General features: G+C 49.0%; 64 protein-coding genes (2 of these 64 cut by a window edge). 54 read left to right on the top strand and 10 right to left on the bottom strand.

From position 1 onward, the window contains the following. Positions 1–651: the 5' portion of a VWA domain-containing protein gene (locus H569_RS0101920; RefSeq protein WP_034629176.1), read on the bottom strand. 516 nt of this gene lie to the left of the window's left edge; only the first 651 of its 1,167 coding nucleotides appear in the window; it begins with the start codon at positions 649–651; the stop codon falls past the left edge of the window. Positions 652–653: 2 nt separating this feature from the next. Beyond that, the gene (locus H569_RS18920) at positions 654–1,580 is read right to left on the bottom strand and encodes an AAA family ATPase (protein ID WP_238492441.1); all 927 of its coding nucleotides are present in this window, start codon (positions 1,578–1,580) and stop codon (positions 654–656) included. A gap of 87 nt (positions 1,581–1,667) precedes the next feature. On the opposite strand from H569_RS18920, the gene H569_RS18915 reads away from it, so the two are divergent. From H569_RS18915 to H569_RS0101895, 4 genes are all read left to right on the top strand, one after another. Beyond that, complete coding sequence (locus H569_RS18915; RefSeq protein ID WP_051273126.1) at positions 1,668–1,991, top strand: Crp/Fnr family transcriptional regulator; 324 nt, start codon at positions 1,668–1,670, stop codon at positions 1,989–1,991. A 121-nt stretch (positions 1,992–2,112) separates the two neighbouring features. Next, on the top strand, positions 2,113–2,889 hold the full coding sequence (locus H569_RS0101905) for a hydrogenase iron-sulfur subunit (protein ID WP_238492446.1): 777 nt from the start codon (positions 2,113–2,115) through the stop codon (positions 2,887–2,889). 217 nt (positions 2,890–3,106) lie between these two features. Further along, positions 3,107–3,730 (top strand): TetR/AcrR family transcriptional regulator, encoded by a 624-nt coding sequence (locus H569_RS0101900; RefSeq protein WP_027363585.1) that lies wholly within the window; start codon positions 3,107–3,109, stop codon positions 3,728–3,730. Between the two features lie 43 nt (positions 3,731–3,773). Next, positions 3,774–4,625: a DUF6544 family protein gene (locus H569_RS0101895; RefSeq protein WP_027363584.1), complete on the top strand. Its 852-nt coding sequence runs from the start codon at positions 3,774–3,776 to the stop codon at positions 4,623–4,625. Positions 4,626–5,483: 858 nt separating this feature from the next. Here the strand turns inward: H569_RS0101895 and H569_RS18910 are convergent. Beyond that, positions 5,484–6,299, bottom strand: coding sequence for an N-acetylmuramoyl-L-alanine amidase family protein (locus tag H569_RS18910; RefSeq protein ID WP_051273124.1), 816 nt, complete (start codon positions 6,297–6,299; stop codon positions 5,484–5,486). Positions 6,300–6,497: 198 nt separating this feature from the next. On the opposite strand from H569_RS18910, the gene H569_RS18905 reads away from it, so the two are divergent. Together H569_RS18905 and H569_RS0101870 are read left to right on the top strand one after the other, a co-directional pair. After that, positions 6,498–8,060, top strand: a complete 1,563-nt coding sequence (locus H569_RS18905; RefSeq protein WP_051273121.1) for an L-aspartate oxidase — start codon at positions 6,498–6,500, stop codon at positions 8,058–8,060. Positions 8,061–8,305: 245 nt separating this feature from the next. Continuing rightward, complete coding sequence (locus H569_RS0101870; protein ID WP_027363583.1) at positions 8,306–8,563, top strand: alpha/beta-type small acid-soluble spore protein; 258 nt, start codon at positions 8,306–8,308, stop codon at positions 8,561–8,563. Positions 8,564–8,720: 157 nt separating this feature from the next. On the opposite strand, the gene gpr is transcribed toward H569_RS0101870, so the two are convergent. Then, complete coding sequence (gene gpr, locus H569_RS0101865) at positions 8,721–9,671, bottom strand: GPR endopeptidase (protein WP_027363582.1); 951 nt, start codon at positions 9,669–9,671, stop codon at positions 8,721–8,723. Positions 9,672–9,806: 135 nt separating this feature from the next. Here gpr and rsmD point away from each other — a divergent pair, with 135 nt between their 5' ends. Genes rsmD through H569_RS0101850 form a run of 3 tightly spaced genes read left to right on the top strand, consistent with a single transcriptional unit; the run spans position 9,807 to position 11,361 of the window. After that, a complete protein-coding gene (gene rsmD / locus H569_RS0101860) occupies positions 9,807–10,403 on the top strand; it encodes a 16S rRNA (guanine(966)-N(2))-methyltransferase RsmD (protein ID WP_081410836.1) in 597 nt (198 codons plus the stop codon). Further along, positions 10,394–10,876 carry a pantetheine-phosphate adenylyltransferase gene (gene coaD / locus H569_RS0101855; RefSeq protein ID WP_027363580.1) on the top strand — a complete coding sequence of 161 codons (483 nt, stop codon included), beginning with the start codon at positions 10,394–10,396 and terminating at the stop codon, positions 10,874–10,876. The genes rsmD and coaD overlap by 10 nt, the downstream gene beginning before the upstream one ends. A 20-nt stretch (positions 10,877–10,896) precedes the next feature. Then, positions 10,897–11,361: an ATPase gene (locus H569_RS0101850; RefSeq protein WP_027363579.1), complete on the top strand. Its 465-nt coding sequence runs from the start codon at positions 10,897–10,899 to the stop codon at positions 11,359–11,361. A 30-nt stretch (positions 11,362–11,391) separates the two neighbouring features. On the opposite strand, the gene H569_RS0101845 is transcribed toward H569_RS0101850, so the two are convergent. Together H569_RS0101845 and acs are read right to left on the bottom strand one after the other, a co-directional pair. Next, complete coding sequence (locus tag H569_RS0101845) at positions 11,392–12,447, bottom strand: phosphotransacetylase family protein (RefSeq protein WP_309294764.1); 1,056 nt, start codon at positions 12,445–12,447, stop codon at positions 11,392–11,394. Between the two features lie 7 nt (positions 12,448–12,454). Continuing rightward, positions 12,455–14,557 (bottom strand): acetate--CoA ligase alpha subunit, encoded by a 2,103-nt coding sequence (gene acs / locus H569_RS0101840; RefSeq protein ID WP_027363577.1) that lies wholly within the window; start codon positions 14,555–14,557, stop codon positions 12,455–12,457. A gap of 268 nt (positions 14,558–14,825) precedes the next feature. Here acs and H569_RS21135 point away from each other — a divergent pair, with 268 nt between their 5' ends. Beyond that, a complete protein-coding gene (locus H569_RS21135; protein WP_051273119.1) occupies positions 14,826–16,409 on the top strand; it encodes a methyl-accepting chemotaxis protein in 1,584 nt (527 codons plus the stop codon). Here the strand turns inward: H569_RS21135 and ylbJ are convergent. Beyond that, on the bottom strand, positions 16,396–17,667 hold the full coding sequence (ylbJ, locus tag H569_RS0101830; protein ID WP_034629172.1) for a sporulation integral membrane protein YlbJ: 1,272 nt from the start codon (positions 17,665–17,667) through the stop codon (positions 16,396–16,398). The genes H569_RS21135 and ylbJ overlap by 14 nt on opposite strands. Before the next feature lie 187 nt (positions 17,668–17,854). Between ylbJ and H569_RS18895 the strand changes: the two genes are divergently transcribed. From H569_RS18895 to H569_RS18890, 18 genes are all read left to right on the top strand, one after another. Continuing rightward, complete coding sequence (locus H569_RS18895; RefSeq protein WP_051273117.1) at positions 17,855–18,400, top strand: YceD family protein; 546 nt, start codon at positions 17,855–17,857, stop codon at positions 18,398–18,400. Between the two features lie 130 nt (positions 18,401–18,530). Continuing rightward, positions 18,531–18,704 carry a 50S ribosomal protein L32 gene (gene rpmF, locus H569_RS0101820; protein ID WP_027363575.1) on the top strand — a complete coding sequence of 58 codons (174 nt, stop codon included), beginning with the start codon at positions 18,531–18,533 and terminating at the stop codon, positions 18,702–18,704. 183 nt (positions 18,705–18,887) lie between these two features. Next, a complete protein-coding gene (gene fapR, locus H569_RS0101815) occupies positions 18,888–19,478 on the top strand; it encodes a transcription factor FapR (RefSeq protein ID WP_027363574.1) in 591 nt (196 codons plus the stop codon). Continuing rightward, positions 19,462–20,478 (top strand): phosphate acyltransferase PlsX, encoded by a 1,017-nt coding sequence (plsX, locus tag H569_RS0101810; RefSeq protein WP_027363573.1) that lies wholly within the window; start codon positions 19,462–19,464, stop codon positions 20,476–20,478. The genes fapR and plsX overlap by 17 nt, the downstream gene beginning before the upstream one ends. After that, on the top strand, positions 20,468–21,478 hold the full coding sequence (locus tag H569_RS0101805) for a beta-ketoacyl-ACP synthase III (RefSeq protein ID WP_027363572.1): 1,011 nt from the start codon (positions 20,468–20,470) through the stop codon (positions 21,476–21,478). Before plsX ends, H569_RS0101805 begins: the two co-directional genes overlap by 11 nt. Further along, a complete protein-coding gene (fabK, locus tag H569_RS0101800; protein ID WP_051273115.1) occupies positions 21,462–22,448 on the top strand; it encodes an enoyl-[acyl-carrier-protein] reductase FabK in 987 nt (328 codons plus the stop codon). Before H569_RS0101805 ends, fabK begins: the two co-directional genes overlap by 17 nt. Positions 22,449–22,450: 2 nt before the next feature. Then, positions 22,451–23,386, top strand: a complete 936-nt coding sequence (gene fabD, locus H569_RS0101795; protein WP_027363570.1) for an ACP S-malonyltransferase — start codon at positions 22,451–22,453, stop codon at positions 23,384–23,386. Further along, positions 23,387–24,130 (top strand): 3-oxoacyl-[acyl-carrier-protein] reductase, encoded by a 744-nt coding sequence (gene fabG, locus H569_RS0101790; RefSeq protein WP_027363569.1) that lies wholly within the window; start codon positions 23,387–23,389, stop codon positions 24,128–24,130. It abuts the gene before it with no gap. Positions 24,131–24,308: 178 nt separating this feature from the next. Then, positions 24,309–24,542 carry an acyl carrier protein gene (gene acpP, locus H569_RS0101785; protein WP_027363568.1) on the top strand — a complete coding sequence of 78 codons (234 nt, stop codon included), beginning with the start codon at positions 24,309–24,311 and terminating at the stop codon, positions 24,540–24,542. A 72-nt stretch (positions 24,543–24,614) separates the two neighbouring features. Then, positions 24,615–25,886, top strand: coding sequence for a beta-ketoacyl-ACP synthase II (gene fabF / locus H569_RS0101780; RefSeq protein ID WP_034629168.1), 1,272 nt, complete (start codon positions 24,615–24,617; stop codon positions 25,884–25,886). Between the two features lies 1 nt (position 25,887). Further along, positions 25,888–26,592, top strand: a complete 705-nt coding sequence (gene rnc / locus H569_RS0101775) for a ribonuclease III (protein WP_027363566.1) — start codon at positions 25,888–25,890, stop codon at positions 26,590–26,592. A 3-nt stretch (positions 26,593–26,595) separates the two neighbouring features. Further along, positions 26,596–27,537: a signal recognition particle-docking protein FtsY gene (gene ftsY / locus H569_RS0101770; RefSeq protein ID WP_027363565.1), complete on the top strand. Its 942-nt coding sequence runs from the start codon at positions 26,596–26,598 to the stop codon at positions 27,535–27,537. Between the two features lie 242 nt (positions 27,538–27,779). Further along, the gene (mtnP, locus tag H569_RS0101765; RefSeq protein WP_027363564.1) at positions 27,780–28,562 is read left to right on the top strand and encodes an S-methyl-5'-thioadenosine phosphorylase; all 783 of its coding nucleotides are present in this window, start codon (positions 27,780–27,782) and stop codon (positions 28,560–28,562) included. 190 nt (positions 28,563–28,752) lie between these two features. Continuing rightward, entirely contained in the window at positions 28,753–29,787 is a 1,035-nt protein-coding gene (gene mtnA, locus H569_RS0101760; protein ID WP_027363563.1) for an S-methyl-5-thioribose-1-phosphate isomerase, read from the top strand. A gap of 69 nt (positions 29,788–29,856) precedes the next feature. Next, entirely contained in the window at positions 29,857–31,110 is a 1,254-nt protein-coding gene (locus tag H569_RS0101755; protein ID WP_027363562.1) for an adenosylhomocysteinase, read from the top strand. A gap of 20 nt (positions 31,111–31,130) precedes the next feature. Then, the gene (locus tag H569_RS0101750) at positions 31,131–31,808 is read left to right on the top strand and encodes a class II aldolase/adducin family protein (protein WP_027363561.1); all 678 of its coding nucleotides are present in this window, start codon (positions 31,131–31,133) and stop codon (positions 31,806–31,808) included. A gap of 49 nt (positions 31,809–31,857) precedes the next feature. Next, positions 31,858–33,183, top strand: a complete 1,326-nt coding sequence (locus H569_RS0101745; protein ID WP_027363560.1) for an amidohydrolase — start codon at positions 31,858–31,860, stop codon at positions 33,181–33,183. Between the two features lie 36 nt (positions 33,184–33,219). After that, complete coding sequence (locus H569_RS18890; protein WP_034629164.1) at positions 33,220–33,981, top strand: CBS domain-containing protein; 762 nt, start codon at positions 33,220–33,222, stop codon at positions 33,979–33,981. Positions 33,982–34,095: 114 nt separating this feature from the next. Here the strand turns inward: H569_RS18890 and H569_RS0101735 are convergent, their stop codons facing one another. Next, the gene (locus tag H569_RS0101735; protein ID WP_027363559.1) at positions 34,096–34,923 is read right to left on the bottom strand and encodes a stalk domain-containing protein; all 828 of its coding nucleotides are present in this window, start codon (positions 34,921–34,923) and stop codon (positions 34,096–34,098) included. 300 nt (positions 34,924–35,223) lie between these two features. Here H569_RS0101735 and H569_RS23295 point away from each other — a divergent pair, with 300 nt between their 5' ends. Further along, the gene (locus tag H569_RS23295) at positions 35,224–35,349 is read left to right on the top strand and encodes a hypothetical protein (RefSeq protein WP_257720077.1); all 126 of its coding nucleotides are present in this window, start codon (positions 35,224–35,226) and stop codon (positions 35,347–35,349) included. A gap of 27 nt (positions 35,350–35,376) precedes the next feature. Further along, positions 35,377–36,393, top strand: coding sequence for an aldo/keto reductase (locus H569_RS0101725; protein WP_027363558.1), 1,017 nt, complete (start codon positions 35,377–35,379; stop codon positions 36,391–36,393). A gap of 43 nt (positions 36,394–36,436) precedes the next feature. Here the strand turns inward: H569_RS0101725 and H569_RS0101720 are convergent, their stop codons facing one another. Both H569_RS0101720 and H569_RS0101715 read right to left on the bottom strand, forming a co-directional pair. After that, positions 36,437–36,700: an FmdB family zinc ribbon protein gene (locus H569_RS0101720; protein ID WP_027363557.1), complete on the bottom strand. Its 264-nt coding sequence runs from the start codon at positions 36,698–36,700 to the stop codon at positions 36,437–36,439. A gap of 135 nt (positions 36,701–36,835) precedes the next feature. Further along, positions 36,836–38,239 carry an aspartate aminotransferase family protein gene (locus H569_RS0101715; RefSeq protein ID WP_027363556.1) on the bottom strand — a complete coding sequence of 468 codons (1,404 nt, stop codon included), beginning with the start codon at positions 38,237–38,239 and terminating at the stop codon, positions 36,836–36,838. Between the two features lie 184 nt (positions 38,240–38,423). Between H569_RS0101715 and ylxM the strand changes: the two genes are divergently transcribed. From ylxM to H569_RS0101585, 24 genes are all read left to right on the top strand, one after another. Beyond that, positions 38,424–38,777, top strand: coding sequence for a YlxM family DNA-binding protein (gene ylxM / locus H569_RS0101710; RefSeq protein WP_027363555.1), 354 nt, complete (start codon positions 38,424–38,426; stop codon positions 38,775–38,777). Then, positions 38,777–40,144, top strand: coding sequence for a signal recognition particle protein (gene ffh, locus H569_RS0101705; protein WP_027363554.1), 1,368 nt, complete (start codon positions 38,777–38,779; stop codon positions 40,142–40,144). The genes ylxM and ffh overlap by 1 nt, the downstream gene beginning before the upstream one ends. 82 nt (positions 40,145–40,226) lie before the next feature. Continuing rightward, positions 40,227–40,493, top strand: coding sequence for a 30S ribosomal protein S16 (gene rpsP / locus H569_RS0101700; RefSeq protein ID WP_027363553.1), 267 nt, complete (start codon positions 40,227–40,229; stop codon positions 40,491–40,493). 17 nt (positions 40,494–40,510) lie between these two features. Then, complete coding sequence (locus tag H569_RS0101695) at positions 40,511–40,738, top strand: KH domain-containing protein (protein ID WP_027363552.1); 228 nt, start codon at positions 40,511–40,513, stop codon at positions 40,736–40,738. A gap of 87 nt (positions 40,739–40,825) precedes the next feature. Beyond that, entirely contained in the window at positions 40,826–41,347 is a 522-nt protein-coding gene (gene rimM, locus H569_RS0101690; RefSeq protein ID WP_027363551.1) for a ribosome maturation factor RimM, read from the top strand. Positions 41,348–41,350: 3 nt separating this feature from the next. Further along, on the top strand, positions 41,351–42,100 hold the full coding sequence (gene trmD, locus H569_RS0101685) for a tRNA (guanosine(37)-N1)-methyltransferase TrmD (RefSeq protein ID WP_027363550.1): 750 nt from the start codon (positions 41,351–41,353) through the stop codon (positions 42,098–42,100). A gap of 151 nt (positions 42,101–42,251) precedes the next feature. Next, on the top strand, positions 42,252–42,596 hold the full coding sequence (gene rplS, locus H569_RS0101675) for a 50S ribosomal protein L19 (RefSeq protein WP_027363549.1): 345 nt from the start codon (positions 42,252–42,254) through the stop codon (positions 42,594–42,596). A 55-nt stretch (positions 42,597–42,651) separates the two neighbouring features. Continuing rightward, positions 42,652–43,200 carry a signal peptidase I gene (gene lepB, locus H569_RS0101670; RefSeq protein WP_027363548.1) on the top strand — a complete coding sequence of 183 codons (549 nt, stop codon included), beginning with the start codon at positions 42,652–42,654 and terminating at the stop codon, positions 43,198–43,200. Positions 43,201–43,344: 144 nt separating this feature from the next. Continuing rightward, on the top strand, positions 43,345–44,190 hold the full coding sequence (gene ylqF / locus H569_RS0101665; protein WP_027363547.1) for a ribosome biogenesis GTPase YlqF: 846 nt from the start codon (positions 43,345–43,347) through the stop codon (positions 44,188–44,190). A gap of 97 nt (positions 44,191–44,287) precedes the next feature. After that, positions 44,288–45,079: a ribonuclease HII gene (locus H569_RS0101660; protein ID WP_027363546.1), complete on the top strand. Its 792-nt coding sequence runs from the start codon at positions 44,288–44,290 to the stop codon at positions 45,077–45,079. A 208-nt stretch (positions 45,080–45,287) separates the two neighbouring features. Continuing rightward, a complete protein-coding gene (locus H569_RS0101655; protein WP_081410834.1) occupies positions 45,288–45,641 on the top strand; it encodes an NADH-quinone oxidoreductase subunit A in 354 nt (117 codons plus the stop codon). Next, positions 45,632–46,222, top strand: a complete 591-nt coding sequence (locus H569_RS0101650; protein ID WP_027363544.1) for an NADH-quinone oxidoreductase subunit B — start codon at positions 45,632–45,634, stop codon at positions 46,220–46,222. Before H569_RS0101655 ends, H569_RS0101650 begins: the two co-directional genes overlap by 10 nt. Further along, positions 46,222–46,668 (top strand): NADH-quinone oxidoreductase subunit C, encoded by a 447-nt coding sequence (locus H569_RS0101645; RefSeq protein WP_027363543.1) that lies wholly within the window; start codon positions 46,222–46,224, stop codon positions 46,666–46,668. The genes H569_RS0101650 and H569_RS0101645 overlap by 1 nt, the downstream gene beginning before the upstream one ends. Positions 46,669–46,696: 28 nt before the next feature. Beyond that, a complete protein-coding gene (locus tag H569_RS0101640; RefSeq protein WP_027363542.1) occupies positions 46,697–47,800 on the top strand; it encodes an NADH-quinone oxidoreductase subunit D in 1,104 nt (367 codons plus the stop codon). A 29-nt stretch (positions 47,801–47,829) separates the two neighbouring features. After that, positions 47,830–48,882 (top strand): NADH-quinone oxidoreductase subunit NuoH, encoded by a 1,053-nt coding sequence (gene nuoH / locus H569_RS0101635; protein ID WP_114679239.1) that lies wholly within the window; start codon positions 47,830–47,832, stop codon positions 48,880–48,882. Between the two features lie 4 nt (positions 48,883–48,886). Continuing rightward, positions 48,887–49,420 carry an NADH-quinone oxidoreductase subunit I gene (locus H569_RS0101630; protein ID WP_027363540.1) on the top strand — a complete coding sequence of 178 codons (534 nt, stop codon included), beginning with the start codon at positions 48,887–48,889 and terminating at the stop codon, positions 49,418–49,420. A gap of 3 nt (positions 49,421–49,423) precedes the next feature. Next, positions 49,424–49,954 carry an NADH-quinone oxidoreductase subunit J family protein gene (locus H569_RS0101625; protein WP_027363539.1) on the top strand — a complete coding sequence of 177 codons (531 nt, stop codon included), beginning with the start codon at positions 49,424–49,426 and terminating at the stop codon, positions 49,952–49,954. Next, a complete protein-coding gene (gene nuoK / locus H569_RS0101620; protein ID WP_027363538.1) occupies positions 49,941–50,255 on the top strand; it encodes an NADH-quinone oxidoreductase subunit NuoK in 315 nt (104 codons plus the stop codon). Before H569_RS0101625 ends, nuoK begins: the two co-directional genes overlap by 14 nt. Positions 50,256–50,288: 33 nt before the next feature. Then, the gene (nuoL, locus tag H569_RS0101615; protein WP_027363537.1) at positions 50,289–52,226 is read left to right on the top strand and encodes an NADH-quinone oxidoreductase subunit L; all 1,938 of its coding nucleotides are present in this window, start codon (positions 50,289–50,291) and stop codon (positions 52,224–52,226) included. Continuing rightward, on the top strand, positions 52,226–53,746 hold the full coding sequence (locus H569_RS0101610) for a complex I subunit 4 family protein (protein ID WP_027363536.1): 1,521 nt from the start codon (positions 52,226–52,228) through the stop codon (positions 53,744–53,746). The genes nuoL and H569_RS0101610 overlap by 1 nt, the downstream gene beginning before the upstream one ends. Next, positions 53,747–55,174 (top strand): NADH-quinone oxidoreductase subunit N, encoded by a 1,428-nt coding sequence (locus tag H569_RS0101605; protein ID WP_027363535.1) that lies wholly within the window; start codon positions 53,747–53,749, stop codon positions 55,172–55,174. 398 nt (positions 55,175–55,572) lie between these two features. Continuing rightward, positions 55,573–56,430, top strand: a complete 858-nt coding sequence (locus tag H569_RS0101595) for an AAA family ATPase (protein ID WP_027363534.1) — start codon at positions 55,573–55,575, stop codon at positions 56,428–56,430. A gap of 3 nt (positions 56,431–56,433) precedes the next feature. Beyond that, positions 56,434–57,630: a vWA domain-containing protein gene (locus tag H569_RS0101590; RefSeq protein ID WP_027363533.1), complete on the top strand. Its 1,197-nt coding sequence runs from the start codon at positions 56,434–56,436 to the stop codon at positions 57,628–57,630. Positions 57,631–57,645: 15 nt separating this feature from the next. Beyond that, a protein-coding gene (locus H569_RS0101585) for a C-GCAxxG-C-C family protein (protein ID WP_027363532.1) crosses the window boundary here: on the top strand, positions 57,646–57,671 show its beginning. 424 nt of this gene lie beyond the right edge of the window; 26 of the gene's 450 nt are visible here — the first part of the coding sequence; its start codon is at positions 57,646–57,648; its stop codon lies off the right edge, out of view.

Below are 57,671 nucleotides of genomic sequence, written 5' to 3'. Positions count from 1 at the left end.
TAGTCTGGGCTTATTATAGCGCCTTCTTTGCCAGGTCAATTGCAGTGGAACTCCACCACTGGCCATGCTGTTTCTCCATAGTTTACGGAAATTTAAAATCTGCCCTTTCCTTTCGTGCCGGGTACCTTTCTTAGCGGCCATCTTTTTTGATAATTGTCTGATCAGAGCCAGCAGCTCTCTCTTTTGCCGGTTGGTGGCGGCAATAAAAGGAACTTTGCCTAATGACTGTTCTCCCGGCAGATAGACGTTATTTTTTTTAGCAGCTATTGACCTTGTGGTCTTACCATTGCCATACGTAATATTTTCCCCTGAATCTGAAGTTCCTCCCGGCCCGCCCCCGTTTCCAGCCCCGGGCGTACCCTCTCTGCCGGTGGCCGGGTCATTATCACCCGCTTCACCAGTAAACTCTTTGTTATCCCGGGAGGATTGACCCAATCTATACGTTTGAAATGCTTTTTCAAACAACTGGTCAAATATTCCGGAGAGATCGCGGTTTTTGATTAAAGAAGCCATCAATATGCTTTTAACGGTATTTTCATCATAAACAGGTATAACTGTCAGGGCAGTTAAAGCGTCAATAATTTCAGGGGTCGAAACGGTAACCCCGTTCTCCCTGAGCAACCAAACCAGGTTCAGTACCCGGTCAAGCATATTTACCAACCTTTCTTACCATATGGAGAAGCCCCCTTCATTAATTGACCCGCATGATATTTTTCAATCATTTGCTCGACATCAGTTTGATACTTTAATAAAGTATTGCCTGCTAAATTAACCGCCCGTGTATCAATGCTGTCAAGACCGGCCAGTCGCAGTGCCGCCGCCCAGTCTACTGTCTCTGAAATACCGGGAGGTTTATGGAGATCAAGACCCCTGACTGCTTCAACAAATGCGACAACCCGTTGGGCCAGCTCCTCCTCAATACCGGGAACTTTGTTAATAATTATATCTTTCTCCCTTTCGGGGGGAGGGTAATCCAGATAAAGATACAGGCATCTTCTTTTTAGTGCTTCAGATAGTTCCCTGGAGCGGTTGGAGGTAAGAAAAACCGTGGGAGGCTGCTGAGCCCTGATTGTACCCAATTCCGGTATGGTAATTTGCCATTCGCCAAGCAATTCCAGCAGCATCGCTTCAAATTCCTGGTCTACTTTATCTATTTCATCAATCAGAAGGACTGACGGAACGGGGGATATTAACGCCCGTAACAACGGCCGGGCCAATAGGTAAGGTTCGCTGAAAATATCAGTCTCAAGATGCTCCCAGTGTTTATTGTGACCGGCCGCTTGAATGTACAACAGTTGTTTTTTATAATTCCATTCATAAATCGCTTTGGTTTCATCCAAGCCCTCGTAGCACTGTAACCTAATCAATTCGCGGCCGCGCATCGCGCAAAAAGACCTGGCCAGTTCCGTTTTACCCACTCCGGCAGGCCCTTCAATCAGGAGAGGCTTGTTCATTTTTTCGGTCATATACAATACTGTAGCGGTTATATCATCACAAACATAGTTATTTTGTGAAAGGTCTTTTTTAATCTCTGCCAATTCCGTCTTTATCGCAATTAAATCATTTTGGCCCTGACTCAAGCTTGTTCACCCCCGTAGAAATATAATATCTCCTTTAGTGCAATTGTATAGTGAGAATAAAATAAGTCAATAAGTCAAGCCTGATCATTGCTTGCTGTTAATGTGGCTGAGGTGCTGGGTGCCAGGTTGCGGGAAGCCCATTCTGTTATTCACGAGATGGCGAGCTTTCAAGTATCAGCCAGGATTGCCCTGGTTTTGCTAAAGCTTGGTGAAAAGGGAGGCACCCCGGTGGGGGAAGGAATAAAGATTAACCTGAAACTTACCCACGAGGAAATAGGACGAATGGTGGGAACATCCCGGCAATCGGTAACAACGGTTCTGAACAGTTTTAAACAGGATGGCAGCGTTATTTTCAAAGGCAGAGGGATAGACGTTATTTATCCCGCCAAACTTGCCTACTGGATTTCCTAGAAAAATAAAAACATATGTTGCCGGCTTTTATAACTAATATTTTTGATCTGGCCCTATTTTGCTTATAAATAAGCTGATAGGGTTTTTTTATGTAAAGTCACGCACTGAGAGAAACAGCTTGGTGCGCTTTTTTGTCAACAAGCTGAAATGCGACAAGTGCAAGCGCTGCATTGAGGAATGTCCCAACAAGGCCATAACGTTAGGTGAAGATGGTTACCCGGTGGTGGACCCGGTAAACTGCCAGCGGTGCGGCATTTGCGCCGGTGGCTGCCCACTGGGGGTTATTGCGCTGCCCGATTACCGGTTGGAGGAGGTCGGCGCCATGTTGTCGCCGTTATCCTCAGGCGAGTCGCCAACTATTGTAAGCTTTTTTTGCGACTTCGCTTACAGTGAGGCTGACCTGACGGGGCAAATCGGCGGGAAATACCCGCCAAACCTCTACATTATCAGGGTGCCCTGCAGCGGTGCCGTCAACATGATTACAGTTAACGACGCCATAGCTGAAGGCATTGACGGCATTATGGTGGTGGGCTGTTACTCCAGCCAGTGCAAGTACCGTAAAGGTAATGAACTGGCCAGGTACCGGATTGGCAACTGTCAAAAAGGGCTTGAAGAACAGTTTTTGGAGAAGGAAAGGCTGGTTCACGCCTCGCTGGGAGAAGGAGTGGTTGAGGCTTCGGTAATCAACCAGAGTAAATGCGCCCGCTGCGGGTTGTGCGAACAGCTCTGTCCCTACGGGGCTATAAAGATGACCGCTACCGGCAGCTATGAAATTAATCCCGCAGCCTGCCGGGGCTGCGGGACCTGTATTGGTGCCTGCCGCTCGGGGGCCATCGATTCTCCACAGCACAGTAATGAAAAAATTATGGCGGCTGTAAAATCCGCTCTGGCAAATTAGGGTGGCCAACCATGAAAACCAATATCCTGATCTGCGCCTGGAACGAATGTATAGGTGAAATAGCGGACCTGCTATGGATACTACAATTACACAGGAGATTAATAATTTAATAGATAGCCTAAATTATATTGACGCAATTAAAGGAAGTATTTATAATGCAATTAAACATTGTTCAATGTTTTAACATTGTTAAGTTATAAGCGGGCAGGTGGTTTAGTTGAGCAAAGAACGCCAATTGCGTAAGCAAGAAGAAATTAGAAATAAAATTTTGGAGGTGGCGCGGGATATAGTTTCCAAAGAGGGTGTCCAGGGCTTATCAATACGTAAAATCACCAGTGCCATAGATTACTCTCCAGGTATTATCTATCATTACTTTAAAAATAAAGATGAGATAGTTGAATCATTGACAAGTGAGGGATATAAACAAATACTCGCTTCAGTGAGGTCCTATAAAAGAAATGATGAAGCACCGGAAGAGGAAATCAAAGAAATATTTACAAATTACATAAAAGCCGCTTTGGCTGTACCGGAAGAGTATAAGGCGTTTATGCTTAATGATGATGTTTCCGTATTAAAGAAGACAGCCCTGCTCAAAAAAGGAATTTCTGAGAAGAGCCCGACTCTCCAAGTACTCTGCGCTAACATTCAAAGAGGGATGGGTCGGGGACGTTATGCACCTTGTGATCCCGAACTGACAGCTCAAATTATTTGGACAGCTACATTTGGTCTAATACTAAAGCTAATGATCGAAAAGGACATCTCCCAGGAACAGGTAGACCGGTTGATAGAACATCATTTTAATGTAATATTCAATGGGATTATGTTAGAGAGGAAATCTTAATTCTACCAAAATGCCAATAGCTTAAAATAAGGAGGCTAACGATTTGTCTAAAATTACGCTTGTATTTTTTGTCATCCCGGTGATTATAGCCCTGATAATAACAGTATCATTAATAGCTGACTACTCATTTAACCAAAATACTAACAAAGAAGTTAAAGCGTTTTTTAGTGACGTTGATAATAAAGCTGACATTATCCAGAAAGACGATTTGGCAGGGCTGCCGGTTTGTGTGCAAAAGTGGTTGGAGAACTCGCAAGTGATTGGAAAAGAAAGAATTAGAACAGTCCGGCTGAAACAAAAAGCAGAGATGCGGCTGAAAGAAGATCAGCGGTGGATGCCTGCTGATGCAAAGCAGTATTTTACAACAGAAAAACCCGGTTTTATCTGGATGGCGAAGGTGAAAGCCGCGCCGTTTGTATACTTTGCTGGTAGAGATAAATATGCTCAGGGCAACGGGCACATGCTTATTAAACTGTTGTCATTAATAACGGTTGCTGATGGCAAAGGAAAAGAGATAAACCAGGGTACGCTGTTGCGCTATCTCGCTGAAACAGTATGGTTTCCGACTGCGGCATTAAACAGTTATATCACCTGGGAAGAAATTGATGCGAATTCAGCAAAGGCTACCATGAGTTATGGAGGAACGACCGCATCAGGAGTATTTATGTTTAACGAAAAGGGTGAAGTGGTTAATTTTAAGGCTAAAAGATACGGCGAATTCGATGGAAAGTATCGTTTGGAAACATGGCTGGTCCTGATGAAGGACTATAAAGAGTTTGAAGGTTATAGGATTCCGGCCAAAGGGGAAGTTATCTGGAAATTGAAATCGGGAGATTTCAGTTGGTACCATTTTGAAATTAAGGATATTGAGTACAACAAGCAGTTTGTTTATTAGGAACAGGAGAGGGACAACGGTGGGACAAGGGGACAGGTCTTTGTCCCACAAAAAGCCCGTCTATCTTAATTAAGAAAGGCGGGCTTTTGCTTATAACCAACTTTGGGCAGCCCCTGGTTTTATAGATATTTTTTTGTAAAATTATTAAACTTTTCTTAACAAAATTTCTGTAATTACATATTATACATTACGAACTAAATTCACAAGGTAAAGGAGGAATATCACGGTGTCATGGTGTTGGAGAGGAGCAGGTTGAGGAGGTATGTCATAATCCTCATACTGCTTGTTCTCGCACAGGCTTTTGTAATTTGGCGGCGGAGCTTGCGAAGCATAACTCAACTGTTAAGCACAAGCGCCCTTAGGTGAAGCGATTTATGTTTAGCGTCAGTATGATGTGTATTTTATGAAATTAAAACTTTGGGAGGAATTCAGAATGGCTTATGGTGCAGGTGGAAATTTCCAGCCGGTGTTGATTATCTTTTTAATTCTCATTCTGCTTGTTTTCGGCACAGGCTTTTTAGGATTTGGCGGCGTCGGTTACGAAGTTAAGTAACACTTTGAGTGACACTTATTGAAAATCATTCATATTGTATACTATAGTTGGTTATTTAAATATTTTTTGGAAGGAGAGAGTTTTTTATGGCATATGGAGTGGATTTTTTCCCCAGTTTTATTATTTTCCTAATTCTGATCCTCTTAATATTCGGCACGGGCTTTTGGGGCTGTGCCGGTTACGAGGTAGATAAGAAATAGGGGAACAAAATTACTATAACAATCCATTGAGAGTAAAATGCATACAACCACCGGGTGAACCGGTGGTTGTATGCATTTTTCTTATGGCGTTTACCTAAACTTTTATTAATACTGTTTTGATTCCCCTTGGTATTCTTTATTAAGGAAAATATTGCCCATTGCTCTAATCACATATTCTACGGCGGCAGTTGTATCTTGTACTATCCCGTTGTTAGTGATTTTTTCCGGCGAGTTAAAATATTGGATCACTCCGGCAGTAATTTTTTGGGTTAATAGATCATGATAATCCGGGTCCTTTAGAAGCTCTCGTTCATGTTTATTGCTCAGATACCCAACCTCTACAAGGACGGCAGGAACATTAGTCCGCCTTAGCATATAGCAATTGCTCACCTTGGCGATTCTCTTGGTCATACTTGGAATGGTCCTTAGTTCCTGTTGTATTGATAAAGCCAGTGTTTTGCCTGCGGATGACTTGGGGTAATAAAAGGTTTCCGCTCCTTCATAAGAACTCTTCCGCATACTATTAACGTGAATTGTTAAAACAATGTCCGCATTATTGGCTTGAATTATTTTAATCCTCTGATCAAAGTCATAACGCTTGGCATCACGCCCGTGCATTCCGACCAGAGCATAGTTATAATCACCATTACGAGTAAGAATTACCCTGGCGCCTTTTTGCTCCAGGCGCCTGGCTAATTTCCGAGCAATTTTAAGGTTAATATCCTTTTCATAAAGGTTGCCGTATATCGCCCCCGGATCATAGCCACCGTGCCCCGGGTCAATTGCAATGGTTTTTGAATTTAAGGGCTTTACCGGCTTTGCCTGATTTGCATTGGTGGCTGGCGCAAGGGCGCGCGGAGTCATAACTAAAGTAAACACCATCATTATCACTAAAATATTTTTTATCCTGAATGTCCTCATTAATGTCCCCCGCTGTTTAGTTTTCCGGTTTGGAGAAGTAATAAAAGCCAATGCCCTTTGCTCTTTGGCAGGTGTCCTTTATTATTTTTTGAATAAATACGAATTTTATTGCCAGGTAAATGTAAACTGGACCACTCTAATTTTCCAATTTGCATCTAGCGTGTTGCTCGGATAATATATTTAAAAGGGAGTGCACAAATGAACCATCCTTTCGTTACAATGGAAGAGAATACTGATGTGCTGGTTATTGGCGGAGGTCTGGCAGGGTTAATGGCTGCAATAGAAGCGGCCCGTATTGCTCAGAGGGTTACGGTGGTCACCAAGGGGAAAGTTGGTAAAAGTGGCAACACAATTATGTCGCGTAATGGGATAGCTGCTGTTTTGGAGGAAGGCTTCGATGGAGACTCTATAGAATCCCATATTAAGGATACAATGAAGGCGGGGCAGCACATTAACAACCCCGACCTGGTCAGGGTTTTTGCCGGAAATGCATCAATTGCCATCAACCGGTTGTTGGAATTGGGAGTTCCTTTTTTATTTGAGAATGGAAGGATAATGAGAAAGGGTTCCCCGGGGCATTCGCACAAACGGTTTTTAACTGCCGACGGCAGTTCCGTCAAGTCTCCTCAAACGCGGGGCCTGGCCCTGACCTTGCCCTTGGCCAGGGAGGCGGCAAGGCTTGGGGTTCATCATGTTGAGGGTGTGGTTATTACCGGCTTGCTGGTGGCGGGTGACAGAATAGCGGGTGCGCGGGGGTATTCAAAACAGGGCGATTGCCGGGTGTTTAAAGCGGGCACGGTAATACTTGCCTGTGGCGGTGCGGGAAGTTTATACCCGGTAACCACCAATGCCGCGGATGTTACCGGTGACGGATACGCGTTGGCCCGCTTGGTTGGAGCGCGTCTTACAGGCATGGAATTTGTGCAGTTTCACCCGGCCGTTGCTTTGGGAAGCCCGAAAATGGTGATGTCCACATCTCCTTTTGCTGATGGCGCGGTGTTAAGAAACCAATTGGGTGAAAGGTTCATGGCACGCTATTCTCCCGATCTGGAAATGGCGACCAGGGACATTACGGCCAGGGCTATATACCGGGAGATTAAAGAAGGAAGAGGGTCCGCCGCCGGAGGGGTTTGGATGGATTTCAGCGCCGTCCCCGGTCAGGTGATGCAAAGTAAATATGGTGATTTGTACAGGTATCTGGGGGGAAGAAAGAAAATAGAGGTTGCGCCGGCAGTGCATTTTATGATGGGTGGCGTTGAAATTGACGTTAATTGCCGTACCAGCGTTAAAGGCCTTTACGCCGCGGGAGAAACCGCCGGCGGCCTGCACGGGGCCAACCGCCTGGCCGGCAACGCCCTGGCGGAGGCGGCCGTCTTTGGTATGATTGCCGGACAAGAGGCTGCCGCGGAGGCAATGGCTATAAATGACAACCATGTACCCCCTGTGGATCAAATTATGCCGGCAAGTGCCGGTGGCGGCAGTAAGAGCTCAAGCACAATAAGGAAAGAATTAAGACGCATAATTGGTGCAAAAGTAGGGTTAATACGCAGTGTTGTTGAACTTAAAAGTGCAGTAGACCAGATTAACAACCTAAAGGAAGAAATTTCTCATGTCCAGGTCCAAAATTGGGCGGACTTTATTGAATACAGGCAAGTTGCATTAATGCTGGAAGCCGGAATGGCTGTTGCCGAAGCCGCCCTGGCCAGAAAAGAAAGCCTTGGTGCTCACTATATTATTAATAACAAAGAAAATGCCTCATAAATTATCATGTATATGGCGCTGTTAAGGCTGTGGCCTGTGCCTGGCGTTTTGCCCCCGGGATGCACTGGGACTGAAAAAGATTTAATTTGAAAAACCTGCAAAAAAGCCTGTATTGTCCTTACAATACAGGCTTTTTTCTGGGCTGCTTTTATAGTGTGCGCCAGACTGTGAAAAATGTACCTCACATAAAGAAGATTATTAAGTTAAATAATATTGTCAACAACAGCAAAGGAGGTGAAAAAAAAATGGCCGCAGGACAAAAAAGCAACAGAAAAGTCATTCCCGCCGCTTCCAGGGCAATGGAGGACTTTAAGTGGGAAACCGCCAGCGAACTGGGTGTACAGATCCCCCAGGGCGGTTATATGGGCGACCTGCCTTCCCGGGTTAACGGGGCTATTGGCGGAAACATGGTGAAGAAAATGATCGCGGCTTATGAGCAAAGTTTAGCTCAGGGCAATAAGCCGCCTACGCCACAGGTCACCAACCAGACTACTACTCCTTAATAAGGTTTAATAAGGTTAACAAAGTTCCTGGCAGGTGACCGGTCTAAGCAAGTGATAAAACAAGGTCACCTGTCAGGAGGCTTTGCCTTTCCTCTACAAGCGGTTTTGGAGTCCGCTTGTTTTGCCATGTCCGTTAATTCCGTTTCCGTTAATTCTATTAATGAAGATAATAAGCGTAGTCGTCGGGATTGACTCCCGGGTGCAGCGCCATTGATATCCCGCCGGCAATAATATGGGCGGTATCTTCAATCAGGGTGTCGATTTCCTTTGGTGTTACGGTCAGGTTGCCGCCAAATGGTTCCAGGACACTTTTGATAGCTTCGTTGGTGACCCCGATCTGGGTATTGGTGGTCTTAAGATACTTTTCAATGGCGTCCTGGGCAATTAATGCTGCCGACGCAACAGTGGGAACGCCTATGGCTATAACTTTTACACCCATGGTTTCCCGGTTGATACCTGCCCGTTTATTGCCTATTCCCGAGCCGGGGTTGATTCCGGTATCCGCCAGCTGAATGGTGGTTGCGATACGGTCGACGCTGCGTGCCGCCAGGGAATCTATTGCAATAATTAATTCCGGCTTTACTCTTTCAGTAACGCCCTGGACAATTTCAGCGGTTTCAATGCCGGTAATGCCCAGAACGCCGGGGGCAATGGCACTGACCGGCCGCATGCCGCCCTGCAGTGATTGGGGTGCGTAATTAAAAAGGTGTCTGGTTACAAGGCAATTGTCGACGACTCTGGGCCCCAACGCGTCGGGTGTGGCGTTCCAGTTGCCGAGTCCTACCACCAGGATATTGGACTCCATGGGCAAATCAAACATTTTTTTAAGTTGTTCCGCCAGTACTTCGGCTACTTGACGGTGCGCATCGGGGTCGTTTTCCCTGATTGCCGGCGCCTCAATAGTTATGTATTTACCAACGGGTTTACCCATAATGGCCTGGGCACTTTCATCTTCGATGTAAACAGTTGTAACGGTAGCATGGTCATAAGTTTCTTTATCAACCCGGACCCCCGGTACTTCCTGACCTGTTTCACCCCTTACGATCTCCCTTGCTTCAAGGGCCAGGTCCAGCGAAACGCCCATTGATTTTAAGAATTCTCGATCCAAAATAATATCACTCCGTAAAGTATTTTTTATATATTTGCCCAATTTGTCTTTAATATACGATACATAACTCAAGTAAGACCTTTTTGTATATAAATCGACTTTTTTACAACTTCTGTGTTATAATTATTACGTTTAATTAGGAAAGGAAGGAAATTTTTGCGGGTAATTGCCGGATCAGCCAAAAAAAGACGTTTAAAATCTCCGGGTAAGTTGCCGGTCAGGCCGACTTCGGACCGGGTTAAGGAAGCGTTATTCAATATTATCGGCAACCTTGTCCCCGGTAGTGAGTTTGCCGATCTTTTTGCCGGAACAGGTGGCGTGGGACTGGAAGCTTTAAGCCGGGGTGCCCGTAGAGCAGTCTTTGTTGAATCCAATCCTCAGGTAGCCCGTATCTTAAAAGAAAATATTACTTTAACGGGGTTATGGGAAGGATCTGAAATTATCAGGCGGGATGTAGTAACAGCTGTGGAATTTATGCAACGGCGCGGGGATAAATTCGATATTATTTTTGCGGACCCTCCGTACCGGCAGGGACTCGCCGGGTTAACATTGAATACATTATGTAAATACCCCGTGCTTTGTCAGGGCGGCGTATTGGTAATTGAAATTGGAGCCGGTGAAGCTGCGCCGGAGAAGGCAGGATCGTACTATATGGTGCGGCGCGAGAAATATGGGGATACGGCCCTACTATTCTACAAGCACAGTTCAGAGGGGGATAAATTTTGCGAATAGCCGTTTACCCGGGTAGCTTCGACCCAGTTACCAACGGGCATTTAGATATTATTGAGCGTGCAGCTTTGTTGTTTGACAAGTTAATTGTTGCGGTTTCGCGAAACCCGGGTAAGCAACCGCTTTTTAGCGTTGACGAGCGGTTGGACATGCTCAAAGAGGTTACGCATTCCATAGATAACGTTTCCGTTGGCGCCTTTAACGGTTTGACGGTAAATTATGCCAAGGAAAACAATGCTCAAGTCATTATCAGGGGGTTAAGGGCGATATCCGACTTTGAAAATGAATTTATGATGGCGCTTACCAATAAAAAATTGCAGACATCGGTGGAAACCGTATTTCTTATGACCAGGGCGGAATTCTCATTTATCAGTTCCAGTGCGGTTAAAGAGGTGGTGTCCTTCGGCGGTTGCGTCAGGGACCTGGTGCCGCCGTTGGTGCAGGACAGGCTGCGGGAAAAATTTAAGAACCGGTAACGGGCGGGGGGGATCTTGTTTTGGAATTATTCAACATTTTAAATGAAATGGAGGAATTAATCGATAGCAGTCCCAGGGTTCCCATGACCAAAAGGGTTCTGGTGGACGAAGACAGACTGCTTGATTACCTGGACCGGATCAGGACATCCTTGCCGGAAGAACTAAGGCAGGCCAAGTGGGTGCTCCAGGAAAGGGAAAAAGTAATCACGGACTCAAAACGAGAGGCATTACGTATCATGGAGGATGCTGAAAAGCAGCTGGAAAGAAAAGCGGATGAATCCGAAGTAGCCCGTAAAGCCCAGGAAATTGCCCGTGAGATTGAAGCAAGGGCCGAGCAAGTGGCTGTTCAGATTAAGCAGGGAGCTCGTGACTATGCGGATGAAATCCTATCCAACCTGGAAGGTAATTTATCCCAAATACTTGAGGAGATCCGCCAGGGCAGGATGGAGCTGAAAGGCATGAAACAAAGTAAAGAAGCTGTATAGGTAAAAAATAAGCCGCGGAGGACGCGGCTTTCACTTCTTGAGCTGGTCTACAATGTATTCCCAATTAACGTGTTTTTCAATGGTTTCCTTCGCCGCATCAATCGCCTGTTTGTCACCGGGCCTGATATTTTTTGCTACTTCGGCCAGCTTTTCCATGGTGGCGTAAGTGTCGTAATGCACCAGTATTACCGGGACTCCTTTTTCAGCTGCCTTGGCGATCACCTTGACGTCGGGATACAAGCCGCCGGTTAAGATAATGACCGAGGTGCTGGTTTCCAGTGCAGCCAGGGCGAGCTCGGCACGGTCACCCCCGGTGATAAAGGCCTTATTGGGGGAACGGCGTAAGTACCCCAGCGCGCTTTCGATTGTCATGGCGCCGATGATCAGGTCTTCAACCGGCCGGTCCAGCTTATCTTCCCCCGCCAGCAATTCTCCGCCAAGTGTATCGTAATATTCCGCCACCGTGGGATAAGCAAAATCATGTTTGGCCGGTATAATGCCCAAAGTGCGGTAGCCCCTTTCCAAGAGCCGCTGCCGGTAGATGCCTTCGGTTTTTGCCAGCAGCGGCCGCGGCACGTTGTTAAATATATTGCCGATGACAGGTATGTCCCGCCCGGAAAAATGATTGTTCAAAAATACCGTTTGGTCCAAACTATAATCGTTTTTTATTTTTATGATAAACAAGGTTGCGGCGCCAAGCCGCCGGGCCAGGGTAACCGCGTCCAGGCCCAAGGTGGACATAATGGAGGGGTCGCTGGCTCCGCCGATAACAACAATGTCGGCGCCGGCCGCAACCTTTTCATAGGTGGCGATAAGTTGCTCAATTGTTTCATTATGCCGGTAAGTTGAAAGATATGAAGGACCCGCCTTGTATGGGGCTATATCGCCGGTATCCGGCCGCATCTCCAACACCTGTTTCATCAGCAGGGCGTCTCTGTCTTGCCCGGACGTGGCGCCGGTAAGGTTGGCTACCGGCTTGAAATAGGCCACTTGATAACCCAGTTCTTTCAGCTTTAGTGCCAGGCCCACGGCAACGGCTGTTTTTCCGCTTTCCGCCGTTCCCAGAATGAACAGATTTTTCATCATCAACACCTCACGATACCGTTATTTTAATATCCAGGGCCGAGGCGCCCTCCGGATAAGCGAATACCGGGTTAATGTCCAATTCGGTGATTTCGCTGAAATCGGTTACCAGGCGGGCCGTCCTGGCGATGATATCCACTATTGCGCCTATATCAGCCGGTTGTTCACCGCGGTATCCCTTTAACAGCGTGTAGGCTTTTGTTTCTGTAAGCATTTTTTGGATTTCCTTTTCGGTCAGGCCGCGGGCCAGACGAAAACTTACATCTTTCATCAAGTTGACGTAAATGCCGCCCAGGCCAAAGGCAATTAAGGGGCCGAACTGCACGTCCCTGGACATGCCCACGATTAATTCCGTGCCTTGGGGCATCATTTTCTGGATTTCTATGCCGTGAATAATCACGTCCGGCAGGTAACGCTGGACGTTTTCGGTTATTTCTATGTATCCCCGCCTTACTTCTTCCGCGGTTTTCAGCCCGATCAGCACCCCACCCACATCAGTTTTGTGCATTATTTTGGGTGATGCCACTTTGAGCACCACCGGGAAGCCGATTTGTTCCGCCAGTTGCACCGCCTGGTCCGGTGATGCGGCCAGCAATACCGGCGCCGCCGGTATGCCGTAAGCCTTGGCTGCCTGGTAGGCTTCACTGCCAAGCAGCACCAGCCTGCCTTCTTGCCGGACTTGATCAAAAATAGTTTTAACTGTCCCGCGGTCAGCATGGATGGCTCTTTCCGGGTGTTCTTCCGGCCTTGCTTGCATTGCCGAGTACCGGGACATGCCGCTGATGGCGTTGATCGCCGGTTCGGGAAAGGTGAAGCATGGAATCCCGGACTTTGACAGCAGTTCCGCTCCGGGGGCCAGCATGGGGCCTCCCATGTACGCCGCCAGTACGGGTTTGTCAGGGTGCTTGTGATGCAAGTCAACAATGGCTTGGGCTGTCGGCACCGGGTCGGTGACCGCCGTTGGACAAACCAACACCACTGCGCTGCCTACGTTCGGATCGGCCAGCACTTTTTCCAGTGCGGTATGGTAACGATCGGCCCCGGCGTCACCAAGCACGTCCACCGGGTTGTATATATTAGATTCCGCCGGAAGACTTTGCCGCAATGCATCAATTGTATCTTTGGTAAACCTGGCCATGGCCATGCCGCTTGCTTCCACAGTGTCCGTGGCCACTATGCCCGGCCCGCCGGCGTTGGTGACTACAGCTACGTTGCGGTTAGGCGGCACGGGTTGTTCGGAAAAAGCCACGGCCAGGTCAAATAATTCCGGCATGCTGTGGGCCCTGATAACACCGCACTGGCTAAAGGCCGTTTCGTAGGCCAGGTCGCTGCCCGCCAGCGCCCCGGTGTGGGACGATGCCGCCATGGCGCCGGCCTGGCTGGTCCCGGATTTTAAGATGATAACAGGCTTTTTACGGGTAGCCTGCTCCGCCACCTCTAAAAAGTAATCGCCATTGGCCACGTCTTCAATATAGCAAAGAATTACTTTGGTGGTGGGGTCATTGGCGGCGGCGTCTATAAAATCTGCTTCATTGAGCTGGGCTTTGTTGCCCAGGCTGACCACCTTGCTGAAGTTGAGTCCGGTGAGGCTGCTCCAGTCCAGGATCGCCACCAGCATCGCCCCGCTTTGGGAGATGAAGGTGATATCACCGGGCCGGGCGGGGTACGTGGCGGAAAAGGACGCGTTGAGACTGGCGTGGGTATTCATCATGCCCACGCAGTTTGGTCCCAGCATGTTCATTTGATAGCTGTTGCAAACCTCTACCAGCTTTTTTTCCAGTTCCAGACCATCCCGGCCGACTTCCTTAAAGCCTGCGGTTATCACGACCAGGTGCTTAACGCCTTTTTCCCCGCAGGTTTTCGCCAGGTCCAAAGTTTTGGCCGCCGGTACGGCAACCACCACCAGCTCCGGGGGATCCTGGATCGCTCCGATGTCGGGGTAACATGGCAGGCCTTCGATTTCTTGCGCCTTGGGGTTAACCGGGTAAATTGCGCCTTTATACCCGCTGTTAATAATATTTTTGAGTATGGCGTTGCCAATTTTGCCGGGTTTCTGGGATGCGCCGGCAATGGCGACGGACCGGGGATTAAAGAAACCGGTCAAATCGGTCATTGTTTCACCTTCTTAAGGGACGAGATGATTGCGGTTCTTGATATCTTTTCCCGCGGCAGGTTGAAAAATGTATCAAACAAAAAAGCGCCCCTTGGGGACGCTAAAGGGTCTCCCTATATTGATCATCTCAAACTGTTGTACAGCATGATAGCCCGTGAAAAATGCACATTATGCAGGAAAGCTAATTATCATGTCGAATTACGAAGTAATGCCATTATATTCTAACTATGATTTAGGCAATAATAGAAACGTACAGGAGGAGTATGTGTTGTATTACAGAACCAAAATTAGTATTCGTACAAAACTTACTTCAATGTTTTTAATTTTATCATTGCTCTCGACCGTTATTGTTGCTGCCATAATCTATCGTACGATATACAGCCAAGTTGAAAGCAACTTTACCGATAGCATTATTAATACTGCAATTATTGCTGCTTTAAAAGTTGACGGCGATCAACAAGAAAAGTTGATCGCCGCAGCGGATATGTCCTCAGAAAATTACAAGGACGTTAGAACGTATTTTCAACAGATTCAAAATCAATTGCATATTCCTTACGTTTACACATTGTATTCCAAGGATGGCAAGGTATATTTCGCAGTTGACGGTGATCCGGAGAAACCGTGCCCGATTGGCGAAGAGTATAGCTGGGAATCGGGTATGAAAAAAGCATTTGCCGGGACGCCTTCTTGTACCGACGGTTTTTATACCGATGAATGGGGCACTTTTAAATCTGCTTATGCGCCTATAAAAAACAGTGCCGGTCAAGTTGTCGCCATTTTGGGGGCTGACTTCCCGGCTGATAAAATATTGGATATAAAAAAGAAAATAATAGTCAATATAGCCGTCCCTCTTCTGGTTATCTATTTTATCTGTTTTATGGTTTCAATGTGGCTGGCTCGAAAAATCTCCGATCCTTTAATTAAGCTACGCGAAGGCTGCGTCTTGATGTCCACGGGGGACCTGACCCACAATTTTAATATTAAGAGTAACGATGAAATCGGCCAGCTTGCCGAGAGCATAAATGGTATGGCCGGCAGCTTAAAACAACTGGTAGCAAATGTTAAAGAAAAGGCTAACTCAGTGGCCTCGTTCAGTCAGGAACTATATTCCACCAGCGAAGAGGTTAGTGCTACAGTTGAGGAGTTGGCCGGTACCACTAATAAAGTTGCCGCAACTTCCGCAAAAGATGCGGATAATGCAAAAGCTGCAACCATCAGGTCGAAGCAAGCCCGGCATGTGGCGGAAGAAGGCAACCGGGCCGTAAGTGACACAATAGAAAAGATCAATTCCATTGCTTCATCTTCTCAGAATTTGGCATCAGCAATTCAAGAACTTGGCGAACAATCCAGTAAGATTGGGGAAATTATCAATACAATTACCAATATAGCGGATCAGACAAATTTGCTGGCTTTGAATGCTGCCATAGAAGCGGCACGGGCCGGGGAATTTGGCCGTGGATTTGCAGTGGTGGCGGAAGAAGTACGTCAACTGGCTGAACAGTCAGCCGGAGCCGCCAATGAGATAACAAGCTTAATTAGTGAAATTCAAATCAACATGGAAAACGTTAAAGGCGCAATGGAAAACGGAGCCAAAGAAGTGGCTGAAGGAGTGCAAATAGCCAGTAAAACAGGCGCTTCCCTAAAACAAATCATCAAAGCCATAGATGATAATACGGCCATTATGAAGGATATCGCTGAAGGTACCAAACATGCCAATGAAAGTGCCAAACAACTGGCAACATCCAACGAGCAGATTGCCTTATCGGTTCAGCAAGTGACTAATTCAGCCCAGGAGTTGGCCAACATTGCAGAGGAACTACAGGCAGCAATCGTTCAGTTTAAGGTTGATTAGTAAAGTGAAGCACTGCCCGCAGGCTGTAATTAAATATTCTAAAAATAAAGGCCAGTGCGATCAGCAGGCCCAGCAGGATTGCCGTGGTGCAAAAGGCCCCGTAAACCATTTTTAATGTTGAACCGTGTGCGGCGTGCAGCAGGGGAGCAAATACCGGGGTGGTCAGCAGTGCGCCGGATATCCTTTCGTTGGTATATAAAAATTTGAGTACGCCTGCCGCCAGCAGGGCGTGCGCCATGCGGGTCAGGACAAAAATTTTCATGTTCATGTCTGTTCCCGAGATCATGCTGGCCACCTGCGCCTGAATGCAAAGCCCGCTCCAACCCAGGATCATGGCCACCGCCATCAACTTATCCAATTGGCTGCCTGAAGCTTCAGAGGCCAGTTTGGTGCCCATGGTCATTTCAAACATGCCGCTGGCCAGGGCTTTAAGTATGTCTGGCGGGAAGCCGAGCGGGGCCAGGAAAAACCCGAGCACGGAAGCAACGGCTTTTATGGCGCCGACGTCCTGCATTATTTTAATAATTACGGCAAATAAAATGATAAAGCCCCCGATGTTGAGCAGTTTGGTAACGGAGGAGGCCACCGCTTCCCCCAATAATTTGCCCAGCGGCACCCGTTCCTTGCGCTGGTGCTCGATCAGCGCGTTAACGGCGGCAATAACAGACCGGTTTTGCCTGCCGCGGCTATCAACCAGGCCCTCCCGGTCATGGCGTTTGTAAAATCTGAGGCCGATGCCAAGCAAAAGATTGGCCAGGTAGTGGGACCCGGCTATCAATATCCCAAATTCCGGCCGGCCGAACATGCCTACGGCAACCGCCGTCAGCATGAACAAAGGGCTGGAGTTGTTGGTGAAGCTCATCAGGCGCTCGCCCTCAACCTTGGAGCACAACCCGTCACGGCGCAGCTGGGCTGTGACCATGCTGCCGATGGGAAAGCCGCTGGTAAAACCGATAACCATAACGAACCCGCCTGTCCCCGGTACATTGAAGATGGGCCGCATTACCGGCTCCAGCAGCGTGCCGATAAACCTGACCAAGCCCAGCTTCATCAAAATTTCTGAAGTTATAAAAAATGGCAGCAAAGAAGGGAAAACGATTTCCCACCAGGCTTTCAGCCCCGCAACCGCCCCCTGAAAAACCAGCACCGGCCGGTAAACCATGCAAAATACAAAACAAACAGCCAACATGGTCCAAATTAAACCTGGGATGTCTTTTCTCTCCATACCATTGGATAAGTGACCGCGACCCAACGGCATCTGGCAATCCCCCCCACTGTATAACAATATGCATCATTGGCTGATACAAGTCCTTTAAAGATTGCATAGATTTTATAGAGCATAGATTAACTATTAATTTTAGTGAAAACGGCTCTGTTACTTAATCTTGACAAAGAAGCCACATGTTTATATAATTTTACCTGTTGAGTAGCAGGAGGGGTGTTCTGTGCCCTTTTTGAATGTGGAGCACTTGAAAAAAGAAAAAGGTAAACGAGAGTGGGTTGATTTTGCCAGTGACCTGCCGCCCCTTCCGGCGGACGGGGATTATATCAAGCTTGCCAAACCTGCCAAGTTTAACCTTGTGCTGACAAATATTGGTGATGCGATCGCCGTGGAAGGGCAATTGGATGTTGATTTAGTGGTTGTTTGCAGCCGGTGCCTGGATAGCTTTGTTTTAACAATGAGCCCTGTTTTTATGGATACTTATTACGACCGGGCCAAGAATGCCGGCGGGTCTCGCGAAGAGGACTGGATTCCTTATTCAGGCGACAGCATAGATATAACCCCCGAGGCAATTAATACAATCTTGGTAAATTTACCCCTGCGGTTTATCTGTGATGATGGTTGCCGGGGCCTTTGCTCCTTATGTGGAACCAACTTAAACAAAAGCAAATGCAATTGTGAAAAAGAAGAAATCGATCCACGTATGGCCAAATTGAAGGAATTAGTAACTGCTCAGGAGCCAGGAGGCAGAAGTCAGGAATCAGAATAATTTTGGGGTAGAATTCAAGTGGAAGGCAAAAAACCAACTTAGTTGTGAATGCTGACTGCTGCCGGATTCTAATTTTAGCAATTCTGACTACCTGAATAATAATCGGAATTATAATAAAGGGGGTGTAGACATGGGAGTACCCAAGAGGAGAATGTCCAAACAAAGGAAACGTCAGCGCAGGGCAAATTGGAAAATTGAAGCCCCCAAGCTGGTAGAATGCCCGCAATGTCATGCTTTGGCGGTACCGCACCAGGTTTGTGCGGGATGCGGCTACTACAAAGGTAGGGAAATAGTTGCAAAATAGTGCTTGGATCATAATGGAATTATTTGAAATAGGCAGCTTTGGGCCAAGTTTAGTAAACTTATTTGAAATAAGCTCGAAACAGGGCTTATTTTTTTGTGCGCTGATTTATTGCTTTTTATTGCCTGCTAAGGTATACTCTGATTTAGCACCTGGTGCTAAATATTTTCCGGTTAGGTGTGCGGCGTGGCCAAGAACGGTAACGGTAAAACAGGCAGACAAAAATTATTGCAAAGGTACCTGGAGGGGAATCCTTTTTTGACTGACGAAGACCTTGCCCAGATTTTTAAGGTCAGCATTCAAACCGTCAGGCTGGACCGGGCTGAACTTAAAATTCCGGAAATGCGTGAGCGCGTAAAAAATATGGCCCGGGGCATTTACCGTAATTTGCGGGCCATTGAAGAGGATGAAATCGTTGGTCAGTTGGTGGATATTGAGATAGGGCGGGAAGGTTTGTCCATACTCACTGTTAACGAAACAATGACCATGAGTAAAACAAGGGTGCTGGATGGCCGCTACCTGTTTGCCCAGGCCAATTCACTGGCCCTGGCTCTGATTGATACCGATGTGGCGTTGACCGGCACCGCCAAGCTAAGTTTCAAAAGGCCTGTATTCAATGGTGAAAAAGTACTGGCCAGGGCGACTATCACCAGGAAAAAAGGTAATAAATATATGATAAGAGTTGCTTCCCATGTTAAGGAAGATTTGGTATTTCAGGGTAAACTGTTGGTTTTTGACTTATCCGAGGAGGTCAATAATCTTGAAAATAGCCCTTGACGCCATGGGTGGCGATCATGCTCCACGGGAGATAGTGCGTGGTGCCTGGGAATTATGCCGGGAAACCGGACAGAAAGTTATTCTGGTGGGAGATCAAGAAATTTTAAATAAGGAGCTGGAATTGCTGGGATCCTGTAACGGGTTGGAAGTATTCCATGCGCCGGAAGTAATCAGCATGGACGAAGCGCCGGCAACGGCGGTAAGGCGCAAGAAGAACGCTTCTGTTGTTATTGCAGCAGAACTTGTACGCAGCGGTGAGGCCTCCGCAATGGTTTCCGCCGGTAGTACAGGGGCCACCATGGCGGCAGCGCTGCTGCGGCTGGGTAGGATCAAGGGTATAGACCGGCCGGCCATTGCCAGTGTATTGCCGGTGGAACAGGGAATTACCATTTTGCTGGACGTGGGTGCGAATGTGGATTGCAAGCCGAAAAACCTGCTGCAATTTGCAATTATGGGCTCACTTTATGCGCAGAAAATTTTAGGTATACCCAGCCCCAAAGTTGGTTTGGTCAATGTCGGCGAAGAGAGCTCCAAGGGTAATGAACTGACTCTGGGGACTTACCCGCTGCTGGCTGATTCAGGACTTAACTTTTATGGAAACATTGAAGGCCGGGATGTATTCCACGGGTCGGTGGATGTGGCTGTTTGTGACGGTTTTGTAGGAAATGTTGTGCTAAAAACAGGCGAAGGGCTGGCTGCCGCTTTGATGAATATGATTAAAAAGGAACTGCAGCAAAGTGGAATAGCCAGGCTGGGCGCCGTTTTGTCGTTACCGGCGCTGAAAAATTTAAAAAGGAGACTGGATTACTCCGAATATGGCGGTGCCCCCTTACTGGGAGTTAACGGGGTGGCGATAGTTTGTCATGGTAGTTCCAAAGAACTTGCTATCAAGAATGCTTTAATCAGGGCCAAAGAATCGGTGGATACAGGGCTGATCAATGCAATTAGTGACAGCCTGGTAAGCCAGGCAAGAGAGGTTGATATTGCCGATGGTAGGTGAACAAAAAATAAGGGCCGGTATTGTAGGACTGGCAACATACGTGCCGGAACGGGTGTTAACCAACAGTGACTTGCAAAAGATGGTTGATACCAGCGATGAGTGGATCGTTGCCCGTACCGGCATCCGTGAAAGAAGGGTGGCCGCGCCGGAAGAAGCCACTTCAGACTTGGCCTATCAGGCTTCAGTAAAGGCGTTGGACGATGCAGGTGTCAAACCGGACGAAATTGACTTAATCATCACGGCCACAAACACACCGGATATGATCTTCCCTGCGACGGCCTGCTTGCTGCAGGACAGGTTGGGTGCGAAAAACGCCGGCGCCTTTGATTTGCTTGCAGGGTGCACGGGCTTTATCTACGCCGTTTCTGTGGCGTCACAGTTTATTGAAGCCGGTAATGCCAGCACGGTGCTTGTGGTTGGGTCTGAAGTCCTGACCAAAATAATGAATTGGCAAGACCGTAACACTTGTGTTTTATTTGGTGACGGCGCAGGTGCGGTGGTAATCAGGCGGGTGCCCGGCGACAGGGGTATCTTATCCAGTGCACTGGGCGCAGACGGCTCCGGCGCCTACCATCTTTATATGCCGGGGGGTGGCTCAAGACACCCCATATCTGCGGAAGTTATCGAACAAGGGTTGCAATTCACCCGCATGAACGGCCGGGAGGTTTTTAAATTTGCCGTGAGGGCCATGGAAGAAGGCTCGGCTAAAGTCCTGCAGCGGGCTGGACTGAGCGTGTCGGATATTGATTTTTTAATTCCGCATCAGGCCAATATCCGTATTATCGAACATGCCGCCAAAAAAATGAACCTGCCGATGGATAGGGTAGCTGTCAACGTAGACAGGTACGGTAACACCTCAACGGCGTCAATTCCACTTGCTCTGGAAGAGTCATTGAACAGTGGAAAAATTAAAGACGGGGATATCGTAATTATGGTGGGTTTCGGCGCCGGTTTGACCTGGGCCGGAATGTTAATGAAGTGGTATGATTACAGGCGATAAAGAGGTTTTAGGGGAGGGAGAGTCTATTAGAACTCGCGTTTGCGATTTGCTGGAAATAGAGTACCCTGTATTACAGGGTGGGATGGCTTGGGTTTCAACTGCGGAACTTGTTGCCGCTGTCAGTGAAGGGGGCGGGCTGGGCATTATCGGTTCGGGTCAGGCTCCGCCAGACTGGGTCAGGGAGCAGGTTAGGAAAACCAAGGCATTAACCGGCAGGCCGTTTGGAGTAAATGTGATGCTGCTTTCACCCTATGCTTCCGAAATAATGGAGCTGCTGGTGGAAGAAAAAGTGGCAGTTGTGACTACGGGGGCGGGAAACCCTGGCAAGTTCGTGGAGCTATTGCACAGCGCAGGGGTAAAAGTTATCCCGGTAGTTTCATCTGTGGCACTGGCGAAGAGACTGGCCCGTTCCGGTGTGGATGCACTGATAGCCGAGGGAATGGAATCGGGCGGCCATATCGGAGACTTAACCACCATGGCCCTGGTGCCCCAGATAGTTGATGCGGTAGAACTACCTGTTATTGCAGCCGGAGGTATCTTTGACGGCCGGGGTATGGCAGCGGCAATAATGCTGGGCGCCGAGGGCGTGCAGATGGGAACCAGGTTTATGTGTGCCGCTGAATGTACAATCCACGCGCGGGTTAAGGATATGGTGATCAAGGCAAAAGACAGGGATACCATAGTGACCGGGCGGCCTACGGGTCACCCCGTCAGGGTTTTAAAGAATAAATTGGCCAGGCAGTTCCTGGAGCTGGAAGAGCGCTGTGCCGGCGGCGAGGAGTTTGAAAGATTGGGCGCAGGGCGCTTAAAGCTGGCCATGCAGGATGGAGACGTGGAAATGGGCTCGGTTATGGCCGGGCAGGTATCCTCAATGGTAAAAAAGATACAGCCGGCCCGGGATATTATTACAGAAGTTGTGACCGGGGCGGAGCAGGCGATAAAAGGTGCTTACAGCAGGGCGGTGAGTTAAGGATGCTGGCATTTATCTTTCCGGGGCAGGGCTCCCATTTTGTGGGTATGGGTAAAGTATTTTATGATCAGTATGCTTTTGTCCGGGATATTTTTGCAGAAGCCGACCGTGCCCTTGCTTTTCCGCTGACAGAGTTGGTTTTTGCAGGTCCCGGGGAAGAGCTTATGAAAACTGTTAATGCCCAGCCGGCTATTTTAACTGTTAGTGTGGCTATGCACGAAATACTAAAAAGAGAGGGGTATAAGCCGGATGTTGTTGCCGGCCACAGCCTGGGGGAATACTCGGCCCTGGTGGCTGCCGGTGCACTGAATTTCCCTGACGCAGTGCGTCTGGTCAGGCTGCGCGGCCGGCTTATGCAGGAGGCTGTGCCCCTGGGACAGGGCGGGATGCTGGCGGTCCTGGGACTGTCGCAGCAGCAAGTTGTGGAAGGCTGCCGCCAGGCATCGGTATTTGGTGTTGTTGAAGCAGCTAATTTCAACTGTCCCGGGCAGGTGGTGGTGGCAGGGGAAAGCAAAGCACTGGAGCGGGCCAGGGAAATATTTAAGCAGCTGGGCGCCCGGCGGTGCATTCCACTCCAGGTTAGCGCCCCCTTTCACAGCAGCCTGATGGCTCCAGCCGGCGCCAAGCTGGCCCCGGAACTGGACCAGGTGGAAATCAAAGACCCCGGCATACCCGTTATCGCCAATGTGAATGCAGATTACGTCAAGACCGCAGCCGGCGTAAGGGATGCACTCATTAAACAGGTTTCCGGCCCGGTGCTCTGGGAACAATCAGTTTTGCGCATGATAGAGGGCGGTGCCAAGGTATTGCTTGAAGTAGGACCGGGGCAGGTGTTAACCGGGCTGACCAGGAAAATAAATAAAAATGTTACCGGCGCCAGCTTTAACGAACAATCGGAGCCGGCTGCCATATATGAGCTGTTAAAGGAGGCGGTATAAATGGAACTCGAAGGCAGGGTGGCCATAGTAACCGGTTCCTCCAGGGGGATAGGCAGGGCAATTGCTATTGAGTTGTCCAGGCGCGGAGCCGCCATTGCGGTTAATTACGCCGGTAATGCCGCGGCGGCACAGGAAACCGCCGCCGTCATAACCGCCGCCGGCGGGCGGGCTCTGGCCGTCCGGGCTGATGTTGCCGACCAGGAACAGGTTGAAGCGATGATGAAACAAATCTTGAATGAATACGGGCGGCTGGACATTCTGGTGAACAACGCCGGGATAACCAGGGATAACCTTTTGCCGAGGCTGCGTGAAAGTGATTGGGATGCGGTGCTGAACGTCAACCTTAAAGGAGCTTACAACTGCGCCAAAGCGGTTATGCGCCCCATGCTTAAGGCAAGGTGGGGGCGCATAATTAATATCAGTTCGGTGGTCGGTTTGACGGGCAACGCGGGTCAGGCCAACTACGCAGCTGCCAAAGCCGGGCTGATCGGTTTCACCAAATCCCTGGCACGGGAGCTGGGCTCGCGCAGCATTACCGTCAACGCCGTTGCTCCCGGCTACATTATGACCGATATGACGGACGGCCTGGCGGAAGAAACCAAAAGCAAGATGCTGGCCGGCGTTCCTTTGAACAGGTTCGGCAAACCGGAAGAAATTGCTTCCGCTGTTGCTTTTCTGGCCGGGGAAGGGGCCGGGTATATTACCGGCCAGGTTATTGTAGTCGACGGCGGCATGACCATGTAAGCACATATTACGGGGACATTACGGGGACCACCGGCTGCGCTTGCAATGACAACAAGGGAAATTGCGCATAGTGCGGAGGGAACCACCGGAGCGCCAGATACAAGTAACGTGAAAAACGGAGCTAAACTCCGTTTGATGATACTTGCCAAGGAAACAAAGCTTGAAAGGAGGTGACACAGTGTCGGCAGTATTTAACCGCGTTAAGGAAATTATCGTGGAACAGCTTGGTGTCGAGCCGGAAGAAGTAAAATTGGAAGCTTCTTTTGTGGACGACCTGGGAGCGGATTCCCTGGATATAGTTGAACTGATTATGGCCCTGGAAGAAGAATTTGACCTTCAAATTCCGGATGAGGATGCTGAAAAGATTCGCAAGGTGGGAGAAGTAATTAAGTACATTGAAGAACGCAAATAAACTAAAAAGCCCTGCCGGCAACAACCGGCGGGCTTTTTTAAAAATATATATTTGCACCGGGGAGGTGCGGTTTTGACAAGCAAAAGAGCAGTAGTAACCGGAATCGGTGTTGTTACTCCGCTGGGAAACAGCCTGGAGGTATTTTGGAATAATCTGATAGAAGGCAAAAGCGGGGTTGGGCCGATTACGCGTTTTGACACCAAAGGTTATGACAGCACAATAGCGGCCGAAGTAAAAGATTTTAATCCCAAAGATTTTATTGACCATAAGGAAGCCCGGCGGATGGACCGCTTTACCCACTTTGCCCTGGCGGCAACTGCTATGGCGGTGGAAAACGCGGGGCTGGATATTGATCGGATTAACCGCGAAAGGTCCGCAGTAATCCTGGGTACCGGGGTCGGCGGGCTGCAAACTCTGGAAGATCAGCACAAAGTGATGCTGGATAAGGGGCCGGGCCGGGTCAGCCCGCTTTTTATCCCCATGATGATAGCCAATATGGGTGCCGGCCAGATAGCTATTAAATACGGGCTGCGGGGTTGTAACGTTACAACTACAAGCGCCTGTGCTTCCAGCACCAATGCTGTTGGTGAGGCTTTTAGGTTGATTCAGCGCGGGCAGGCCGACGTGGTGATCAGCGGGGGAGCCGAGGCCCCTGTAACGCCTCTTGCCGTGGCGGGCTTCTGCTCGATGAAAGCCCTTTCCACACACAACGATGATCCTGCCGGGGCCAGCCGTCCTTTTGATGCCGGCAGGGATGGGTTTGTCATTGGCGAAGGGTCGGTTATTCTGGTACTGGAGGAAATGGAACACGCCCTGGCCCGGGGCGCCAATATACTGGCGGAAATTACCGGCTACGGGACTTCCTGCGACGCCTATCACATTACCGCCCCCGACCCGGAGGGGGCCGGCGCCGCGCTGGCAATGAGGATGGCCTTACAGGATGCGGGTATACAACCTGCTGGTATAGATTATATTAATGCTCATGGTACCTCAACTCCTCTGGGAGATAAGCTGGAAACCGTGGCTATTAAGGAGGTTTTTGGCCGGCACGCCTATAAAATGGCTGTCAGTTCCACCAAGTCCATGACAGGGCACCTGCTCGGTGCAGCCGGGGGCCTTGAGGCCGCCGTGTGCGTGTTGTCAATCAACCGGGGGATTATTCCGCCCACTATCAATTTGGAAACACCGGATCCCGATTGCGACCTGGACTATGTGCCCAACACGGCACGCAAGGCTGAAATTGCGGTTGCCTTAACCAATTCTTTCGGGTTCGGGGGGCATAACGCCACGTTAATTTTCGAGAGGTTTAATCTTGAAAGGACAGCAGCTGAAAGGGTATTATAATATGAGTCAAGACCATCCGGAACTTAATGAACTCCAGCGGAAAGTGAATTACTTCTGGCAGGATAGCGATCTTTTACACCAGGCGTTGGTCCACAGCTCATATATCTACGAAAACAAGGACCGGGGAGACAAGCATAATGAGCGCATGGAGTTTTTGGGAGACGCCGTGCTGGAACTGATAATCAGTGAATATTTTTACCGGATTTGTTCTGAAAAATCGGAAGGGGAACTAACCAAAATGCGTGCCATGACCGTATGCGAGCCGTCGCTGGCGGAAGTGGCGCGCCGCTTGAACCTGGGCCAGTTCATGCTGATGTCCAGGGGGGAGGAAAAGTCCGGCGGCAGGGACAGGCCTGCATTGCTGGCGGATGCCTTTGAGGCTTTACTTGGATCGGTTTACCTCGACGGGGGGCTGGAGGAAGCCCGCAAGGTGGCTTTATCCCAGTTAAGCGATGTCATTGAACAAGTTATTGCCGGGCAAGCAATACGCGATTACAAAACAATGCTGCAGGAATATTTGCAAGGCAAGTCTCAGGACCCGATTTCGTATAGTGTCATTGACGAAACCGGCCCCGACCACGATAAAACCTTTACCGCTGTTGTTGAATACCGGGGTAACATTATGGGCAAGGGCCGGGGCAGGACCAAGAAAGAGGCGGAACAGCAAGCAGCCAGGATGGCTCTGGAATCCTATCTTGGGAGGTAAGCTATGGGTTTTTTCGGTAAGCTCAAAGAAAGCTTGACAAAAACAAGAAAAAACTTTGTGGAAAAAGTTGAAGCAATTGTCACGGGCCGGAAAATTATAGATGAAAGCCTGTATGAAGAATTGGAGGAAACTCTAATCCAGGCCGATGTCGGCATTGACACTGCTTTGGAGTTGGTTGAAAATTTGCGGGCCGAGGTGAAAAAACGCAAGATCGGCAACCCCGAAGAACTGCCTGCGGTGCTGAAAGAACTGATTCAGCAAGCATTGGGTGAAGAAACAGGCGGAATAGAAACCGGTGCCGAACAGCCCTTTGTAATAATGGTGGTTGGGGTAAACGGTGTGGGGAAAACCACCACTATCGGCAAGCTGGCCAATTTTTATAAAGAGCAGGGTAAAAGCGTGATCATGGGAGCTGCTGATACTTTCCGGGCAGCAGCCATCGACCAATTGGAAATTTGGGCCGACCGGGTTGGGGTTCAGGTTATTAAGCACACGGAGGGCTCGGACCCTGCGGCGGTGGCCTTTGATTCACTGCACGCAGCTAAAGCCCGCAAGGCCGACGTTTTAATCATTGACACTGCGGGGCGATTACATACCAAGAGCAATTTGATGGACGAACTGAAAAAGGTCCGCAGGGTGATTGGCCGGGAATTACCCGGTGCACCTCACGAGATTTTACTGGTAGTGGACGCTACCACAGGTCAAAACGCCATCAGCCAGGCCAAACTTTTTAAGGAAGCAGTCGATGTAACGGGATTGGCTTTAACTAAGTTGGACGGTACGGCCAAAGGTGGAGTTGTTGTTGCTGTGAGGCAAAGCCTGGGCATTCCAATAAAAATGATTGGTGTCGGAGAAGGGATTGACGATCTGCGGCCCTTTAATGCCAAGGAATTTGTTGACGCGCTGTTTGCCAAAAGCGATAAAACAGAAGTGCAGGCAGTATAGTGGAATGGGTACACACCTCCTCTTTGGGGTAATAAATATGGGGTCGGAGGAATGTCCCCATAAATCACGCGGGCGGAGCTGGTCCAGCCCGCTTTTTTACATTGGGCGGAGCTGATTCAGTTCGCCTTTTTGTTTTTAGTCCTGGACTAAGGTTAAAAAGAAAAAGGAATGATTGGAAAAAACGCGAATAGTAGGTAATGTTAGACGTTATGCTAATAACAAAAGCGAATGGGAGGGTGCCCATGAATGCAAAAATAGCTATAATTGGCGGCACTGGTGTATATGACCCGAATATTCTCACAGATATCGTTGAAGAAAATGTGGACACACCTTTTGGACGGGCTAAAGTAAAGATAGGCACTTATCTAACGAAACGGGTGGCCTTCATGGCCAGGCACGGGGAAGAGCATACCGTTCCCCCGCACCTGGTAAATTACCGGGCCAATATTTACGCCTTGAAAATGCTTGGAGTAAAAAACATTTTTGCCACCGCGGCGGTAGGTTCACTCAACCCAGAGATGAAACCAAAGGATTTTGTTTTTATAGATCAGTTTCTTGATTTTACCAAAACAAGGTCCCAGACGTTTTTGGAAGATGGGGTAGTCCACCTGGACATGACAGAGCCCTATTGCCCCAGGATAAGGAAAGCACTGCGTGAGGCTGCGGAAAAACTGGGTTTGGCCCATCATAGCCACGGTACGTATGTGTGTGCTGAAGGGCCGCGCTTTGAGACGCCGGCTGAGATTAAGATGTATAAACAGCTTGGCGGTGACCTGGTTGGCATGACCAGTGTGCCTGAAGTGGTTTTGGCCAGGGAAGCCGGCATTTGTTATGCCACTATTGCCATGGTTACTAATTTTGCTGCCGGGATATCCCCGACTAAGTTATCACACCAGGAAGTAGTGGACATTATGAATGAAAATGCCCAAAATTTACGCAACCTTGCCATGGAGGCTATTGCCAATCTTAATGAGGATGAAGCTTGCCTGTGCATTCCTCAGGAGGATCCTGCTGCTTTAAAATAATTTGATCAACCGGGTATCTGCTATTGTTATTGCAAGCCTGGCCGAGATCCTGGCATCAGCTTGTTGATATTCAGCTTTGAATCTGCTGTCATTGCGAGCGTAGCAAAGCAGTCCCAGCTGCGGTTAGCCAATCAGATGCCCAGTTTTCATCATCATAGCCATCTTGTTTATCAGCTAAGGGGGAAGGAACTTGGAAACCATGCGGTGGTCCAATGGCTGCCTGGAAATACTGGATCAAACCAAGCTGCCGGGTAAAGTGGAATATATAAACTGTACTGAACACAGCACTGTCTGCGATGCCATTAAGCGCCTGAGTGTGCGGGGCGCCCCGGCCATCGGCGCGGCGGCGGCATACGGCCTGGCACTTGGCGCGGCATCTGTTGGTGCTGCCAACAGGGAAGAGTTTATCGCAGCAGTTGAAGATATCGCTGGAGAGTTGGTTGCTACCAGGCCGACGGCAGTTAACTTGAAATGGGCTGTAGACCGGATGCTGGAAAAGGTAAAGGGTTGCGATTGCCAGGCTGTGGACGAATTAAAAGCAATACTGTTTTGCGAGGCCGATGCCATCTATAACGAGGACCTGGCAAGCAACAGAAAAATGGGTGAATTCGGCCGGGAACTGGTGCCGGATAATGCGGCGATTTTAACGCACTGTAACGCCGGGGCACTGGCCACGGCCGGGCTGGGAACCGCCCTGGGGGTGATCCGGGCCGCCCGGGATGCAGGTAAAAAGGTTAGTGTTTACGCTGATGAAACGAGGCCGCTGTTGCAGGGCGCTCGCCTGACCACCTGGGAGATGCTGCAGGAAAATATTCCGGTTACACTGATCTCTGATAATATGGCCGGCTACCTTATGTCCCTGGGTAAAGTCGACCTGGTAATTGTGGGGGCGGACCGGATTACCGCCAACGGAGATGTTGCCAATAAGATAGGCACCTACGGGGTAGCTGTCTTAGCCAAAGAACATAATGTACCTTTTTATGTGGCTGCCCCTATGTCCACCATCGATTTTAATCTGGTTTCAGGAAAGGATATTCCCATAGAAGAACGTGCAGCCGAGGAAATTACTCATTTCGCCGGTGTAAGGGTGGCGCCGGAAGGAGTCGGGGTATGGAACCCGGCGTTTGATGTTACTCCGGCCCGTCTGGTTGGCGCAATCATAACAGACCGGGGAGTGGCAAGGCCGCCTTACGAGCAATCACTGGCGAAGCTGCGCTCGCAATGACAAAAGCGCCAATTCCGCAATGACATAAGCAGGAGCTGCTCGATCAAATAAAAATTGAGGTGATTTTTATTGTCCGATTACATAGTGCGCGATATTAATTTGCATCCCGGGGGAAGGCTGAAAATAGACTGGGTTAGGGCTCATATGCCCGTGCTGAACGTCCTGCGGGAGGAATTTGAAAGGGACAAGCCCTTCCAAGGGATCAAGCTGGCCATGAGCATCCACCTGGAAGCCAAGACGGCATACCTGGCGGAAGTTCTAAGCGCCGGGGGAGCCGATGTTTCCATCACCGGCTCAAATCCACTTTCTACCCAGGATGACGTTGCGGCCGCCCTGGCCAAAGAGGGTATTAAGGTCTACGCCTGGTATGACGCCACCCCGGAGGAATATAACGATCATCTGCGCCACGTGCTGAATAACCGCCCCCAGATAGTGATCGACGATGGCGGAGATCTTGTGCATCTTTTGCACACCGAATTGCGGGATAATGCGCCTGAGGTGTTGGGTGGAGCTGAGGAAACCACCACAGGAGTTTTAAGATTACGGGCATTGGAAAAACAAAATAAACTTCTCTTCCCAATGGTTGCGGTCAATGATGCCAGGTGCAAGCACCTGTTCGACAACCGTTACGGCACCGGTGAATCCACCTGGTCGGGGCTATTGCGCACCACAAACCTGGTGGTGGCAGGCAAATCGGTTGTGGTTATGGGTTACGGCTGGTGCGGCAGGGGGGTGGCTTTACGGGCCAAAGGCCTGGGGGCTAATGTGATCGTGTGCGAGGTGGATCCTGTAAAAGCCATCGAGGCCTATATGGACGGCTACAGTGTGATGAACAGCTATGACGCTGCTGCAGTGGGCGATTATTTTATAACGGTAACCGGCTGCCGCGATATACTGCGCAAAGGACACTTTAAGAGAATGAAAGACGGAGCCATTATGGCCAACGCCGGGCACTTTGATGTGGAAATCAATATTCCCGAGCTGGAGCAAGCTTCAGTATCCCGCCGCACAGTTCGTGCCAACATCGAGGAATTTTTGCTGCCCGATGGCAGGCGCCTGTATCTTTTGGCTGAGGGAAGGCTGGTCAACCTTGCCGCCGGTGACGGACACCCGGCAGAAATTATGGATATGTCTTTTGCGCTGCAGGCGCTTTCCGCCCTGTATATAGCCCGAAACGGCAAGAGGATGGAAAATAAGGTATATAATGTTCCGCCGGAGCTTGACCGGCGGGTGGCCGAGTTAAAGTTGAAATCACTTGACCTGACCATAGATTCGTTATCGGAGGAACAAAACAAATACATTAATGATTGGCAGTTTGAATAATATTTGCGGGGGAGCAAAATATGACTGTAGCAGTGGAAAAAAGTAAGGAAATGGTGCTCAAAGCCGGATCGCGCATGGCCTGTGCAGGGCTGGTAACGGGTACATGGGGCAATATCTCCGCCAGGGTGCCGGGCGAAAACCTGTATGTTATCACACCAAGCGGGATTTCTTGCGACAGGCTGAGCAAATCAGACCTGGTTATTGTTGAGTCCGGCGGCAGGGTAATCGAGGGAGAACGAAAACCCTCTACGGAGCTCAAACTGCACCTTGCGATTTATAACGCCAGGGAAGATGTAACGGCCATAATGCATACCCACAGTACTTTCGCCAGTGCCATGGCCGTAGCCGGACAGACCCTTCCCCCTATTTTGGAGGACCTGGCCCAATTAGTGGGAGGAAAAGTGCCGGTTACACGCTATGCCCGGGCCGGTACACCAAACCTTGCGGCTGCTGTGCTGGAAGTGTTGGGACAAAGCAATGCTGTGCTTTTGGCGAACCATGGTGTTGTTGGGATGGGGAGAAATTTAGAAGAAGCCTTTCAAGTTTGTATGGTGGTCGAAAAGGCGGCCCAGGTGTATGCTTGGGCCTCATTGTTGGGGAAAGTCAACGAGATACCTAAGGAAGAGGCACTTTTGCTCAGGGATTTATATATAACCTCTTACGGCCAATCGAAAAACTCTCAACCTGCCAGATCTTAAACTTGTAATCAGGCCTTAGTCAAAACAGACAGACCCGGGAGGTTTTAACATGTCGAATTTGTTGATCAAGTGTATGGCCGTGCTCACTATGGCTGGAGAGGACAGAATTATTCACGGCGGAGAAATAGCGATACGCGGCAGGGAAATCTATTATGTGGGAGCAGCTGGTTCTACTCCAGGTGATTTTGAACCTGAGCAGGTACTGGACTGCCCTGGGATGGTGGCAATGCCCGGGTTGGTCAACTGTCATACCCATGCCGCCATGACCATGCTCAGGGGCTATGCCGATGATATGCCTTTGATGCAATGGCTCAAAGAAAAAATTTGGCCCATGGAAGAGCATTTAACGGCTGATGATATTTATCAGGGTACATTGCTTAGTTGCGCCGAAATGATTAAGGGCGGCACTACAACTTTTGCCGACATGTATTTTGAAATGGGCCAGGTTGCCAGGGCGGTAGAGGAAAGCGGCCTGCGCGCGGTGTTAAGCCGGGGCATGGTCGGTTTTGGCCCCAATGCCGAGACAGCAATGCGTGAGAGCATAGAATTTATTGAACAGTGGCACGGCGGGGCCGGCGGGAGGATTGCAGCCTGGTTTGGGCCGCACGCGCCGTACACCTGCCCGCCTGACTACTTGAAAAGAGTAATTAATGAAGCAAAAAGGCTTGGAGTTGGAATTCATATTCACCTGGCCGAAACTTTAGATGAAATTAAAGAAATTAATGAAAAATATGGTCAATCGCCTGTTATGCTGATGGAGGAAACCGGCCTGTTTGAATTGCCGGTTTTGGCTGCCCACTGTGTGCATCTAAATGATCAAGATATTGAAATTCTGGTCAAACGTAAGGTAGGGATAGCCCATAACCCCCAGAGCAATATGAAACTGGCCAGCGGCGTGGCGCCGGTTATTAGCTTGTTAAATGCCGGGGCCACGGTTGGACTGGGCACTGACGGCGCGTCCAGCAACAACAATCTGGATCTGCTGGAGGAAGTGCGTGCCGCTGCTTTCTTGCAAAAAGTCACCGCCGTTGACGCCAGCGTGCTGCCAGCTTACCAGGCATTAAGCATGGCCACTGTGGGAGGAGCTAAGGCGCTGGGTTTGGAAGGTCAAATTGGGTGCATCAAGTCTGGCTTCAGGGCTGATATTATACTATTTGACATGCAAAAGCCGCATCTTTGCCCCTTGTATGATATTTACGCGCAAATTGCCTATGCCGCGCTCTCGTCAGATGTAGATACAGTAATTGTTGACGGGCAAATTGTCATGAAAAACCGGCGTATCCTGACACTGGATGAGGAAACTGTAATGCAGGCCGCGGGACGTAGCGCCAAGGCGCTGGTGGAAAGAAAAATCGCAAGCCAAAAGAGCAGTTAGACACCCCATGCCGCTAACTCGTCACCGGCAGTGCGATTGAGTTCGCTTGCTGCGCTCGCAAAGACAGTAAGAGAAATTGCGCAGCGTGCAAAGGGAACCATTGGAGCGCCAGATATAAGTGACTTAAAAATTTTTTCATGTAAAACAAGAAAACGGCAGGTTTGTGAAAACGTAGACACCGGCTTATTGCAGTTTAATGTTGAAATAATGCATCAGGCGCAGCTTTTATTGCCTCTGGGTAATGGTATGGGTAACATTTATACAATACTATTGGGAAGGGGTTTGCTTATGCAGGAACGGGTTAAAACCGTTAGGGATTATATGGTGCCGTTTTCGGATTACCCCCGGGTCAACCATAATACCACCTTACATGAAGCCGTTAATATTATCACGCAGAGTTCCAAAGAAAAAGGTTACCGGTGGCTGGTTGTAATGGATGACGACAATGAAATTGCCGGTTTTCTAACCCTGCGCAACATTTTTGAGGCTGTTAGCCACTTGGCCCCCAAAGCCAGCGGAATGTTTAGCATTCTTACGAGCCTGAGCAGACATGATCTGTTTTACCTGGAGGGGGTTCAGCTGATTAAAGATACCCCTTTAAAGAAATGCATTAAACCGCTGGTTAAGGTTTCAGTGCATGTTGATGATCCCCCCGGAACTGCCGCTGAACTAATATTGACGCATCGTATCACCATAACTCCGGTAATGGATGAACAGGGTAACATTGTAGGAATCATCAGGCCGATTGATTTGCTGCCGTATATAAAAGAATTGTTTGATAATGCACCGGAAAACTAAAACCAAAGTTAGTGCTTCGCTCCCAGATTAAGGCAGGATATTATTTTCTATAAGTTAAAGCCGGGATATTCCCGGCTTTAACAAATTAGTCATTACTGGTTCATTACTGGTTCATTACTGGTTCCATCTTACATACCAGTTATTATTACATTTCTGTAAGCCCCATAACCCGTCAATGGTTTCACCGGTAGAGCAGTCAGTATATCTTACTTTGTAGTAAACAACAGCGGCATCCGTGGTCCTGGTCACAACCCGGCTATCTATAAAGTCAATGGCACCCCAACTGGTGGGTGTGCTGATGGCATTTAACAGGTTTTGGCAAAATAAATCAATGTCATCAGGGTGTATGGTTTCCATAAATTTTTTGTGTAATTCCAATTTAACCTTTGGCAGGTTATATAGGTCAGTAGTAAGGTATTCCTGCAATTTGCTGGTGATAAGGTTGTTTTCGCTGGCATCACCTGCTATTAGAGGGTCGGAGAAAATTAATATCGTATTTAACTGGGCGTAATCTACAACCGGGCAGCCAAGGACATTTTGAACAAATTCCAGGGGAACGTATACTGTTTGATTGTGTAGCCGGGGACTGTTCTTTAACGTAAGCTCAACCCCATCAACTTGTACCCTTGGAGAGTCAAAGCTAAAATTAATCACGTTTTTACCAGTGGTTATAGCGCAGCTGGAAGCACCGGCGCTTATTTGCACTTTTGTGTCTGTTAATTGATCAATTATTGTTTGAAGAAGTATATACGTATTTCCATTACTGGGGGAAACAATACATTGGCCGGTTATATCAATCCCGTCATAAAAAACGGTAACCGGTTTAATGGTAGCTGGAGAATCACTGGGCAAAATTTGATTTTTTAACGCCCGAGCCGTTCCCGGCCCCAAAATTAGAATTATTAGCACGGAAATTATAGCCGGTAGCTTGGCCAATTTCATGAAAACACCCTCTCAAAATTATAATGGTATAATAAGTATTTTACTAATATGGGAATATATTACAATAATTATCTGGCTAATTCAATAGCGATAAGATAAGTAATAATAATCGTGCGCTATAAGATATAAGTAATAATTTTTTAAGTGTAAACCTCCATACTGTTAAACACGGCACCAGCAGAGGATGAAAATATAGTTAGTTTGTCATTGCGAGGAGCGAAGTGACGAAGCAATCTCATTTATAGGAAAGGGGACACACCTCCCCTTGGGGTCATAGCTTTGGGGCCGGAGGAATGTTTATTGTGTGACATTAGTTCAGCTTTATTCAGTATGGCCGGGGTTGACCCGCTTAACCTGGCTTCATATAATTTAAACGTAGTCAACAACCTCGCAGGGGCAACTGCAGCTGGCACCTTTCTGGGATAACAATCAATAATGTCTGGAGGGAACGTTATGAAATATAGAATTCTGGGTAAAACAGGGCTTAAGGTTTCGGTAATTGGATTTGGGGGCATCCCTATTCAAAGGGTTTCCGAACAAGCAGCCGTGCAAATAGTGGAAAGGGCACTGGACCTGGGTATTAATTTTTTTGATACAGCCAGGGGCTATACGGATAGCGAGGCGAAACTGGGGTCGGTATTAAAAGGAAGGAGAACAGAAGCCATTATTGCAACCAAGTCAATGGCCAGGACTAAAGAAGCTATGGCTGCCGACATTAAAAAAAGCCTTGCAGAGCTTGGTGTGGATTACATAGACCTGTACCAGCTGCATAATGTAAAAGATGAAAATGCACTCAACCAGGCGCTGGCGCCGGATGGCGCGCTGGCAGCCCTGCAAGAGGCAAAAAAAGAGGGATTAATAAGGCACATAGGTATTACCGGCCATATTAAAGACTTTTTGGTTAAAGCCTTAAAGACTAGCGATTTGCTGGAAACCGTGCAATTTCCCTTTAACGCTGTGGAGGATGCGGAGAGCCGTGAATTGTTGGAAATGGCTCGAAAGGTAAATGCCGGGGTAATTGCAATGAAACCCCTGGCCGGCGGGGCGCTGAAAAATGCCGGGCCGGCGCTGCGCTTTATCCTGGAGCATCCTGCAGCTATAGCTATTCCCGGCATGGATACGGTGGAACAAGTGGAAAGCAATGCCCGGATTGGAGATAATCCAGAGCCGTTGACCGGTTTGGAAAGAGAGCTCTTAAACAAAGAGGTTGTGGGTCTGGGAACCGCCTTTTGCCGGCGCTGTGAATATTGCCAGCCCTGCCCTGAGGGCGTAGAGATTCCAATGGTGTTTTTGCTGGACGGTTATTTTACCAGATATAACCTGCAGAATTGGGCCAGGCAGCGCTACGGCGAGCTGAAAGTAAAGGCCAGCTCCTGCGTTGAATGCGGCCAGTGTGAAGAAAAATGCCCCTATGAGCTTCCCATTCGTAAGATGCTGGCAGAAGCGGCTGCCAGGCTGGACAAGCAATAAGTAAAAAAGCCTCAAACCATTTGGTTCGGGGCTTTTTTAACAGCTAATGTACGGGCTCTGTTTTATCTGCACCACAGCAGGAACCTGGTGTGCAGCCCTTATTATCCGGGTTGCTGCCGCAGCAGGAGCCAGACCCTTTAAGGTCGGCAGGCGCTCCAACGGAACTGGGCAAAAAGGGCTTTGAAATCAACCTGGAAACTTCTTTTGCTCCGCAGTCGGGACAAATGACTTCACCATTGTCTTTGCCCGGTAGATGTAGGACTTCAAAAATCTTACCGCATTTACATTTGTATTCATAGAATGGCATCGCTGATCCCTCCAATGGCTTGTGGTCTGCATATTTCCAAAAATATTATTTTCGACGGCGCAGTAAATTTTCCTCCTGTGTCGGGTTGGATTGATTTATTGCGCAATTGCTCGAAAGTCAGTGCTTAGTAATGCTTTATTTTGATGTCCAGGTTTTTATTACAGTTTTGGCGCTGGAAGTGGCAAAACCCCAAAAGCCCTTATTCTTTTTTAAAACACTATCCAGGGCATTCAACACATAATCCAGGTCTTCCCTGGAAACTGTCAGGGGTGGTTCAAGCCTGATAACATTGGGGTTGTTTAAAGTATATGCTGTAATAATATGATGGCGGTTCAGCAGTTCTCCCGCAACCATGCTGCCCAGGTATTCATTCGACAGCTTGGATGCCAGTCCCAGGGTCGCTTTGTTTGTTAATCCGCCGGGCTGGTTGAATTCAATGCCGATTAATAGGCCGCGGCCGCGTACTTCTTTAATCAGGGAATATTTTTTCTGTAATTCCAGAAGGCCGGAGATAAAGTAACTTCCGTTTTCGGCGGCGGCTGCATCTAATTTTTCCCCCAGCAGCACCTCTATGGCTGCGATGCCGGCGGCTGCCGCCCAGGTGTTGCCGCCGAATGTGGAAGTGTGCAGGGTGGCTTTTTCCACGGTGCCGTAAGCCTTATGCCAGATTTCCTCGGTGGTAATAAACGCCCCGATGGGCATAATCCCACCACCCAGTGATTTAGCCAGGCACATAATGTCCGGTTCTACGTTTTCGTGCTGGCAGGCAAACATTTTACCGGTTCGTCCAAAACCAGTTTGTATTTCATCAGCTATAAATAATGTTCCGTTTTCCCGGCAATCACGGGCTGCTGTGGCAAGGTACCCGTCAGGCGGTACATTAATCCCGCCTTCACCCTGGATAGGCTCCACAATGAAAGCAGCCGCCTGGTGTCTTTTTAGCGCCTGGCGTAAAGCTTCGTTATCCCCGTATGGCACTTCGATACATTCCGGCAGCAGGGGCTCGAAACTTTTGCGGTATTTTTCCCGGCCGGTAACGGACAGGGCTCCGAAGGATTTGCCATGAAAAGAGTTTTGACAATAGATAAATGCTTTTCTACCCGTGGCCGCACGGGCCAGTTTGAGTGCCCCCTCAACGGCTTCAGCCCCGCTATTGCATAAAAAAGATCTTTTTAATTGGCCCGGCGTAATTACAGCCAGATTGTGCAGCAAAGCCCCCGCTAGGGTAGGAACGGTTACTTGAAGAATGTTGGGTATTTGCCTTACGCGCTCGATAGCGTTGATAACGCGCGGGTGATTATGGCCGGTATTAAGTGACCCGTAGCCGCCCAGGAAGTCAAGATAAGCGGTGCCGTCGCTGTCCCAAACCCTGGTGCCTTCCGCCCGAACAAATTGGCGGTCAAAATTTAGCAAGCCCATAAGAGTGACCAGGCTCGAATTGCCATAATTCTTATGCAGCGAGCGTGCTTCGTTTCTATTTAATTTCAATGAGTTTTCTAATGATATAATTAATTCAGGGGATATTACGCTAGCATTCATATTTTTCAAATAATCCCTCCGGTGGATATTGTGCATATATCTGTGCACAACATAAATTTAGCACTATTGCGCTTGAATGTCAATTTATACTAAGTGTTAATTATAAAGGCTTGACAGGTGCTGATTTTTAAAGTAAAATCTTTTCTGTAAAGTATTATTGCTTTATACTTGGGTGGGATTGTTTTTGGATAAAGTTACCAAGATTACGTTGATGTATGACTTCTATGGCCAGCTGCTGACAGATAAGCAGAGGGATTTTATTGAGCTATATTATGGAAATGATTTTTCACTGGGGGAAATTGCCGAAAAATATGGTGTAAGCCGTCAGGCTGTACATGATACTTTAAAGCGCACAGAGAATATGCTGCAAAATTACGAAAGTAAGCTTCAGCTCGTAAATAAGTACCTCGCCCAGCGGGCCAAGCTGGCTGAGGCAGCCAGATTACTGGAAGAGTGTGGTAGCCCGGTGTCACAGCAGGTGTCCCGGGCCAGGGAGATATTGCAGGAAGTGCTGGAGATGGACGGGGGGGTAATTTAATGGTTTTTTCCGGTCTAGCAGAAAGGCTCCAGGAAACATTTAAAAAACTTAGGGGAAAAGGGCGGCTGACCGAGGAAGATGTTGACCAGGCCCTTAAAGAGGTACGCCGGGCGCTAATCGGTGCCGATGTCAATTTCCTGGTGGTTAAGGATTTTATCGCCAAAGTTAAGGAGCGGGCTATTGGCTCCGACGTTTTACAAAGCCTCACCCCGGCCCAGCAGGTAGTTAAAATTGTCCATGACGAGCTGGCCGAGTTGATGGGCGGGACGAACAGCAAGATTGAACTTGCTCCGTCACCACCTACTGTGATTATGATGGTTGGCCTGCACGGTGCAGGAAAAACAACAACTACTGCCAAGTTGGCCAACTTGCTGCGCAGGCAGGGCCGACGCCCCATGCTGGTAGCCGCCGATATCTACAGGCCGGCTGCGATTAAACAGCTGCAGGTGCTTGGTGGCCAGCTGAATATGCCTGTTTTTAGTATGGGTGACAGCGTTGCGCCGCCGGATATTGCCAGGGCCGCCGTGGATAAAGCCAAGCGTGACGGCAATGACCTGGTTATAATTGATACCGCCGGCAGGCTGCACATCGATGAAGAGTTAATGGCAGAATTGCGGAGGATTGTGGATACCGTACACCCCGACGAGATACTTCTGGTGGTTGACTCCATGACCGGCCAGGACGCAGTGAATGTAGCCAAGACTTTTAATGAGATGCTGTCCCTAACCGGTGTTATATTAACCAAGCTGGACGGCGATACCCGGGGTGGAGCCGCGCTTTCAGTCAAGGCTGTAACAGGTTGTCCGATTAAATTTATCGGCATGGGCGAAAAACTTGATGCATTGGAGCAATTCCACCCGGAGAGAATGGCTGACCGCATTTTAGGTATGGGCGATGTTTTGACACTGATTGAAAAAGCCCAGGCCAATTTCGATGCCGAGCAAGTGGAAAAGCTAAATAAACGCATCAGGAGCATGGAGTTTACGCTGGACGATTTTGTCCAGCAAATACACCAGGTTAAGAAAATGGGACCTTTGGACCAGATTTTGGGTATGATACCCGGACTGGGTAATTTGAAAAAACTGAAGAATCTTGAGTTTGATGAGAAAGAACTGGTTTTCGTTGAGGCCATTATCAATTCAATGACTCCCTGGGAGCGGCAAAACCCGCAGGAAATCAATGGCAGCAGGCGCAAACGCATAGCCAGGGGCAGTGGCACTTCGGTGCAGGATGTGAATCGCCTGTTAAAGCAGTTTGAGCAAACGAGAAAGATGATGCGTCAGGTGATGGATATGGAAAAGAATATGAAAAAGGGTAAACTGGGTAAAAACCCGTTTGGGTTTGGTAAGAAAGGATCCCCTTTTTAAGGGGGGCTAAGGAAAGGGGACACACCTCTTTGAGGAATTTCCCCAACAATATTACCCACATTATTTCAAGGAGGTGATTATTATGGCTGTGAAGATCAGGCTAAAAAGAATGGGAGCCAAGAAAAGTCCTTTTTACCGGATAGTGGTTGCCGATTCACGTTCCCCCAGGGACGGTCGCTTTATCGAAGAAATTGGTTATTATGACCCGTTGAAGGATCCGGCAGTGATTAAAATTGACGAGGCCAAGGCCGCCCAATGGCTCCGCAGGGGTGCTCAACTTACCGATACCGCCAGGGCACTTTTCAATAAAGCCGGTATTAACAAGAACGTTGCCAGCGAGGGCCAGTAAGTGAGGAGGTTAACCCGATGAAAGAACTGGTTGAGCTATTGGCCAAAGCCCTCGTAGACCATCCCGAGATGGTTACTGTGGATTTGATTGAAAAAGAAAAATCCTGTGTAATAGAATTGAGAGTTGCTCCGGATGACATGGGCAAAGTTATCGGCAAGCAGGGCCGGATTGCCAAAGCCATACGGACTGTGGTAAAGGCGGCGGCAACGAAGGAACGCAAAAAGGTAACGGTGGAAATCATCTAACTGCTGCCGGCTTTTGGATTTATAATACTTTCAACGTAAAAGGGGGCTCAACAGCCCTCTTTCGTCCAATTTTGGGGTGGGTTGGTTTTGGCGCAAGAAATTGAAGGGTATATTGCTATCGGTAAAATTATTAACACGCAGGGGCACCGGGGTGAATTACGGGTAATTCCAACAACCGATTTTCCCGAGCGCTTTAAAAATATGAAGAGGGTTTATGTAAATCGTAATGGTCAACTGGCCGTTTTAGACGTTGAAAGATCATACCCGCATAAAAAATTCTTTGTTTTGAAATTTAGTGGCATCGATGACATGAATTCCGCTGAAACGCTGAAAGGCTCTTATTTGCTTATATCCAAAGAAGAATTGATGCCGCTGCCCGAAGACACTTTCTACATATTTGACATTATCGGATTGAAAGTATTTACAACTGACGGGCGTTATTTGGGTATGGTTACAGACGTGCAACAAACAGGAGCCAATGATATTTATTTGATCAACCGGGAGTCCAAAATGCCGCTGATGGTGCCGGCATTAAAGCAAGTGGTGCACGAAGTAGACCTGGCTGCCGGTAGAATGATTGTGGAACTGCCTGCCGGTCTGGAGGACTAGTGGATGATAATTGACATTTTAACTTTGTTTCCCGGGATGTTTGACGGGCCCTTTGACAGCAGTATTATAAAGCGGGCCAGGGACCGGGGACTGTTGGATATAGACATCACGGACATACGCCTGTTTTCCGGCAATAAACATAATACCGTCGACGATACCCCATACGGGGGTGGTGCGGGTATGGTTATGCAGGCACCGCCCATTTTACGCGCTCTGGAGCACGTTCGCGGGCGCAGGGGCACATCAGCGACAAGGGTGGTGTTGATGTGCCCAACAGGGCTTCCTTTTAATCAGGTCTGGGCCAGGGACTTGGCCCGGGAGGAACACCTGGTTATTATTTGCGGTCATTACGAAGGGGTGGATGAGCGGGTTCGGGAACTGGCGGTGACCGATGAGCTGTCCATCGGTGATTATGTGCTGACTGGCGGGGAATTGCCGGCCATGGTGGTGGTTGACGCGGTAGCCAGAATGATCCCGGGCGTGCTGGGTGAAAGCGCTTCGGCTGAAGACGATTCATTTTACACCGGCTTGTTGGAGTATCCGCAGTATACCAGGCCGGGAGAATGTAACGGTCTGACCGTGCCCGATGTTTTACTAAGCGGTCATCATGAAAATATAAGGCGCTGGCGCCGCCGGCAGGCACTGCTGAAAACTCTGGAGCGCCGCCCCGACATGGTCCGCCGGGAAACGCTAACAGATGAGGACCGGCAGATTTTACGCGAATTGCTGGATATTATCCGTAAAATTATCTAAAAGGTGTCAGACACATGGAATATTCTGTTAATGAAGCTGTCTTGTTGCGCCAGCGGGCCTGTTGTGATATAATTTTCCTTGTTGATTACGGGTGGTCCGCTGTCTCAAAAAGGGGATATGAACACCTTGGCGGGAAGGAGGCTATCAGAGGATGAATTTGCTTAAAGTTGTTGAAGAAGGCCAGTATAAGGAAGATATACCCCAGTTTAAATCGGGAGATACAGTAAAAGTTCACGTTAAAGTCGTAGAAGGCAACAGGGAAAGAATTCAGGTTTTTGAGGGTTTGGTGATCAGACGTCGCGGAGGCGGGCTTGGCGAAACCTTTACCGTTCGCAGGGTATCTTACGGTGTTGGTGTGGAAAGAACTTTTCCGCTGCATTCGCCAAAAATTGATAAAATCGAAGTGATAAGACGTGGGCGTGTTCGCAGGGCCAGGTTGTATTACCTGCGTAACCTGCGTGGTAAAGCTGCCCGGATTAAAGATATTCGCAAGTAATGGGGGGACTGTTTAAACAGTCCCTTTTTAATAGCAATTTATCGAGGGGATGAAAATGGACCAACCGGGATATTACGAGCAACCGCGGGAGAAGAAAAAAAAGCCGGCTTTTATGGAGATTATTGAATCCGTTGCCATTGCTGTTTTGTTGGCTGTAATTATCAGGATGTTTGTTTTTCAGCCATTTGTCATTCCAACCGGTTCCATGGAGCCCACCATTCAAATTGGAGACCGGATCATGGTCAGCAAGTTTGCTTATCACTTTGGTGAGCCCAGCCGTGGGGATATTGTGGTGTTTAGGCCGCCTTTTGATCCCGAGCGGATTTTTGTTAAAAGATTGATCGGTGTCGGCGGTGATACAGTGGAAATCCGTGGCAGTAAGTTGTATATTAACGGGAAACTGATTCCGGAGGATTATTTGCCAAAAGGTTTGCGTTTTCAGGATTTTGGCCCTGTTCAGGTGCCTCCCGGTAATTATTTTATGATGGGCGATAACCGCAATAACAGCGATGATAGCAGAGTTTGGGGAAATTTGCCGAAAAAGAATATTATCGGGAAGGCGGTCATAATCTATTGGCCCATTAACCACATCAGACTGTTTTAAAATAATTCATAACTGCTGGAGCAGTGAATAAGTTAATTAATGGCAGCTACACAGAATTCAGGAGTCAGGAGTCAGGAATAGTATTCTGAATTCTGACTACTGAATTCTGAATACCAACAATTATTGTATGGGGCCGGTGCATGTATGGATATCCAATGGTACCCTGGTCATATGGCCAAGACGCGCAAGCAGATTCAGAAGAATTTAAAACTTGTAGATGTAGTAATAGAACTCCTGGACGCCAGAATTCCCGCCAGCAGTAGAAACCCTGTTATTAATGATGTTTTGCAGGGTAAGCCCAGGGTAGTTGTGCTGAATAAAGCTGACCTGGCAGACCCGGAAAAGACAACCCTGTGGCTGAAACACTTTGGGAAATTGGGTCTGCCGGGGGTGGCGGTTGACTCCCAGCGAGGCGTGGGCGTAAAACAGATGCTAAACCAAACTTCAAATCAAGCCAGCCCCGCCATTCAAAAGTACGTGGATAAGGGAAGGCGCCCGAGGGCTGCCCGCTGCATGGTAGTCGGCATACCCAATGTGGGCAAGTCGATGCTGATCAACCGCCTGGCGGGAAGGAGCGCCACCCGTACGGGCAACCGTCCGGGAGTTACCAGGGGTGAGCAGTGGATTAAACTGGGGGACAGTCTGGAACTGCTGGATACGCCGGGTGTCCTTTGGCCCAAATTTGAAGACCCCGAAGTGGCTTTTAAGCTGGCTGTAACCGGAGCCATCAAGGAACAGATTTACGATCCCTATGAAATATGCATCCGGTTGGTGAACTGGCTTGTTAAAACAGCCCCCGGTGTCCTGGATGACAGGTACGGAATTGGTAATATACCGGGTGGCGCTAATGAGATTGTGCTTGCCATCGGGGCCAAAAGGGGTTTCTTCTTGTCCGGGGGCAAGATTGACGACTATAAGACAGCGGTTTTAATCATTAAGGAATTCAGGGAGGGCAGATTGGGGCAGCACACCCTTGATTTGCCTGAATAGTAAGCAAAAAACCCTAAAAATATTTTGATACGGGCAGGGATTTTGTCGCCAATCTAGAAAAAAAATATAAGTCTAGCTTTTATGCCGGAGTTGTTGCGTGGATATTAGCTCCCTGACCGTATCGGAAATTAAGGTATTACTTGAAAAAGGCAGTAATCCTGCTGCAGGATTACTATCAGCTATGGCGGTTGATAAAAGGTCCGCAGTGAAGGATTTATACAACCGCTATATGGTTTTGCAGCAAAAAAAAGATGCATTGCTGCAGCGCCATTGTAAAATGCAGAGCTACGAACGGGGGCTTGTGGGTTCCGGGTCCGGCCTTGTGGCAGGAGTGGATGAGGCTGGCCGGGGGCCGCTGGCCGGACCGGTCGTCGCTGCCGCCGTTGTTTTACCGGCTGATTATTTGCTGGAAGAATTGGACGATTCTAAGAAATTAACTCCGGCCAAACGTGAATTGCTGGATGCCGGAATTAAAAAAGTTGCCTTGGATTGGGCCGTTGGCGTGGCTACGGTGGGCGAAATTGAAATGCTAAATATTCACCACGCGTCTATGCTGGCCATGCTGCGTGCGGTTGACGGGTTGAGTATAAAGCCCGGCTTTTTACTCGTTGACGGTAAATTTGAGCTGCCGGATATAAATACGGCGCAGAGGGCCGTGGTGGGCGGAGACGGGCTGTGCCCGTCGATTGCCGCGGCTTCAGTGGTGGCCAAGGTTACCAGGGACAGGTTGATGGATGTACTGCACCTGCTTTATCCCGAGTACGGCTTTGATCGCCACAGGGGATATGGTACCGCCTTTCATTTGGCGGCCCTGTCTGCGTTTGGACCGTGTCCCGTTCACCGGCGTGGGTTTGCGCCAGTCAAACAGTTGATTGGCGGGCGCAAATAGGAAAGGAGACACACCTCCTCTTCCGGGTCGCAACTCGGGGGCCGGAGGAATGTCCCCAATGAAGTTCGGGTCGTAACTTTAGGGTTATAGGAATGTCTCCAACAATTAATTTAGGCCGGGGAGTTACTGAATTCACAATCTTAACCCGGTCTATAGTTTGGCAATAGGTTGTTTAATGATGAATTTTATGATGAAAGGGGGGAGAATAGTGTCAGACTGGGCGGGTGTATTTATCTTCTTTGCAGTAGCAATTGTTTTTGGGGCAGGGGGAATAGTAACCTCTTTTTTAATTCACCCCAGGCGAAATAATCCGGTCAAGCTGGAGGAGTATGAATGCGGCTTGCCGACGCAAGGCCCCACTTGGGTGCAATTTAGAACCAGTTATTTTCTTTACGCATTACTTTTTGTTATCTTCGATGTTGAAACAATTTACCTTTATCCCTGGGCGGTTAAATTCCAGAGCCTGGGATTATTTGCGTTTATTGAGATGATTATATTTATTTTCATTTTGATTGTGGGCTTGTGGTACGCCTGGAAGGAAGGTGCGTTGGAATGGAAGTGAACAAAGGGAAAGCACAAATTGAAGCAGCTAAAAAGGATATTTGGGCCCCTGAATACTTTGGGGCCAATCCGGATTATCACAACCTGTATGAGATAAAAAGGGTGGTTTCCCTGGAACCTTTGGAGAAAATATTGAACCTGGCCAGGGCCCACTCCATTTGGCCGCTTGGTTTCGGCTTGGCTTGCTGCGCCATTGAGGCCCTGATGGGCGCCAACGGCCCCCGCTATGACCTGTCCCGTTTTGGTTACGAAGTTATGCGGGGCACGCCGCGCCAAGCCGACGTGATGGTGGTGGCCGGCACCATCACCAAAAAGGCTGCTCCTTTCGTGGTCCGGCTGTGGGAACAAATGTCCGAACCCAAGTGGTGCATTGCCGTAGGCAGCTGCGCCATTTCCGGCGGCCCGTTCGTCGATTCTTATTATGTAATACCCGGCGCCAATAAAGTCGTGCCCGTTGATGTTTATGTACCGGGTTGCCCACCCAGGCCCGACGCGATACTGGAAGCATTTCTAATGTTGAAGGATAAGATCCTTGATAAAAGGGAGCGGCTCCTCAACAAGGGTAAGGCGGTGACGGGATAATGGCTAAAGAAAAGATCGCGCCTGTAGATGAAATAAAACAAAAATTCGGCTATATTGAAGTTGACGAAGCGATGACCGTCACTGTTCCCAGGGATAAGCTGCTGGAATTCATGCAGGCTTTAAAAGATGAATTTGCGCTGGATTATTTAACCAATGAAACAGCGGTGGATTATCCGGAGGAAAATAAGTTTCAAGTAGTTTACAATATCAATTCTATTGAAAAGGGCTACTCACTGATGGTCAAAACTGACGTCGACAGGGATAATCCCGAATTGCCTTCCGTATTTCCCATCTGGGGCGGGGCCAACTGGCAGGAAAGAGAAATATATGACCTGCTGGGTATCGCATTTACGGGTCATCCCAACCTTAAACGCATTTTACTGGACGATCAATTTGAAGGACACCCGCTGCGCAAAGACTTCCAGTGGGAAGGCGGCAGGGAGTAACCCATTCGGGGGATAAGAGGTGTAGCAAATGTTAAGGACACAAGAATATTTTCTAAACTTTGGTCCACAGCACCCCAGTACCCACGGTGTCTTTCAGATCATTCTCACCCTGGACGGGGAAAGAATCGTCAAAGGTGAGCCGGTTTGCGGCTATTTGCACCGGGGGATTGAAAAACTGGCTGAGGCGCGCACTTATACCCAGGTAATTCCTTATACCGACAGGATGGACTACCTGGCGGCAATGCTGCAAAATCTTGGTTATGTCCAGGCTGTGGAAAAATTGATGGGTATAGAAGTGCCGGAGCGGGCCGAGTACCTGAGAGTTATTTCAGGTGAGCTTTCACGTATTGCCAGCCACTTGATAGGTATTGGCGTTAATGCTTTGGATATCGGAGCTTTTACCGGTTTCCTGCTTTGTTTCCGTGAGCGGGAAAAAATAATGGACTTGCTTGAGGAGTTGACCGGTTCCAGGATGACCCTGAGCTATGCCCGTATCGGTGGTGTGGCGGATGACGCGCCCGAGGGCTGGCTGGACAGACTTAAAAAGCTGATGGACGAGATGCCCGGCTATATTGAAGAATACCAGGGGCTAATTACCGGGAACGAAATTTTTCAGGCCCGGACCAAGTTTATCGGTATACTTTCGCCTGAGACCGCGATTAACTACAGCTTGAGTGGACCTACTTTAAGGGGCAGCGGGGTTAATTACGACCTGCGGAAAGCCAGACCGTACGGGGTTTACGACCGGTTTGACTTTGAAGTTCCGCTGGGCGAAAACGGTGACTGTTTCGACCGTTTCTTGTGCCGGATGCTGGAAATGGAACAATCCGTGCGGATTATTCAGCAGGCTGTCGAGCAAATCAAGGAAGTGGACGGCCCGGTTATCGGTAAGGTGCCCAAAGTCTTAAAGCCGCCCAAGGGTGAGGTTTACCACGAAATAGAAAGCTCCAAAGGCATCATCGGGTATTATGTTGTAAGCGACGGCAGCAACAAGCCCTATCGTGTGCACGTACGCAGGCCGTCATTTATCAACCTGGGTTACCTGGATGAAATGGTGCGCGGTTACCTGCTTGCAGACGTCGTAGCTATTCTTAGCAGCATTGATATAGTTCTTGGTGAAGTGGACTGTTAACAAATACGGGATCATAGGGGAGAAGAGGCATGTTGGAAAATTTATTTGTAGGTATAGCCCAATGGCTTAGAGCTCTTCTCGGTGGTGTCGGCGTACCCGTAGAGATAAACGAGGCCATCGTAATGCTGGTCAAGCTTGTGGCTATCCTCGTATTTATATTGATTAACGCTCTGTGGCTGGTTTACATGGAGCGCAAGGTTGCCGCCTACATGCAGGCCCGTATTGGCCCCAACCGGGTCGGTCCCAAGGGACTTTTGCAAACCACGGCTGATATAGGCAAGTTAATCAGTAAGGAGATTATTATACCCAAAAAAGCGGACATAGCCGTATTCTTAATTTCTCCCGTGCTGATTTTTGTGCCTACTTTAATGGTTTTTGCAGTAATTCCCTTTGGTAAAAACATGGCTGCCATTGACATGAATATCGGGGTGTTTTACCTGCTGGCCATAGCTTCATTGTCCACCATGATTTTCTGGATGGGCGGCTGGGCGTCAAACAGCAAATATTCCCTGATCGGTGCCATGCGTGTAGTGGCCCAGATGGTCAGCTATGAGCTGCCGTTGGTGTTGGGCTTGTTGGGCGTGATTATGATTGTGGGCAGTATGAATATGTCGGATATTATCGCAGCTCAGGAACATACCTGGTTCATATTTACCCAACCGGTTGCTTTTCTGATTTATTTCGCGGCCGCTGTAGCTGAAACCAACCGCTGTCCTTTCGACTTGGTGGAAGGTGAGTCCGAGATTATAGCCGGACCATATACCGAGTACGGCGGAATGGCCTTTGCCATGTACTTCCTGGCCGAATATGCGAACATTATGGTGATTTGCGCCATGGCCACCATTATGTTCTTTGGCGGCTGGCACGCCCCCTTCGGCCTGACCTTCATTCCTTCCTGGGTATGGTTTTTCCTGAAGATGTACGCCTTGATATTCATCGTGATGCAGCTGCGCTGGACTTATCCACGGATCAGGGTGGACCAGCTCATGGGGTTCAGCTGGAAGGTCCTGGTACCCCTTGCCCTGGCCAACATCTTTATAACCGGTATAGGGATGAAAATTTACCAGGCGATGGGGTGGTGATGGCATGTTTGGTAAAGGGTTGATCAAAGGTCTGCAAATTACCTGGAAGGAGTTTTGGGCGCCAAAGCTTACCGTGCAATACCCGGATGAGCAGCATACGGTTCCGGAACGTTTCCACGGCAGGTTCGTGCTGGACGTTGACAAATGTATAGCCTGCGGGTTGTGCGCCAACGCTTGCCCGAACAAGGTAATCAGCATTGAGAAACAAAAAGTAGGCAAAAAACAGTATATGACCGGTTATAAAATGAAAATCCAGTACTGCCTGTTTTGCGGTTTATGTGTTGAGTCTTGCAATAAAGACGCGCTGCATTTTTCCAAGGATTTTAACATGAACCAGTATTTTTATCGTGATATCCCTCTGGTATTGGTAGAGAGGGAGGCGCCTGCCGAGCCGTTGGAGGAGGAAGAACCGGCGGCCAAGGCCGGGGACAAAGAAAAGCCCAAGCCGAAGCCCAAAGCTAAGGCCGAAAAGCCAGCTGAACCCGCAGCCCAAACCGAGGTTGCCGCCGGCAAGGCTTCCGATAAGGAGGGTCAGTAACAAATGGAAACCAGTATCTACAGTGTAATAGCTTTTTACGGCCTGGCCATAACTATTTTGGGTAATGCCACTCTGGTGATATTCGCGCGCAACATAGTACACTCCGTTTTGTTTTTAGCGGTGACCTTTATTGCCATGGGCGGACTGTTTTTATTGTTGGATGCCGATTTCCTGGCTGCTGTGCAGGTGCTGGTGTACGCCGGAGCAGTATGTATCATGGTGGTTTTCGGTATCATGTTGATTCAGCGTTCAGATATGAAGGCAACCAACCTGTTCAACCGGCAGACTTTTGCCGGGGCCGGCCTGGTGGCTTTGGTTGTTGCCATGTGTGCCGTATTTGCCGGCCGCACCGCCTGGACCGATCTGGTTGCGGCGGGAGAAGTTCCGGCCAATACCGTTCAGGCAATCGGGGAACTCATGCTGAGCAAATACGTGATCCCCTTTGAGGTAGCCGCGCTGCTGCTGCTGGTGGCTTTAATCGGCGCCATTGTTATAGCCAGGGATGAGGAGGTGAAGGCCAATGCCGGCAATTAGCCTGACGCATTATGTGGTGCTCTCAGCGCTCCTCTTCAGTATCGGCTTATTCGGGGTACTGACCAAAAGAAACGCCGTGGCCGTTCTGATCTGTATTGAACTGATGCTCAACGCGGTGAATATCAACCTGGTGGCCTTCAGTAAATATATTACACCGGCCGACTTCGTCGGGCAGATTTTCTCCATTTTCGTTATTACTGTGGCCGCCGCCGAAGTGGGGGTAGGATTGGCCATCATCATAGCCATCTACCGCAATAGGCTGTCTGTAAATCTTGATGATTTCGACTGGCTAAAATGGTAGGATTTTCATTAGTGAAGGTAGGTGCTTTAGATAATGCTTGTTGAATTTGCAATGCAGCATGCATGGTTGGTGCCGCTCCTTCCCGCCTGTGCCTTTGTGGTTATAGTGTTCCTTGCCCGGCCATGGCAATTGTTGAGCGCCATCGTTGCGGTGGGATCAATGGCGACTGCCTGCTTCTTTGCCACTCTGGCGGCGATCGGGATTTTTACCAATCATGAATATGTGGAGAAACCGCTGGTTTATGCAACACGCTGGTTTTCCCTGGGACTGCCGGGAATGCCGGATTTAAGGATAGACGTCGGGGTGCAGCTTGACCCCGTATCGGCGATGATGCTGTTTATGGTATCATTTATTGCCACGTTTATCTTCCTGTATTCAATAGGTTACATGAAAGGAGACCCTGGTTACTCGGTTTTCTTCTCGTACCTGTCTTTATTCGGGGCTTCCATGCTCCTGCTGGTTCTCTCCAGCAACCTGCTGCAAATGTTTGTGGCCTGGGAGTTGGTGGGCCTGTGTTCTTATCTGTTGATCGGGTTCTATACGCATAAGATATCGGCCAGGGAGGCGGCCAAAAAGGCCTTTGTCACCTGCCGTATAGCAGACTTCGGGCTGCTGCTCGGTTTGCTTTCCCTGCAAATTGTCTTCGGTACCTTGAATTTAACTGAACTGGCCGGCAAGATTGAACACTTTGAAGAGTTCACCTCTTTCGGTATGCTTACGTTGATCGCCGTGCTGGTATTTATCGGGCCGATCGGGAAATCAGGCCAGTTTCCGCTGCACGTGTGGTTGCCCGACGCCATGGAAGGCCCTACTCCGGTCAGCGCCTTGATCCACGCTGCCACCATGGTTGTCGCGGGTGTTTACCTGGTGGGCCGTACCATGTTCTTGTTCCATGAGGTGCCGTCAGCGATGCAATTGGTGGCTGTGACAGGCGGTTTTACCGCGCTGTTTGCCGCAACCATCGCTATAACCCAAAGGGAAATTAAAAGGATTCTGGCTTATTCCACCGTCAGCCAGCTGGGTTATATGATGTTGGCCCTGGGTGTCGGCAGTTTGAGCGCCAGTATGTTCCACCTGTGGACGCACGCGTTTTTCAAAGCGCTGATGTTCCTTGGCGCCGGTAGTGTACTCACCGCATTGCACCATAAGGCGGACGTATGGGAAATGGGCGGTCTGGTGAAGAAAATGCCCATCACTGCCTGGACATTTGTCATTGGCGGTTTGGCCATTGCCGGTATCCCGCCGTTTGCCGGCTTTTGGAGTAAGGACGAAATCCTTGTCTCCGCTTTAAACAGCGGGCATTATGTGCTGTTCGCCATGGCTGCCTTTACTGCGTTCCTGACCGCCTTTTATATGTGGCGCATGATCTTCCTGGCCTTCTTCGGTGCAGAGAACCCGGCGAACCATCCCCAGGAGTCACCCTGGACCATGACCGTGCCCCTGCTGGTATTGTCTGTTGGCGCGTGTTTGGCCGGCCTGCTGGGCACCCCGTGGCATAATGTTTGGGGTGAGTGGATCAGGTTCGGGGAAGCACACGAGGGACCGGTAAATTACGGGGCCATGCTGCTGTCCATCGTACTGGCCGGGGCAGGTATTTTCCTGGCCTATACCTTGTACCTGAAAGACGCCAAGAAGAAGCGCGCCAGGAAAATGGCGGAATGGTTCGGTCCGGTATACCGGATGCTTTACAACAAGTACTATATTGACGAGCTGTACCTGTGGTTTAATCACGCCTTGGTTGATGGAACCGCAAAGCTCTTCTATCTGTTCGATATTTATGTGGTTGACGGAATAGTCAACGGCATCGGTGCGTTTGCCAGGCTGTCCGGCGACGGGCTGCGGGTGTTCCAGTCCGGCCGGTTGCAAAACTATGTTTTGGTTTTCTTCCTGGGTGTTTTGGCTGTGGCCGTGCTAATGGCGTTTAGCGGCTCAACAACTGCCGCCGGCCTGGTTCTGGGAGGTGTTAAATAGTGGATTTTCCAATCCTGTTAGCCATACTGCTGGCTCCGGTGGCTGCGGCGTTAATCCTTGCATTTGTGCCCAGGGAAGAACACATGCTGATCAGGTGCATCGCCGCGGTGGGAACGTTTGTATCACTGGCCCTGAGCCTGTTTGCCTACTTTACCTATAACCAGGAAATAGGCGGGCTGCAGTTTGTTTTTGGAAACAACATGCCGTGGATTAAAGACCTGGGCGTTACGTTTTTCCTGGCTGCCGACGGCATTAGTCTGCCGATGCTGCTGTTAACCAACTTGATTGGTTTCTCGGCGGTTTTTGCCTCCTGGAACGTAAACAACCGTCCCAGAGAATTCTTTATTCTGCTGATGCTGTTAATAACCGGGGTTATGGGCACATTTATCGCTCACGACCTGTTTATCTTCCTGTTGTTCTATGAAGTTGTGGTTATCCCCATCTACATCATGGTCGTGATCTGGGGCAGCTCCAAGCGTGTGACTAAAGAATACGCCGGTATGAAACTGACCATCTACCTGCTGATCGGTAGCGCCTTCCTGCTGGTCGGCGTGATCGCGTTGTTCGTAAAAACAACCGCCATTACCGGAACTCCCGATATGAGCTTTACCGGGCTGGCCGCGGCGGCGCAGCAGTTGTCGCCCTTCGACCAGACCTGGCTGTTTGCCTTAATGCTGTTGGGCTTTGGCTCACTGATATCGATGTGGCCGTTCCACTCCTGGTCACCTGACGGTTACGCCGGCGCTCCTACAGCCGTTAGTATGATTCACGCCGGTGTTTTGAAAAAGATCGGCGGCTATGGTTTGGTAAAAATAGCGCTGTACATGCTGCCGCTCGGTGCCAAATTCTGGGCCCCCTACATGGCGGTGTTCGGCGTTATCGGAGTGGCTTATGCCGCAATGGGCGCGCTGGCCCAAAAAGACCTGAAATACGTTGTAGGTTATTCCAGCGTCAGTCACATGGGTTATGTTATTCTGGCTGTGGCCTGTATGGACGTTATCGGTCTTAACGGTGCCGTGGCCAATATGTTTGCCCATGGTGTAATGGCGGCCCTGTTCTTCTCCATGATCGGCTTTATTTACGAAAAGACCCATACCCGTTGGATTCCGGATATGGGAGGTCTGGCCCGGCAAACACCGCGCCTTGCCGTGGGGTTCATGCTTGCTGCCATGGCCTCGCTGGGATTGCCCGGCCTGGTAAGCTTTATTCCGGAGTTCACCATCTTTATCTCCGCCTTTAATAATTATGGCGGGCTGGCTGTAGTCGGTATTGCAGGTATTATCATTACAGCGCTCTATGTGTTGCGTGCCGGTGCCAACACGTTGTTCGGGCCGCCGCGGCCGGAATATGACCACCTCCAAGATATTAAAGGTCCGGAGCTGGTGCCGCTCGTTGTGCTGGGTACTGTGCTGGTGGTTGGGGGCTTCCTTCCCTCCCTGTTGTTTGATATGATTAATAGCGGTGTCATGCCCCTGCATGCGGCAATAAATGACGCGCTTCAGTTAGGGGGGAATTTCTAAATGCCATTTGATCCTTCTGCTCTAACCCTGGAAATGTTGGTGGCCGCCCTGGGCCTTGGTATCTTGGTCCTGGGGCTGATTGTGCCGAAAGGGTCCAGACACGGCCTTGGCTGGCTGACCTTGTTCGGGCTGCTGGGCATACTTGGTGTGGCTGTTTCCATGTGGGGCGACAGCCGTGAATTAATCGGCGGTATGTACCTGGTGGATAATTATGCCCTGTTCTGGAAAATAACCTTCCTGCTGGCGGCGGCCCTGGTTGTTCTGGGCAGCATGCGTTATGTCGACGATATGGGCAGTCAAGCCGAGTACTACAGTATGACGGTTTTTGCCGCCCTTGGTATGATGGTTATGGCCTCGGCCGGTGACTTTATCACTTTGTACCTGGGCCTGGAATTAATGACCATTGCGTTTATTATTCTGGTTTGCTTCCGCAAAACTGACGCCAAATCAGTGGAAGCAGGCATGAAGTACGTGCTTTTGGCGGGAATGAGTTCAGCCGTGCTGCTCTATGGTATGAGCCTGCTGTACGGCTTGACCGGCAGTGTAATTATGCTGAATGTCAGCCAGGTAATTGCCGTACAGCCTTTGACGCCGGCGCTGATACTGGCTGTTGTGCTGCTAATTGCCGGCCTTGGCTTTAAGATTTCCGCTGTTCCGTTCCACATGTGGTCACCCGACGTTTACGAGGGGGCGCCGACACCGGTAACCTCCTTCCTGGCCATGGGTTCAAAAGCAGCCTCCTTCGCGGTTCTGCTAAGGTTATTTGTGACCGGCCTGCCGGGCATCTGGGCCAACTGGACCATGGTGGTGGCGATCCTGGCGGCAGTGACCATGATCGTGGGGAACCTGGTGGCTATTCCGCAAACCAATGTTAAAAGACTGCTGGCTTACTCCAGTATCGCCCAGGCCGGCTATATCATGGTCGGATTAATTACCGCCAGTGAGGCGGGAATTAAAGGCGTCATGTTCTATGCGTTCCTGTATGTGTTCGCTACTGTTGGAGCTTTTACAGTGGCGGGATACTTTTACAGTGTTACCGGCAGCGATGAGTTAAAAGATTATGCCGGTTTAAGCCAGCGTTCACCCCTCATGGCAGCGGTAATGCTCGTAGCGCTTCTGAGCATGGCCGGCATTCCCCCGCTGGCCGGGTTTGTCGGTAAATTCTATTTGTTCAAAACCATTGTGGACGGTTACCTCTGGTTGGCTTTTATCGGGCTGATCATGAGTATGGTGTCGGTATACTATTACCTGCGTGTTGCCCTGGTCATGTACCGGGACGAGCCGCTGGACCCGACTCCGATAAAATTACCCAGCCCGGTGGCGGTAACGTTGATTTTAGCTATGGTGGTTACAATGGTAGTAGGTATTTACCCGGGTCCGCTGTCGGAAGTGGTTAACAGTGCGGCTCACTCATTCTTCCTGCATTAAATAATAAAAAGATGCCCTCTCACCGTAATAAGGGGAGGGCATTTTTATTGGTATACGAATAACCAAAAACACATTCTTATTGTTACAGATTTTAATTCTTGTAATTATTTATTGTGGGGGCGGACGACTTTGTCCGCCCGCTTCACCAATTACAATTATGACTTAGTTATAGCTGGCATTAAACAGAAAACATGTAACGTGCTTCCGCCGGATATCGCTCGCCATGCCATTGCGAGGAGTGAAACCTTAACAAATTATATGATTCCTGCCGCCGGTTAATTATATGAACTCGTTGTCTGAATAATACGCCGGTTATAGTTACATCTAAAATTAATCATGATATAATTGAACTATGCTAATAACTCAATGTTTTTAGCGGGAGGTATTCGGGAGGTATTATGGAACGTAATAATCATTATCAGGGATCATCAAAATACATTGCTTCTTCAGAATTAATTAATGCTGTTAACGTGGCTGCAGCTTTAAACAGGCCGCTGTTGATCAAAGGCGAGCCGGGCACAGGTAAGACCATGCTGGCACAGAGCATTGCTGATGACCTTAAAATGAACTTAATTATCTGGAATATCAAGTCAACTACCAAGGCGCAGGACGGTTTATATGTGTATGACACCGTGCAAAGGCTTTATGACAGCCAGTTCGGTGAAGGAAACGTTCGCGACATTAAAAAGTACATTAAACTGGGCAAGCTCGGCGAAGCCTTTGTTTCCGAGGAACGGGCTATATTGCTGATTGACGAAATTGACAAGGCTGATATTGAATTTCCCAATGATTTGCTCTGGGAACTTGACCAGATGAATTTTTATATTCCGGAGACAGGTGAAACTATTATTGCCAGGCACCGTCCCATCGTGATAATAACCAGCAATGCCGAAAAAGAACTGCCGGATGCTTTCCTGCGCAGGTGTATTTTTCATTATATTGCATTTCCGGACGAAACCATGATGGCGAAAATAATAAAAGTGCACTATCCTGATTTAGATAGTAAACTGATCCAATACGCCATCAATGGCTTTTATAAGATCAGGAATTTGCCGGGTCTGCAGAAGAAACCAAGCACCAGCGAGCTGCTGGATTGGGTTAGGGCACTGGCAATCTGCGGCATTGAGCCGGGACTGATTGAGAAGGAGCTGCCACTGCCCGGAATTTTACTTAAAAAGGATAATGATATGGCTCTGCTAAAACGTAAATACGGCGGCAGCGCAATTAACACACATGCCGGGCACTGGCGGGGATGATCAATGTTTGTCAATTTTTACTATGCTTTGCGGGCTGAAGGTGTCAATATCACTATTGTAGAGTGGCTGACCCTGATGGAGGCACTAAAGCTGGGACTGGCTAACAACAGCCTGACAGGCTTTTATTACCTTTCACGTTCGGTTTTGGTCAAAAGTGAAAGCAGATATGACGCCTTTGACCGTGCTTTTTTACGTTGTTTTGAGGGAATTGAAACGCCGCCGGAAATCACCGAAGAAGTTTTAAATTGGTTGGAAAATGCTCTGCCACCCTTGAAAATGGCAGACAGTGAAAAAAATCCCGGTTATGACTGGAGCCTTGAAGAACTCAGAAAGAAGCTTGAAGAGCGGCTGTTGGAACAAACTGAGCAGCACCATGGAGGCTCTTACTGGATTGGTACCGGAGGTACATCACCATTTGGTCATTCCGGCTATCACCCTGCCGGGGTGCGCATAGGAGGAGAATCAGTTAATCGTTCCGCTGTTAAAGTGGCTGCGCAGAGGGCCTATAGAGATTTTCGGGCTGACGAGACACTGAGCACGCGCCAGTTTGAACTGGCTTTGAGGAAGCTAAGGCTGCTGAGCACCGCTGTGGATGGCGATAAAGATCAACTTGATATTGATGCCACGGTTGACGCTACCGGCAAAAACGCGGGTATGTTGGAACTGGTCTGGACCAGGGGACGTAAAAATAATGTTAAGCTGTTAATTCTGATGGATTCAGGTGGTTCAATGAATCCATACCAGCGCCTGTGCAGCCTTCTTTTTAACGCAGCTAATAAATCCACACATTTTAGGGACCTGCAGTTTTACTATTTTCATAATTGCGTATATGAATACGTTTTTAATGATCCGTTTTGTCTCAGGCGAAACTCAACAGGCACCTATGAGTTGCTGGGCCGGTTTGGGCCGGATTACAGGCTGATAGTAGTGGGTGACGCAAGTATGGGGCCGGGAGAATTGTTAATGCCTTACGGAGCTTTGGACTGGTGGGCGGAAAACGAGGAGCCGGGTCTGGTCTGGATGCAGAGATTGGCCGGGCATTTTGAACACTGCGTCTGGCTTAACCCGATCCCGCAGCAGTATTGGGAAGCTGTAGAGGGAGCTAGAACAATAGCATTGCTTAAAGATGTCTTCCCTATGTATGAACTTACTCTTGACGGCTTAAACGCCGCCATTAAAAAATTAATGGTCAAAAAGTGACAGGAGGTGCAACAAATGGAAAACGATCTCGCAACTGAAAT

It is taken from the genome of Desulfotruncus alcoholivorax DSM 16058 (assembly GCF_000430885.1).
In the GTDB taxonomy this organism is placed as follows: domain Bacteria; phylum Bacillota; class Desulfotomaculia; order Desulfotomaculales; family Desulfallaceae; genus Desulfotruncus; species Desulfotruncus alcoholivorax.
This window is presented reverse-complemented; position numbering and strand designations above follow the sequence as displayed.

Excerpts from the sequence above, each read along its gene's own strand:
- H569_RS18910 (WP_051273124.1), bottom strand. The coding sequence starts at position 6,299 with ATGAGGACATTCAGGATAAAAAATATTTTAGTGATAATGATGGTGTTT.
- H569_RS18905 (WP_051273121.1), top strand. The coding sequence starts at position 6,498 with ATGAACCATCCTTTCGTTACAATGGAAGAGAATACTGATGTGCTGGTT.
- H569_RS0101870 (WP_027363583.1), top strand. The coding sequence starts at position 8,306 with ATGGCCGCAGGACAAAAAAGCAACAGAAAAGTCATTCCCGCCGCTTCC.
- H569_RS0101845 (WP_309294764.1), bottom strand. The coding sequence starts at position 12,447 with ATGATGAAAAATCTGTTCATTCTGGGAACGGCGGAAAGCGGAAAAACA.
- acs (WP_027363577.1), bottom strand. The coding sequence starts at position 14,557 with ATGACCGATTTGACCGGTTTCTTTAATCCCCGGTCCGTCGCCATTGCC.
- ylbJ (WP_034629172.1), bottom strand. The coding sequence starts at position 17,667 with ATGCCGTTGGGTCGCGGTCACTTATCCAATGGTATGGAGAGAAAAGAC.
- rpmF (WP_027363575.1), top strand. The coding sequence starts at position 18,531 with ATGGGAGTACCCAAGAGGAGAATGTCCAAACAAAGGAAACGTCAGCGC.
- H569_RS0101805 (WP_027363572.1), top strand. The coding sequence starts at position 20,468 with ATGGTAGGTGAACAAAAAATAAGGGCCGGTATTGTAGGACTGGCAACA.
- fabK (WP_051273115.1), top strand. The coding sequence starts at position 21,462 with ATGATTACAGGCGATAAAGAGGTTTTAGGGGAGGGAGAGTCTATTAGA.
- fabD (WP_027363570.1), top strand. The coding sequence starts at position 22,451 with ATGCTGGCATTTATCTTTCCGGGGCAGGGCTCCCATTTTGTGGGTATG.
- fabG (WP_027363569.1), top strand. The coding sequence starts at position 23,387 with ATGGAACTCGAAGGCAGGGTGGCCATAGTAACCGGTTCCTCCAGGGGG.
- rnc (WP_027363566.1), top strand. The coding sequence starts at position 25,888 with ATGAGTCAAGACCATCCGGAACTTAATGAACTCCAGCGGAAAGTGAAT.
- ftsY (WP_027363565.1), top strand. The coding sequence starts at position 26,596 with ATGGGTTTTTTCGGTAAGCTCAAAGAAAGCTTGACAAAAACAAGAAAA.
- mtnP (WP_027363564.1), top strand. The coding sequence starts at position 27,780 with ATGAATGCAAAAATAGCTATAATTGGCGGCACTGGTGTATATGACCCG.
- H569_RS0101750 (WP_027363561.1), top strand. The coding sequence starts at position 31,131 with ATGACTGTAGCAGTGGAAAAAAGTAAGGAAATGGTGCTCAAAGCCGGA.
- H569_RS0101745 (WP_027363560.1), top strand. The coding sequence starts at position 31,858 with ATGTCGAATTTGTTGATCAAGTGTATGGCCGTGCTCACTATGGCTGGA.
- H569_RS0101735 (WP_027363559.1), bottom strand. The coding sequence starts at position 34,923 with ATGAAATTGGCCAAGCTACCGGCTATAATTTCCGTGCTAATAATTCTA.
- H569_RS0101725 (WP_027363558.1), top strand. The coding sequence starts at position 35,377 with ATGAAATATAGAATTCTGGGTAAAACAGGGCTTAAGGTTTCGGTAATT.
- H569_RS0101720 (WP_027363557.1), bottom strand. The coding sequence starts at position 36,700 with ATGCCATTCTATGAATACAAATGTAAATGCGGTAAGATTTTTGAAGTC.
- H569_RS0101715 (WP_027363556.1), bottom strand. The coding sequence starts at position 38,239 with ATGAATGCTAGCGTAATATCCCCTGAATTAATTATATCATTAGAAAAC.
- ffh (WP_027363554.1), top strand. The coding sequence starts at position 38,777 with ATGGTTTTTTCCGGTCTAGCAGAAAGGCTCCAGGAAACATTTAAAAAA.
- rpsP (WP_027363553.1), top strand. The coding sequence starts at position 40,227 with ATGGCTGTGAAGATCAGGCTAAAAAGAATGGGAGCCAAGAAAAGTCCT.
- H569_RS0101695 (WP_027363552.1), top strand. The coding sequence starts at position 40,511 with ATGAAAGAACTGGTTGAGCTATTGGCCAAAGCCCTCGTAGACCATCCC.
- trmD (WP_027363550.1), top strand. The coding sequence starts at position 41,351 with ATGATAATTGACATTTTAACTTTGTTTCCCGGGATGTTTGACGGGCCC.
- rplS (WP_027363549.1), top strand. The coding sequence starts at position 42,252 with ATGAATTTGCTTAAAGTTGTTGAAGAAGGCCAGTATAAGGAAGATATA.
- lepB (WP_027363548.1), top strand. The coding sequence starts at position 42,652 with ATGGACCAACCGGGATATTACGAGCAACCGCGGGAGAAGAAAAAAAAG.
- ylqF (WP_027363547.1), top strand. The coding sequence starts at position 43,345 with ATGGATATCCAATGGTACCCTGGTCATATGGCCAAGACGCGCAAGCAG.
- H569_RS0101650 (WP_027363544.1), top strand. The coding sequence starts at position 45,632 with ATGGAAGTGAACAAAGGGAAAGCACAAATTGAAGCAGCTAAAAAGGAT.
- H569_RS0101645 (WP_027363543.1), top strand. The coding sequence starts at position 46,222 with ATGGCTAAAGAAAAGATCGCGCCTGTAGATGAAATAAAACAAAAATTC.
- H569_RS0101640 (WP_027363542.1), top strand. The coding sequence starts at position 46,697 with ATGTTAAGGACACAAGAATATTTTCTAAACTTTGGTCCACAGCACCCC.
- nuoH (WP_114679239.1), top strand. The coding sequence starts at position 47,830 with ATGTTGGAAAATTTATTTGTAGGTATAGCCCAATGGCTTAGAGCTCTT.
- H569_RS0101630 (WP_027363540.1), top strand. The coding sequence starts at position 48,887 with ATGTTTGGTAAAGGGTTGATCAAAGGTCTGCAAATTACCTGGAAGGAG.
- H569_RS0101625 (WP_027363539.1), top strand. The coding sequence starts at position 49,424 with ATGGAAACCAGTATCTACAGTGTAATAGCTTTTTACGGCCTGGCCATA.
- nuoK (WP_027363538.1), top strand. The coding sequence starts at position 49,941 with ATGCCGGCAATTAGCCTGACGCATTATGTGGTGCTCTCAGCGCTCCTC.
- nuoL (WP_027363537.1), top strand. The coding sequence starts at position 50,289 with ATGCTTGTTGAATTTGCAATGCAGCATGCATGGTTGGTGCCGCTCCTT.
- H569_RS0101605 (WP_027363535.1), top strand. The coding sequence starts at position 53,747 with ATGCCATTTGATCCTTCTGCTCTAACCCTGGAAATGTTGGTGGCCGCC.
- H569_RS0101595 (WP_027363534.1), top strand. The coding sequence starts at position 55,573 with ATGGAACGTAATAATCATTATCAGGGATCATCAAAATACATTGCTTCT.
- H569_RS0101590 (WP_027363533.1), top strand. The coding sequence starts at position 56,434 with ATGTTTGTCAATTTTTACTATGCTTTGCGGGCTGAAGGTGTCAATATC.